At 59.3% G+C, this 53,739-nt stretch carries 43 protein-coding genes and 1 tRNA gene; 22 read left to right on the plus strand and 22 right to left on the minus strand.

Features of this window, described 5'->3' with window-relative positions; translation table 11 throughout:
• Positions 1-32 precede the first annotated feature (32 nt).
• The 3 genes from AAAU26_RS10485 to sdaAB all read right to left on the minus strand — a co-directional run bounded on the left by AAAU26_RS10485 (position 33) and on the right by sdaAB (position 1,801).
• Positions 33-109 (minus strand) — tRNA-Arg (locus AAAU26_RS10485).
• Positions 110-238: 129 nt separating this feature from the next.
• Entirely contained in the window at positions 239-1,114 is an 876-nt protein-coding gene (gene sdaAA / locus AAAU26_RS10490) for an L-serine ammonia-lyase, iron-sulfur-dependent, subunit alpha (protein ID WP_227619222.1), read from the minus strand.
• A gap of 3 nt (positions 1,115-1,117) precedes the next feature.
• Positions 1,118-1,801: an L-serine ammonia-lyase, iron-sulfur-dependent subunit beta gene (gene sdaAB / locus AAAU26_RS10495; protein WP_149794767.1), complete on the minus strand. Its 684-nt coding sequence runs from the start codon at positions 1,799-1,801 to the stop codon at positions 1,118-1,120.
• A 166-nt stretch (positions 1,802-1,967) separates the two neighbouring features.
• Here sdaAB and tig point away from each other — a divergent pair, with 166 nt between their 5' ends.
• Positions 1,968-3,263 (plus strand): trigger factor, encoded by a 1,296-nt coding sequence (gene tig / locus AAAU26_RS10500; protein WP_227619223.1) that lies wholly within the window; start codon positions 1,968-1,970, stop codon positions 3,261-3,263.
• 198 nt (positions 3,264-3,461) lie between these two features.
• A complete protein-coding gene (locus AAAU26_RS10505; RefSeq protein WP_227619224.1) occupies positions 3,462-4,286 on the plus strand; it encodes a DUF4097 family beta strand repeat-containing protein in 825 nt (274 codons plus the stop codon).
• Between the two features lie 63 nt (positions 4,287-4,349).
• On the opposite strand, the gene AAAU26_RS10510 is transcribed toward AAAU26_RS10505, so the two are convergent.
• The 6 genes from AAAU26_RS10510 to AAAU26_RS10535 form a co-directional block, all read right to left on the minus strand.
• Positions 4,350-5,126 (minus strand): sulfite exporter TauE/SafE family protein, encoded by a 777-nt coding sequence (locus AAAU26_RS10510; RefSeq protein WP_227619225.1) that lies wholly within the window; start codon positions 5,124-5,126, stop codon positions 4,350-4,352.
• Complete coding sequence (locus tag AAAU26_RS10515) at positions 5,123-5,560, minus strand: MarR family winged helix-turn-helix transcriptional regulator (protein WP_227619226.1); 438 nt, start codon at positions 5,558-5,560, stop codon at positions 5,123-5,125. The genes AAAU26_RS10510 and AAAU26_RS10515 overlap by 4 nt, the downstream gene beginning before the upstream one ends.
• A 128-nt stretch (positions 5,561-5,688) precedes the next feature.
• On the minus strand, positions 5,689-8,028 hold the full coding sequence (gene feoB, locus AAAU26_RS10520) for a ferrous iron transport protein B (protein WP_227619227.1): 2,340 nt from the start codon (positions 8,026-8,028) through the stop codon (positions 5,689-5,691).
• Positions 8,029-8,236: 208 nt separating this feature from the next.
• Positions 8,237-9,262 (minus strand): UDP-glucose 4-epimerase GalE, encoded by a 1,026-nt coding sequence (gene galE, locus AAAU26_RS10525; RefSeq protein WP_227619228.1) that lies wholly within the window; start codon positions 9,260-9,262, stop codon positions 8,237-8,239.
• Between the two features lie 270 nt (positions 9,263-9,532).
• The gene (locus tag AAAU26_RS10530) at positions 9,533-10,606 is read right to left on the minus strand and encodes an aldose epimerase family protein (RefSeq protein WP_158403201.1); all 1,074 of its coding nucleotides are present in this window, start codon (positions 10,604-10,606) and stop codon (positions 9,533-9,535) included.
• 209 nt (positions 10,607-10,815) lie between these two features.
• On the minus strand, positions 10,816-14,742 hold the full coding sequence (locus AAAU26_RS10535) for an efflux RND transporter permease subunit (RefSeq protein ID WP_227619229.1): 3,927 nt from the start codon (positions 14,740-14,742) through the stop codon (positions 10,816-10,818).
• 354 nt (positions 14,743-15,096) lie between these two features.
• On the opposite strand from AAAU26_RS10535, the gene AAAU26_RS10540 reads away from it, so the two are divergent.
• From AAAU26_RS10540 to AAAU26_RS10575, 8 genes are all read left to right on the plus strand, one after another.
• Positions 15,097-16,038: a PSP1 domain-containing protein gene (locus AAAU26_RS10540; RefSeq protein WP_227619230.1), complete on the plus strand. Its 942-nt coding sequence runs from the start codon at positions 15,097-15,099 to the stop codon at positions 16,036-16,038.
• Between the two features lie 290 nt (positions 16,039-16,328).
• Entirely contained in the window at positions 16,329-16,499 is a 171-nt protein-coding gene (gene fdxA / locus AAAU26_RS10545) for a 4Fe-4S ferredoxin (protein WP_015565033.1), read from the plus strand.
• A 133-nt stretch (positions 16,500-16,632) separates the two neighbouring features.
• A complete protein-coding gene (locus tag AAAU26_RS10550; protein WP_227619231.1) occupies positions 16,633-17,313 on the plus strand; it encodes a tRNA1(Val) (adenine(37)-N6)-methyltransferase in 681 nt (226 codons plus the stop codon).
• A gap of 20 nt (positions 17,314-17,333) precedes the next feature.
• Positions 17,334-18,185, plus strand: a complete 852-nt coding sequence (rsmI, locus tag AAAU26_RS10555; RefSeq protein WP_149794756.1) for a 16S rRNA (cytidine(1402)-2'-O)-methyltransferase — start codon at positions 17,334-17,336, stop codon at positions 18,183-18,185.
• Positions 18,186-18,208: 23 nt separating this feature from the next.
• On the plus strand, positions 18,209-18,700 hold the full coding sequence (locus tag AAAU26_RS10560; RefSeq protein ID WP_149794755.1) for a YfcE family phosphodiesterase: 492 nt from the start codon (positions 18,209-18,211) through the stop codon (positions 18,698-18,700).
• Complete coding sequence (locus AAAU26_RS10565) at positions 18,697-19,464, plus strand: biotin--[acetyl-CoA-carboxylase] ligase (protein WP_158403207.1); 768 nt, start codon at positions 18,697-18,699, stop codon at positions 19,462-19,464. The genes AAAU26_RS10560 and AAAU26_RS10565 overlap by 4 nt, the downstream gene beginning before the upstream one ends.
• Positions 19,465-20,041: 577 nt before the next feature.
• Positions 20,042-20,683 carry a rhomboid family intramembrane serine protease gene (locus tag AAAU26_RS10570; RefSeq protein ID WP_217210707.1) on the plus strand — a complete coding sequence of 214 codons (642 nt, stop codon included), beginning with the start codon at positions 20,042-20,044 and terminating at the stop codon, positions 20,681-20,683.
• A gap of 7 nt (positions 20,684-20,690) precedes the next feature.
• Entirely contained in the window at positions 20,691-21,650 is a 960-nt protein-coding gene (locus AAAU26_RS10575; protein WP_227619232.1) for a hypothetical protein, read from the plus strand.
• Between the two features lie 49 nt (positions 21,651-21,699).
• Here AAAU26_RS10575 and AAAU26_RS10580 read toward each other — a convergent pair whose 3' ends face one another.
• Both AAAU26_RS10580 and AAAU26_RS10585 read right to left on the minus strand, forming a co-directional pair.
• On the minus strand, positions 21,700-22,989 hold the full coding sequence (locus AAAU26_RS10580) for a D-alanyl-D-alanine carboxypeptidase family protein (RefSeq protein ID WP_227619233.1): 1,290 nt from the start codon (positions 22,987-22,989) through the stop codon (positions 21,700-21,702).
• Positions 22,990-23,016: 27 nt separating this feature from the next.
• Positions 23,017-23,976, minus strand: coding sequence for a D-alanyl-D-alanine carboxypeptidase family protein (locus tag AAAU26_RS10585; RefSeq protein WP_227619234.1), 960 nt, complete (start codon positions 23,974-23,976; stop codon positions 23,017-23,019).
• Positions 23,977-24,081: 105 nt separating this feature from the next.
• Between AAAU26_RS10585 and AAAU26_RS10590 the strand changes: the two genes are divergently transcribed.
• Entirely contained in the window at positions 24,082-24,606 is a 525-nt protein-coding gene (locus tag AAAU26_RS10590) for a gamma carbonic anhydrase family protein (protein ID WP_227619235.1), read from the plus strand.
• 269 nt (positions 24,607-24,875) lie between these two features.
• On the opposite strand, the gene mgtE is transcribed toward AAAU26_RS10590, so the two are convergent.
• Both mgtE and nifJ read right to left on the minus strand, forming a co-directional pair.
• Positions 24,876-26,450 carry a magnesium transporter gene (gene mgtE / locus AAAU26_RS10595; protein WP_227619236.1) on the minus strand — a complete coding sequence of 525 codons (1,575 nt, stop codon included), beginning with the start codon at positions 26,448-26,450 and terminating at the stop codon, positions 24,876-24,878.
• A 965-nt stretch (positions 26,451-27,415) separates the two neighbouring features.
• Positions 27,416-30,961, minus strand: a complete 3,546-nt coding sequence (gene nifJ / locus AAAU26_RS10600) for a pyruvate:ferredoxin (flavodoxin) oxidoreductase (protein WP_227619237.1) — start codon at positions 30,959-30,961, stop codon at positions 27,416-27,418.
• Between the two features lie 469 nt (positions 30,962-31,430).
• Between nifJ and AAAU26_RS10605 the strand changes: the two genes are divergently transcribed.
• Genes AAAU26_RS10605 through AAAU26_RS10615 form a run of 3 tightly spaced genes read left to right on the plus strand, consistent with a single transcriptional unit; the run spans position 31,431 to position 33,359 of the window.
• Positions 31,431-31,982, plus strand: a complete 552-nt coding sequence (locus AAAU26_RS10605; RefSeq protein WP_015565043.1) for an NUDIX domain-containing protein — start codon at positions 31,431-31,433, stop codon at positions 31,980-31,982.
• Positions 31,979-32,704 carry an RluA family pseudouridine synthase gene (locus tag AAAU26_RS10610; protein WP_227619238.1) on the plus strand — a complete coding sequence of 242 codons (726 nt, stop codon included), beginning with the start codon at positions 31,979-31,981 and terminating at the stop codon, positions 32,702-32,704. Before AAAU26_RS10605 ends, AAAU26_RS10610 begins: the two co-directional genes overlap by 4 nt.
• Positions 32,688-33,359, plus strand: coding sequence for a GntR family transcriptional regulator (locus AAAU26_RS10615; protein WP_149794743.1), 672 nt, complete (start codon positions 32,688-32,690; stop codon positions 33,357-33,359). The genes AAAU26_RS10610 and AAAU26_RS10615 overlap by 17 nt, the downstream gene beginning before the upstream one ends.
• Before the next feature lie 85 nt (positions 33,360-33,444).
• Here AAAU26_RS10615 and AAAU26_RS10620 read toward each other — a convergent pair whose 3' ends face one another.
• The 9 genes from AAAU26_RS10620 to dnaA all read right to left on the minus strand — a co-directional run bounded on the left by AAAU26_RS10620 (position 33,445) and on the right by dnaA (position 44,769).
• Positions 33,445-34,320, minus strand: a complete 876-nt coding sequence (locus tag AAAU26_RS10620; protein WP_227619239.1) for a hypothetical protein — start codon at positions 34,318-34,320, stop codon at positions 33,445-33,447.
• A 259-nt stretch (positions 34,321-34,579) separates the two neighbouring features.
• Positions 34,580-35,164, minus strand: a complete 585-nt coding sequence (locus AAAU26_RS10625) for a manganese efflux pump MntP (RefSeq protein ID WP_217210720.1) — start codon at positions 35,162-35,164, stop codon at positions 34,580-34,582.
• 379 nt (positions 35,165-35,543) lie between these two features.
• Entirely contained in the window at positions 35,544-38,123 is a 2,580-nt protein-coding gene (gene gyrA, locus AAAU26_RS10630) for a DNA gyrase subunit A (protein ID WP_207677138.1), read from the minus strand.
• A gap of 12 nt (positions 38,124-38,135) precedes the next feature.
• Positions 38,136-40,130 (minus strand): DNA topoisomerase (ATP-hydrolyzing) subunit B, encoded by a 1,995-nt coding sequence (gene gyrB, locus AAAU26_RS10635; protein WP_158395559.1) that lies wholly within the window; start codon positions 40,128-40,130, stop codon positions 38,136-38,138.
• Between the two features lie 166 nt (positions 40,131-40,296).
• Positions 40,297-40,587, minus strand: a complete 291-nt coding sequence (gene remB / locus AAAU26_RS10640) for an extracellular matrix regulator RemB (RefSeq protein WP_158395557.1) — start codon at positions 40,585-40,587, stop codon at positions 40,297-40,299.
• A gap of 4 nt (positions 40,588-40,591) precedes the next feature.
• Positions 40,592-41,713, minus strand: coding sequence for a DNA replication/repair protein RecF (gene recF / locus AAAU26_RS10645; protein ID WP_149794737.1), 1,122 nt, complete (start codon positions 41,711-41,713; stop codon positions 40,592-40,594).
• Positions 41,713-41,928 carry an RNA-binding S4 domain-containing protein gene (locus AAAU26_RS10650; protein ID WP_015565050.1) on the minus strand — a complete coding sequence of 72 codons (216 nt, stop codon included), beginning with the start codon at positions 41,926-41,928 and terminating at the stop codon, positions 41,713-41,715. The genes recF and AAAU26_RS10650 overlap by 1 nt, the downstream gene beginning before the upstream one ends.
• A 13-nt stretch (positions 41,929-41,941) precedes the next feature.
• Positions 41,942-43,048, minus strand: a complete 1,107-nt coding sequence (gene dnaN, locus AAAU26_RS10655) for a DNA polymerase III subunit beta (protein WP_149794736.1) — start codon at positions 43,046-43,048, stop codon at positions 41,942-41,944.
• A gap of 398 nt (positions 43,049-43,446) precedes the next feature.
• A complete protein-coding gene (gene dnaA / locus AAAU26_RS10660) occupies positions 43,447-44,769 on the minus strand; it encodes a chromosomal replication initiator protein DnaA (protein ID WP_015565051.1) in 1,323 nt (440 codons plus the stop codon).
• A gap of 377 nt (positions 44,770-45,146) precedes the next feature.
• On the opposite strand from dnaA, the gene rpmH reads away from it, so the two are divergent.
• The 8 genes from rpmH (at position 45,147) to mnmE (ending at position 53,646) form a co-directional block, all read left to right on the plus strand.
• On the plus strand, positions 45,147-45,281 hold the full coding sequence (gene rpmH, locus AAAU26_RS10665; protein ID WP_005924258.1) for a 50S ribosomal protein L34: 135 nt from the start codon (positions 45,147-45,149) through the stop codon (positions 45,279-45,281).
• A gap of 275 nt (positions 45,282-45,556) precedes the next feature.
• Positions 45,557-45,952 (plus strand): ribonuclease P protein component, encoded by a 396-nt coding sequence (gene rnpA / locus AAAU26_RS10670; RefSeq protein ID WP_015565052.1) that lies wholly within the window; start codon positions 45,557-45,559, stop codon positions 45,950-45,952.
• Positions 45,949-46,239, plus strand: a complete 291-nt coding sequence (yidD, locus tag AAAU26_RS10675) for a membrane protein insertion efficiency factor YidD (RefSeq protein ID WP_227619240.1) — start codon at positions 45,949-45,951, stop codon at positions 46,237-46,239. Before rnpA ends, yidD begins: the two co-directional genes overlap by 4 nt.
• A 247-nt stretch (positions 46,240-46,486) precedes the next feature.
• Positions 46,487-47,572 carry a YidC/Oxa1 family membrane protein insertase gene (locus AAAU26_RS10680; RefSeq protein WP_149794735.1) on the plus strand — a complete coding sequence of 362 codons (1,086 nt, stop codon included), beginning with the start codon at positions 46,487-46,489 and terminating at the stop codon, positions 47,570-47,572.
• Between the two features lie 5 nt (positions 47,573-47,577).
• Positions 47,578-48,729, plus strand: coding sequence for an RNA-binding cell elongation regulator Jag/EloR (gene jag / locus AAAU26_RS10685; protein ID WP_227619242.1), 1,152 nt, complete (start codon positions 47,578-47,580; stop codon positions 48,727-48,729).
• Between the two features lie 297 nt (positions 48,730-49,026).
• Complete coding sequence (locus tag AAAU26_RS10690) at positions 49,027-50,838, plus strand: 5'-nucleotidase C-terminal domain-containing protein (RefSeq protein ID WP_227619243.1); 1,812 nt, start codon at positions 49,027-49,029, stop codon at positions 50,836-50,838.
• A 263-nt stretch (positions 50,839-51,101) separates the two neighbouring features.
• The gene (locus AAAU26_RS10695; RefSeq protein WP_227619244.1) at positions 51,102-52,154 is read left to right on the plus strand and encodes a GGDEF domain-containing protein; all 1,053 of its coding nucleotides are present in this window, start codon (positions 51,102-51,104) and stop codon (positions 52,152-52,154) included.
• A 124-nt stretch (positions 52,155-52,278) separates the two neighbouring features.
• The gene (mnmE, locus tag AAAU26_RS10700; protein ID WP_227619245.1) at positions 52,279-53,646 is read left to right on the plus strand and encodes a tRNA uridine-5-carboxymethylaminomethyl(34) synthesis GTPase MnmE; all 1,368 of its coding nucleotides are present in this window, start codon (positions 52,279-52,281) and stop codon (positions 53,644-53,646) included.
• The last annotated feature ends 93 nt before the right edge of the window (positions 53,647-53,739 follow it).

A 53,739-nucleotide genomic window follows, 5' to 3' on the forward strand; every position in this document is an offset into this window, starting at 1 on the left:
GCCATGAAATCTTTCGATTTCACGGCATTTTCTGGTGCGATGGAAGGGACTCGAACCCCCGGCCTACTGATTCGTAGTCAGTCACTCTATCCAGCTGAGCTACCAACGCATACGTTCCGTTCGGAACATGATGTATTTTATCACCGAACCGGGGTTTTGTCAACACTTTTTCAGAAATATTTTTGAGATTCCTGAAAAAGAACGTCTTTTCATCCACTTTTCTTTTATTTTCTATGCATCAGCCCTGCTCTGCCAGAGCCTGCGCAATGCGGACGCCGGTGGGCGTGGCGGCAAGACCGCCCTGACCGGTCTCGCGGAGGTCGGGGGAGAGCAGGCTGCCCACGCGGCCCATGGCGTCGATGACCTCATCACAGGGGATGGCGTAGTCCACCCCGGCAAGGGCCATATTCGCACAGGAGACGGCATTCACTGCGCCAACGACATTCCGCTTGACGCAGGGAACTTCCACGAGGCCGGCCACGGGGTCGCAGACGAGGCCCAGCAGGTTGCCCAGAGCCATTGCGGCGGCAGCGGCGCACTGCTCAGGCGCGCCGCCCTTGAGGTGGCAGAGAGCGGCGGCTGCCATCGCGCTGGCAGCGCCCACCTCGGCCTGACAGCCGCCCTCCGCGCCCGCGAGAGTGGCGCGGGCCGCGATGACCTGACCGAACCCGGCGGCGACATAGAGGGCGTCGCAAATGGACTCTTCGTCGGCCTCGCCGCTGCGGGCCAGCGGCAGCAGAACAGCGGGCAGGACGCCGCAGCTGCCCGCCGTGGGGGCAGCGACGATGCGCTTCATGCAGGCGTTGCACTCGGCGGTCTTGAGAGCTTCGGCAGTCACTGCGGCGAGGTAATCGCCGCCAAGGCTCTTTCCTTCTTGATGGGCCTGCTCCACCCTGGCTGCATCGCCGCCCGAAAGGCCGCTTCGGCTGCGCTGGGCCGGGTCATAGTCCCGGCTGGTGGCCTGCATCACCTGCCAGAGGTGGTGCATCATCTCCCGGCTGTGGGCCTCGGTGAGGCGGCTCTCGGCTAAATCACTGCGGAGGATGGCCTCCGAAAGGGAAATATTCTGGCTGCGGGCAGCGGCCAGCATCTCTTCACAGGATAAAAACGACACTTCTCAGCCCTCCTCGCATTCTTCCGGCTCGTCGATGTTCAGGCAGGTGACTTTGCGGATGCCCGGCATCACGGCCATCTGCTGTTCCAGCACGTGGGGGATGTGGGAGTCGCATTCCAGCACCATAACGGCGTAGCCGCCCGTCGCGGCGCGGAACACCTGCATGGACGCGATATTGATGCGGCGCTGGGCCAGCGACATAGTGACCTCGGCGATGCAGCCGGGGGTGTCCTCGTTATGGATGATAAGGGTGTTGCTGTCCCCGCCAAAGTCGGCAGGCACACCGTCGATCTCAGTCACGCGGATGCGTCCGCCGCCCACAGAGGCCGCCTTCAGGACGAGGGTCCGGCCCGCCTTACTCTTTAAGGTAAGCACCGCCGTATTCGGGTGGGCGGCACGGAGCTCCACCGGATGGATGGTGAACTTCATGCCGGCCTCCTCGGCCAGCGCGAAGCTGTCGGGCAGGCGGGGGTCGTCTGGGCGGAGGCCCAGCAGGCCCGCCACCAGCGCACGGTCGGTGCCGTGGCCCCGGCCTGTGGTGGCAAAGCTGCCGTAGAGTCCAATGTCCGCCTCGGCGGGGACATCGCCCAGCAGCTTCTGAGCCGTATATCCAATGCGGGCTGCACCCGCCGTATGGCTGGAGGAGGGGCCGATCATCACCGGCCCGAGAACGTCGAACAAACGCATGAGGTGTACACTTCCTTCCGTTTTGCAGCGCCCGGGACTCCATTCGCTGACAAAAGAACAGATTTTCTTTCTTTTTATTATACCGCTTTTGAGCTTATTGTGCTATAATAACTTCATAATGTTTTGAATCTTGCCCTTTCAGGGGGCAGCACGGAGGGTAGAACCTATGAAACTGGTAAGCGTGGAAACTCCCGAAAAGAGTGTCTGCAAAATGACTTTCAGCGCTTCGGCTGAGGAGCTGGAAGCTGCGTCCAACGCCGTGTACGAGCGCACCCGCGCAACGTACACCATCAAGGGCTTTGCCAAGGGCGAGGCTGACCGCGCCCAGATCGAGGCCGACCGCGGCGAGCACACCTTCTGGTACGACGCCATCAACGATTTGATGGACAAGGATGTCCCGGCCCTATACGACGCAGCGATGGCAGAACACGGCTTCCACGCTGTGGACGAGCCGGTCTACGACCTGGTCAGCGTGAAGAAGGACGAGGGCTTTGTGGCCACTGCCACCACCGCCCTGCAGCCTGAGCTGAATCTGACCCAGACCACCGGCTTCAAGACCGAGTGCGTCACCCCGGAAGTCACCGACAAGGAGATCGACGCTGTGCTGGAGCGCCGCCGCGCCATGGCCGCTGAGCTGGTGCCTCACAAGGGTCCGGCCGTCAAGGGCAACATCGTCCACATCGACTACGAGGGCCTGCTGGAAGGCAAGCCTTTCAACGGCGGCACCGCCCAGAACCAGACCCTGCAGCTGGGCAGCGGCCGGATGATCCCCGGCTTCGAGGAAGGCATCCTCGGCCACAAGGGCGGCGAGGAGTTCGACATCTTCGTCACCTTCCCGGCACGCTACCACGTCAAGGACCTGGCCGGCAAGCCCGTGGTCTTCAAAATCAAGCTGCACGACGTCTGTGTCCGCCAGCTGCCCGCTCTGAACAGCGATTTTGCCAAGAAGGCTGCCAATGTGGACACCATGGACGAGTTCCGCGCCCAGATCCGTCAGCAGCTCCACGACAATAAACACGCCGCCGCGCTCAACCGCGCCAAGGACGCCATCCTCACCCAGCTGGCCGCAGCCGCTGAGGGCGAGCTGCCCAGCGTTCTCGTCGAGAGCGCCTATCAGCAGGAGATGGAGCAGATCCAGCAGCAGCTGCAGATGCAGCGCCTGAGCCTCGACCGCTACCTGAGCCAGATCCATCAGACCCGCGAGAGCTTCACTGCCGCTGTCCGCACTGCTGCGGAGAAGAACACCCGCGCCCGGATGGCCCTGCTGCAGATTGCTCAGAACGAGGACCTCGTTCCCACTGAGGAGGACATCGACAAGACCCTGTCCGAGCGCGCTGAGCGCACCAAGAAGACCCTCGAGGAAGTCAAGGCTGCGTCCAACGTGGAGGCCATGCGCCGCAACGAGGGCATCCGCCGCGCTGCCGACTATGTCATCGAGCACTCCACCATCGAAGAAAAATAATTTATCCTGCTTTTGCGCCTGCACCACTGTGCAGGCGTTTTTTATTGTTCATTTTTTCTCTCTTGACTTTTTTTCTCTGCTGCGGTATTTTTAAGGTGAGAAATTCTATCCGGCCGCAGCTGCGGCCCGGACGGATAAAGTAAAATCTTCTGCGGGACATTCCGCTCATCTATTTTATTGCGACAGGAGGTTTTCCTTATGAAAAAGTTTCTTCTCGCTCTTCTGACGGCTGTCACGGCGGCTGCGCTCTTCTGCGGCGCGGCAGCACCTGTGGCCACTTACAGCGCCAGCTATGACGCACCGGCCGGCATCAACGCCATCGTGGTGCAGGACAACAGCGCTGCGGTCATTCTGCAGGCCGCCGACATCGACCACATCCGCGCCGATTACACCTACACCTCGAGCTACGCCTTTGAAAGCTCCAAGCTCTACGACTTCACGGTGGCGGGCAGCACCCTCACCGTGACCAAGACCCGGGAGCCCAACGCTTCCCTCATCATCCAGAGTGAGGACACCCGCAGCTGCACCCTGACGCTGCAGGTACCCCGCCAGACGCTGGCAAACATCACCGTCAGCACCACCAACGACAGCATCACGCTGGACGGCGTTTCGGCACAGACCGCCAGCCTCACCACTGACAATGGCCGCATCGAGGTATCGAACTTCAACGGTTCCACCCTGAGCGGCACCACCCGCAACGGCAAGATCACCATGAGCGGCGTCACCTCCCAGAATGTGGCTGCCACCATCCAGAACAGCGGCACCCTCAAGCTGGAAAACATCTCTGCCAACGTCTGCAACGCCAAGGTGCAGAACGGCAGCATCACCGGCTCTGTGATCGGCAGCGGCAGCTCTTACGGCTTTGATCTGGCCGCAGGCGGCGGCAAGATCCGCGTCTCCGACGCCAGCGACAAGAACTTCGTCTTCTTCGGCAAGGACACCCTGCAGCAGAATGCAGATGCCCCCAACAAGCTGAACCTCGCCACCAAGAACGGCGACGTTGAGGTCGAGTTCGTCCGTTAAAAGAACATTAAAAATGCCTGTGCAGCATCTGCCGCACAGGCATTTCTTTTTGTCCGGATACGGTCAGCTGAGCCAGTTGAAGCCCATGACCACCACGCCGAGGATGACGAGGATGATGCCGGTGGCGCGGTTGAGGGTCTTGGCGTCGGCCTTATTGGCAAAGACCGCCGCGATGCGCGCCCACAGCAGGGTGAAGACGACGCAGAGCACCCAGACGTGCCAGTCCGGTGCGCCGCCGATGGCAAAGTGACTGACAGCTCCGGTCAGGGCCGTGAAGGTCATGATGAACACGCTGGTACCCACAGCCGTTTTCAGCTCGTAGCCGAGGACGCTGGTGAGGATGAGGAGCATCATCATGCCGCCGCCTGCGCCGATAAAGCCGCAGATGAAGCCGATGAGGATGCCGCAGACGATGGACTGGATGGCCCGCTTCTTTGCGCTGACGCCCTGCATGGCCTCTTTGGTGGTCATGACGGGCCGGACAATGAACTTGATGCCCAGCAGGAAGGTCATGAACACCGAGAAACTGCCCATCGTGGCCGAGGGGAGCAGGCTGGCCACCCAGCTGCCCACCACCGTGAACACCAGCACGCTCACCATCATGATGAGGCCGTTTTTGATGTCGAGGTTCTTGTTTTTATGGTAGGTGTAGGCCGATACGGCGCTGGCCAGCACATCCGACGAGAGGGCGATGCCCACGGCCATATAGGGGTCCATATGCAGAAAGGTGATGAGCATGGGGCTGATGACAGCCGCCGCGCTCATGCCCGCAAAGCCGGTGCCGAGGCCCGCGCCCATGCCGGCGAAAAAGGTGACTAAGATCGTAAATAAAATGTTCATGTTTCTCCTTCCAGAATGGCGTCCAGATTCTTATTTATGATGTCCATCGTCTCGAAGAACGCCTTTCGCTGTGCTTCATTGGTGTGTTCCAGCAAACGCGCACCAAATTCCTCCTGCAAGGCCCGGCCCTGCTCAATGATGGGGCAGGCTTTTTCGGTGCAGCGCAGCAGGGTGCGGCGGCGGTCGCCGGGGTCAGCCTCGCGGACGAGGTAGCCCTCCTGCACCAGACGGTCTACGTTCACCGAGACGAGGTTTGCTTTCAGTTTGCGCACCTCTACCACGTCGCTGGCAGTCTGGTAGCCGGGGTTGTTGGCGAGGAACATCAGGATGTCAAAAGCCGTCTGGGGCAGATGGAGCTTCTGGCACAGGGGCTTGCAGAGGGCGGCGTAAGCCGCCGAGGTCTTCCGCCCAAATTCGATGCCCGGGGTATTCATGGGGCGCCTCCTTGTGATTCAAAATTGTATCATTCAAATTTGAAGTAATAATAGCACAAAAACGCAGCGATTGTCAAGAGAAAAGGAGCGGCCCGCATCTTGCAGGCCGCTCCCTGTTTCCGTTTTCTTTACAGCATCATGATGAGCCGCGTGCCGAAGGCCGCCAGCCATGCTACGATGCACTGATTTGCCACCATGATAAACGCCCACTTGCCGCCCAGTTCCCGCTTGACCGAGGCCACCGCCGCGATGCAGGGCGTATAGAGCAGGCAGAACACCAGCAGGGGTGCAGCCGCCGCCGGGGACAGCGCGGCGGCAAAGGCCGCAGAGGAGCCATAGAGGATGGTGAGGGTCGAAACGACGCTCTCCTTGGCCATAAAGCCGGTGATCAGGGCCGTAGACACCCGCCAGTCGGCAAAGCCCAGTGGCGCAAACAGCGGCGCGATACCGCTGGCCAGCCATGCAAGGATGCTCTGCTGCGGGTCAGCGGTGAGGCTGAGCCGCAGGTCGAAGCTCTGCAGGAACCAGATGATGATGGTCGCCACAAAGATGACCGTAAAGGCGCGCTGGAGGAAATCGCGGGCCTTTTCCCAGAGCAGCTGGACCACATTCTTGAGGCCGGGCAGGCGGTAGTTGGGCAGCTCCATCACAAAGGGGACGGCCTCGCCCTTAAAGACACTGCTCTTCAGCAGGATGGCCATCAGAATGCCCACCGCAATGCCGAGGAAATAGAGGCTGACCATCACCAGAGCCGCGTGCTCCGGGAAGAAGGCCGCCGCAAACAGGCTGTAGATGGGCAGCTTGGCCGAGCAGCTCATAAAGGGGGTGAGCAGGATGGTCATTTTGCGGTCGCGCTCCGAGGGCAGGGTGCGGCTGGCCATGACGCCGGGGACGGTGCAGCCGAAGCCGATGAGCATTGGCACGATGCTGCGCCCCGAGAGGCCGATGCGGCGGAGAAGCTTATCCATCACGAATGCCACGCGGGCCATGTATCCGGTATCCTCCAGCAGAGAGAGGAAGAAGAACAGGGTCACGATGATGGGCAGGAAGCTCAACACACTGCCCACACCGGTGAAGATGCCATCGATGACCAGCGAGTGGACGGCTGCGTTGACGTTCCACGCCGTGAGGGTGGAGTCCACCGCGGCGGTCAGGGCATCAATGCCCACTTCCAGCAGGTTCTGGAGCGCCAGACCGATGACGCCGAAGGTGAGGTAGAACACTAGCGCCATGATGCCCACAAAGGCCGGGATGGCGGTATAGCGGCCCGTGAGGAACCGGTCGATCTGGGCCGAGCGGAGCTGCTCCTTGCTCTGGCGGGGCTTCACGACGGTCTGCTCCACCAGCTGGTGGATGAAGTGGAACCGCATATCCGCGATGGCGGCGGCGCGGTCCAGACCCCGCTCCTGCTCCATCTGGACGATGATGTGCTCGATCATCTCTTTTTCGTTCTGGTCGAGCTTCAGGGCCGCCTCGATGCGCTGGTCGCCCTCCACGAGCTTTGTGGCCGCAAAGCGCACCGGGATGCCTGCGGCCTCGGCATGATCCTCGATCAGGTGGATGATGCCGTGGATGCAGCGGTGGACTGCGCCGCCGTGATCCTCCTCGCTGCAGAAATCCATCCGGCCCGGCCGCTCCTGATACTTTGCGACATGGAGCGCATGATCCACCAGCTCGTCCACACCCTCATTCTTTGCCGCAGAGATCGGCACGACCGGGATGCCCAGCATGGCCTCCATCTTATTGATGCGGACAGTGCCACCGTTGCCGCGCATCTCGTCCATCATGTTCAGCGCCAGCACCATCGGCGTATCCAGCTCCATGAGCTGCATAGTGAGGTACAGATTCCTCTCGATGTTGGTGGCGTCCACGATATTGATGATGCCCGTGGGCTTCTCGCCGATGATGAACTGCCGGGTCACGATCTCCTCGCTGGTATAGGGCGACATGGAGTAGATGCCGGGCAGGTCTGTGACCTCCGTATTCGGGTTATTCCGGATCGCACCGCTCTTGCGGTCCACCGTCACACCCGGGAAATTGCCGACGTGCTGGTTGGAGCCGGTGAGCTGGTTGAAGAGGGTCGTCTTGCCGCAGTTCTGGTTGCCCGCCAGCGCAAAGGTAAGGGTCGTGCCGTCGGGCAGAGGGTTCTCGCCCTTTTTGGTGTGGTAGCGTCCGCCTTCGCCGAGGCCCGGGTGCTCCACCGGCTTGTCACTTTCTGCCGCCGCCTTTTTCACCGCCGGGGCTTTGGCCAGAGTGACCCCGATGCGGGCGGCATCGTCCAGCCGGAGGGTCAGCTCGTAGCCGTGGATGCTCAGCTCCATCGGGTCGCCCATCGGGGCAAATTTGACCAGCGTGACCTCCTCACCGGGGATCAGCCCCATATCCAGAAAATGCTGCCGCAGAGCGCCTTCGCCGCCCACGGTCCCGACCACGGCGGTCTCGCCGATGTTCAAATCTTTCAACGTCATATGGAATGTTCCTCTCGAGCGCGTTTGTTAGTTTGCATTAACAACAGTAATATAGGCTAACTTTCCGGCGTTGTCAAGAGAAACGGGGCTGTTCTGAACTGTTCTCTGAAAAAAATCATGCCGCCTTCCTCGAATATCAGAAAAAGTGCAAAAAATAAGAGCCTGTACCCGGGAAGTACCCGCCGTACAGGCTCTTATCGTTTTTTATTCAGTTCGCGCTGTGGTAGCCGTCAGGGTTCTTCTTCTGCCAGTTCCAGCTGTCGGCGCACATTTCCTCGATGCCGTACTCAGCCACCCAGCCAAGCTCATTCCTGGCCTTGGTGGGGTCAGCATAGCACTCGGCGATGTCGCCGGGGCGGCGGGCCTCGATGACGTAGGGGATGGGCTTGCCGCAGGCCTTCTCGAAGGCGTGGATGACATCCAGCACGCTGTAACCCTTGCCGGTGCCGAGGTTGCAGATGAAGAGGCCGCAGTTCGTTTCCAGCTTCTTGATGGCGCAGACATGGCCGCGGGCCAGGTCCACGACATGGATGTAGTCGCGGACGCCGGTGCCGTCGGGAGTGGGGTAGTCATTGCCGAAGACATGGACCTTTTCCAGCTTGCCCACAGCCACCTTGGCGATGTAGGGCATGAGGTTGTTGGGGATGCCGTTGGGGTCCTCGCCGATGAGGCCGGACTTGTGGGCGCCGATGGGGTTGAAGTAGCGCAGCAGAGCCACGTTCAGGGTGGGGTCAGCCTTGCAGACATCGGTGAGGATGCGCTCGGTCATGGCCTTGGTGGTGCCGTAGGGGTTGGTGGTTGCACCCACGGGGAAGTCCTCGGTGATCGGCACACTGGCGGGGTCGCCGTAGACGGTGGCGGAAGAGCTGAACACGAAGTTGTGGCAGTTGTGCTTGCGCATCACATCCAGGATGACCAGCGTGCAGTTGAGGTTATTGTAGTAGTATTCGATGGGCTTGGACACGCTCTCGCCAACGGCCTTATAGGCTGCGAACTGGATGACCGCCGTGATGTCGGGACACTCGGCGAAGATCTTCTCCACATCCTCGTGTTTGGTCATATCGGCCTGATAGAAGCGGAAGTCCTTGCCGGTGATCTGCTTGACGCGGTCGAGGACCACAGGGGATGCATTATAGTAATTGTCCGCCACGACGACGTCGTAGCCGGCATTCAGAAGCTCGATGCAGGTGTGGCTGCCGATGTAGCCTGCGCCGCCGGAAACCAAAATAGCCATGTCCAGTACCTCTCTTGTTCCAAATGTTGCTTCGCACAGAGCCCTTGTGCTCTGTCTGCCTAAAGGATACCGCTTTTTGCACAGAGAATCAAGTACCGGCTTTTTTATTAAAATGTATTTTTGTTGCATCTTTTCATCCAGTCTGATGAACTGCAAAGATTTTTAGTCTGCAAGGCATGGAGAGGACACGCAAAAAACAGCAAAGGGCAGCTCCCACAAGAGAGCTGCCCTTTGCTGCGGCTGATATTTGCTTAGAAAACGGATTCTCTTTTATAATCGGCCGCACTGACGGCCGGTGAAGAAGCGGAGCGTAGTGTTGGCTCGGAAGACTTTGCCTGCCCGCAGCACCGTCGTCGGGAACTCCGGGTGAGAGGGGCTGCAGGGGAAGTGCTGGGTCTCAAGGGCAAAGCCGCCGTACTTTTCCAGCGGGACGCCGCCCTTGCCGGGGGAGGGGCAGTCCTGCAGGAAGTTGCCGGTGTAGAGCTGGATGCCCGGCTGGGTGGTGTACATCTTCATGCTGATGCCGGTCTTGTCGCTGGACGCCCAGGCGCAGAGGCTCTGGCTGGCACCCCGGGGCCGGTCGAGGACATAGCAGTGGTCGAAGCCGCCGCCCGCCATGGTGGTCTGGTAGAAGCCGGTGTCGAGGTCGCGTCCCAGAGGCTTTCCGGTGCGGAAGTCCATCGGCGTACCGTCCACAGGCAGGATCTTACCCGTGGGGCAGGTCTCGTTGTTGCCCTCGAGGTAGTTGGAAGCGTAAATGCGGAGCTTCTGGCCCAGCACATTGCCGCCGCCGTCGAGGTTGAAGTAGGTGTGGTTGGTCAGGTTGATGATGGTGTCCTCGTCAGTGGACACACGGTAGTCCATCCGCAGGGTGTTGTCTGGCGTGAGGATATACCGCACACTGACCTTCAGATTTCCGGGGAAACCGTCTTCGCCCGCCGGGCTTTCGGTCTCCATCAAAAGGGTGTCGCCGAACATCTTCACATCGTAAATTTTGCGGGGGAAGGTGCCGTGCAGGTGATTTTTGCCATTGTTGGCTTCCAGCTTGTAGGTCTTCCCGCTGAGAGAAAATTCCGCATTTTCAATGCGGTTGGCGTACCGGCCCACGAACGCACCGCAGCAGGTGCTGCCGGATGAGTTGAAATCCGCCTCATAGTCGGCGAGGGTGTCGTGTCCGACGACCACATCCACCGGACCCGTTTTTGTAGGGACGAAGAGATTTTTGATCACACAGCCATAGTTCAGCACGCTGATCTCAAGTCCACCGGGATTGGAGATGATGTATTCATCCACCTTATCGCCGTTTTTGGTCACACCAAAGGGCTTGGAGCGGAACTGTGCCATAAGGCTCGCCTCCTTCTTCATTATTTTCGGTCAGGGCAGCGCAGCCCCGGCCTCGTCCATAATTATGATTATAGCACAGTTTTCCAGACTTGTGTGAGAATGCTTTTAGATTTATCTTCCAAAATTTCGAGAGATTTTTTGGATATATTGCGAAACAGAAAAGGGAGCTGCTGCAAAATGCAACAGCTCCCTTTTGAATCTGTATAAAATTATGCTTCCGGCTGAGCCTCGGCGGCGTTCGACTGCGCGATATACTCGGCGGCATCATCGGGGATGTCGTCCATTCCGTCGTCACCTACATCGACCACCAGCGGCGGCTTCTTGAAGAGGATGTCGTAGAGGATGGGGACGATGTACAGGGTCATCAGGGTGGCATAGCTCAGGCCGCAGATGATGACGATGGCCATGCCGCTCATGAGCTGGCTCGCCATATCGTTGCTGAACACCATCTGCAGCATGGCCAGAACGGTGGTCAGGGTGGTCATGAGGATAGGACGCATACGGGTCTTGCCGGTGGCGACAAGGGCCGCACGGCGCTCCAGACCGCCCAGACGCAGCTGGTTGGCGTAGTCCACGAAGACAATGCCGTTGTTGACGACGGTACCCATCAGGACGATGAAGCCCATCAGGGAGATCATGGTCAGCTGCTGGCCGGTGACCAGCATACCCAGCAGGCCGCCAGTGAAGGCCAGCGGCACCGTGAACAGGACGATGAAGGGGGACAGCAGGCTCTGGAACTGAGCCACCATGACCAGATAGACGAAGGGCAGGGCCAAAGCCATCCACTGCACCATCTCATCGACCATCAGGTTGACGGTGGAGGACTCGCCGCCCAGCGAGAAGGAGCAGCCCTCGGGCATCTCATCGGTGAGGGCGAAGGCGTCCAGCGTCTTCTGCAGCACGCGGGACTGGACCGTGGTGTTGTAGCCGTCCAGCGTGTCTGCCGTCACCGTGATGTAGCGGGTCTGGTTCTCGCTGGTGATGGAGTCGGGGGCAGTACCCGTCGTCCAGGAAGCAATATCGCCCAGCGTGCAGGTGCCGGTGGTGGTAGTGCCGGTGGCGTCCATGACACTGGTGGTGAAGGTCATGTCCATCATGTTTTCCTTGGTCATAGGGTCAAGATTATCGCTGATCTGGACTTTCATGGTGGAGCCGTCTACCGTGACGGGCGTCTCCGCCGTCGTGGTGGTGGTGAGCTTGGCGGCGATCTGCTGGTAGACCTGCGCAACCGTCAGGCCATAGGCGCGGACCTTGTCGCGGTCGATGTCCAGATTGATGGTCGCATCGCCCTGACCGAGGCCGGTGGCGGCATTGGCGAAGCCCTCGGTGTCGTTGACCATCTGGACGACCTTATCGCCCAGTGCAGTAATGGTATCGGCGTCGGGGCCGTAGATCTTGACAGAGAGGCCGCTGCTCAGCTGGCTGGTCAGATCCTGCATACCGCTGATCTCGACGGTGCCGGTGCAGTTCCCGACGCCGGAAACGGCATCATTCAGGGCCTGCTCCACGGCGGCGATCCGGGTAGAGGACAGTGACTCGTCCAGCATGACGTTGAACTGGTAGCTGCCGTAGCTGTTGGCGGCGCTCAGCAGGTCGGTAATAGCGCTGGGCAGGCCCAGCTGGCCGATGTCGATGCCGGCCACAGTGGTATCGGTGGTGACGCCCACCTCTTCCACGCCGTCCACGGCCATGACGGCCTCGACGACCTGTCCGGCCACACCGTAGGATTCCTCTTTGGTCAGGCCGTCGTCGGTGGAGAGGGCGATGGTGGCCTCATTGCTGGAAATTTCGGGCAGAAGGACGACGCCCATGGAGAAGACCTTCCAGCCGCAGAAGGCCAGCAGCACGACAGCGGCCAGCAGCGGCAGAGCGCGGTGCCGCAGGCACCACTCGAGGCTGTGGGCATACTTATCCTGAATCTTTTCGAACCAGACCAGACGCTTCGGCTCAGCCTTTTTCAGGACAGTGGAAGCAGCGGCAGGCACGACGGTGATGGCTACGATGAGAGAGGCCATCAGGCAGTAGCCGATGCACATGGACATGGGCTGCAGCAGGCTGCGCACCGTACCGGAGGCGAACACCACCGGCAGGAAGACGCAGACCGAAGTAAGGGTGGATGCCACGACCGACATTCCCACCTGACGAGCGCCCTGCACGGCGGCGCGGGCCGCCGGTACGCCCCGGCCCCGCAGACGGTAGATGTTCTCGATGACGACGACCGAGTTATCCACCAGCATACCGACACCCAGCGACAGGCCCGCCAGCGTCATGATGTTCATGTCGAGGCCGGTGAAGTACATCAGAACGACGGCGAACAGGACGGACAGCGGGATGCTGACGCCGACCACGAGGGTGGGCTTGATGTCCTTCAGGAAGATGGCCAGCACGATGATGGCCAGCGCAGCGCCCACCAGCATACTGCTGATGATGCTGTTGACGATGATGGTGATGTAGTTGCCCTGATTGGACAGGACGACGACGTGAAGGTCAGAATACTGAGCCTGCAGCTCCTTGAAGGCATTCAGGCAGCCGTCCGAGACGCTGCTGGCGCTGGAATTGGCGTTGCGGAAAATTTTCAGCACCACGGCCCGCTCCCCGTTCAGGCGGGTGTAGCTGGCCTCGGCGTTGTCGATGACGGCCACGTCGGCCACATCGGAGAGGCGGACATCGCCGAAGCCATCGACGTGGAGCAGAAGTGCGCCCTCGATGTCCGAAACGCTGTCGTACTCTTCGCCGACCTTCAGCAGCCAGGACTCGCCGCTCTTATCGGCGACGTAGCCGGCAGGCATCGAGAAGTTCTGAGCGTAGATGAGCTGGGCGAGGGTCTTGATGTCCAGCTGCTTGGCCACATCGGCGCTGGCAAGGGCCTTTTCCTTGCTCTCCTCGTAGAGCTGCTTGGCGTCTTCCAGCTGGTTCTCATAGTCCTTGAGCATCTCGCGGGCCTCGGTAAAACGCATATAGGCGCTGAGCTGCTGGCTGGAATAGCTGCCCAGAGCGACGGAGAACTGGTTCATCAGGCCGGGGACATTGTCCATGGCTTTGATGACCTCGTCCAGAGTCTTATAAATGGTGCTCAGGCTGTTGGAGACTTCCAGCTCGTCGGCAAGGTCGGAGACGGTGCCGTCGCTGGTACCCAGACGGCCCTGCAGCTCTTGCAGAGCGGCGGTGAGCCTATCGGTGATGTCGCGCAGCTCGCCGACGATCTCGATGAGGGAGTCGATGTCCCGCATACCGGTCTGGTTGAACTGGTCCACGACACGCTGCAGGCCGTCGCGGACGTCGATGAGGGCCTGCTGGATCTCCGGTTCATTGACCACGCCGATGAGCTGGTTGACGCTGTTCAGCAAAGCCTGCGCCTGGTCGCGCACGACGGTGACGGCGTCGGCCACCTCCGTACCCATCTCTGCCATGACCGTATCGGAGACGGTGTTGCCGAAGTTTTTCAGCTGTTTTTCATACTCGGCGCGGCCCTCGGCGATTTGCGCCTCCGCGGCGTCGAGCTGGGCGCGGGCGTCGGCCAGCTGGGTGTCGATGAGTTCCAACAGGCGGGCGTTCACTTCGTCTATCTTATCCTGATTCAGCTGCACCTGCACCATCTTTTCGATGAGGCCGTTGGCCGACACACTGGAAACGCCGCTGGTGCGGCCCACATAAGGCACGAGGGTGTTATCCACAAAATCCGACAGATCGTAGACATCGCTGCCCTCCCGGCTGACAGCCACCGTCATAAAGGCGTTCATGTTCAGGCTGTACTCGATGATGGAGGGGGTCAGACAGGTGCTGGGCAGACTGGACGCAGTCTGGTCCACCTTATTGGAGGTCTTGACCATCGCGCTGTTCATGTCGGTGCCTTCGGCGAATTTCATGAGCAGAAGGCTGTAGTTTTCTGCCGAGGTCGCCGTGATGCTCTCGACGCCGGACACTGTACCCAGCGCGTTCTCCATCACATCGGAGACTTCTGATTCCACACGCTCCGGGCTGGCACCGGGGTAGACAGTGACCACCATGAGGTATGGCGTGCTGATGTCGGGCAGAAGGTTCGTCTGCAGGTTCGTGATGGACACGAAGCCCAGCAGCAGGACCATGATGACCGCAACAAGGATGGTGAACGGCTTTTTGACACTGAATTTTTCCATGATTTCCTATCCATTTCTTTTTTATGCCGCCGCGCGGCAAGAGGTACGCCGCAGCCACAGCAGTACCCTCTGAACGCTTCTTATCATTCCTATTATACACAAGGGAATCCCCCTTGCAATAGTCCTGAAGTAAATCTTTAACAAAACTTTCCTTAAATCGCCTTAGTTTAGGAAGTCAATGGGAAGATCCCGGCTACTTTCTTGCCATATTTCGTGGAAATACGGGCCGGATTATGCTATACTAGAATGCAGAATGGAATTTTATCGCAATTTCAGGCACAGCGCCTATCCAGACTGCATAAGGCCCATGTTCCGGGCTTATATACGTTCGATACGACCTCAAAGAGGAATGCTATGAAGAAAGTTATATCCGTCCGTTTCAAGGACAACGGCAAGACCTATTATTTTGACCCCGCAGACACCCCCATCAAGACCGGCGACTATGTTATCGTCGAGACAGCCCGGGGCGTGGAGTGCGGCGAAGTGGTGCAGGGCGTGAAGGAGATCGCCGACTCCGCTGTCCCCAAGGCCCTCAAGCCCATCACCCGGATGGCCGACAGCGTGGATGTGCGCCGGATGCGCCAGAATCGTGAGGACGAAAAGCGCGCCTACCACACCTGCCAGGAGTGCATCGCCCGCCACGGGCTGGAAATGAAGCTGGTGGAGGCCGAATACACCCTCGACCGCTCCAAGATCATGTTCTATTTCACCGCCGATGGCCGTGTGGACTTCCGTGAGCTGGTCAAGGATCTGGCCGGCATCTTCCACACCCGCATCGAGCTGCGCCAGATCGGCGTGCGCGACGAGAGCAAGATGATAGGCGGTCTGGGCATCTGCGGCCAGCCCTTCTGCTGCAGCCGCTTCCTGAAAGACTTTCAGCCCGTCTCCATCAAGATGGCAAAAGAGCAGGGTCTTTCCCTCAACCCGACCAAGATCAGTGGTGCCTGCGGCCGCCTGATGTGCTGCCTGGCCTACGAGGAGAGCGCCTACGAGTACCTGAACAGCATCATGCCCATGGTGGGCAGCACCGTCCGCACACCAGACGGCCTCGGCACTGTGCTCGAGGTCAACCCCATCTCCGGCTATCTGCGGGTGCGCTGCGGCACCGAGGCCTTCGCGCCCCGGTACTATAAGGTGAGCGTCTGCGAGTATATCTCCGGCGGCAAGCGCGCACCCCGCCGCCCCGACCCGGACGACGATTATTCCGGCGTGCGCGACCCTGCCCCGGTGGTGGCTTCGGCCAACGCCAACGGCACCTCGTCCTGCCCCGGCTGCGGCAGAAAAGATAAAAAATAAGAGGCTGGAAATAGCGGGGTCTCTGAGCGGTTAGTCTGTTAAAACTAACTTTGCTTCGTGATTTTCGCCAAAAAACCTCTTCAAATTTCTCCAAAAGTTAGCCTGTGCTTTTGTGCAACCCACCAAAAAACGAAAAATTGCTTTTGGGCGGGTACGGTTAGTCTTGCCTTTTTGAAACGGCTTTGTTAGAATGCAGTCAAGGATACGATTTCCGAGGGGTCTGCCAGAGCCGTGCAGGGGCAGATTTCTTCATAAATACTGAGCACGGGGAGATAAAGGAGAGTTCTATTATGGCACACAAGGTTTCTGACGCATGTGTTGGCTGCGGCGCTTGCGAGGGCGCTTGCCCCGTTGGTGCAGTCGCTGTTGAGGGCGGCGTTGCAGTTGTGAACGCAGACGCTTGCATCGATTGCGGCGCTTGCGAGGGTGCTTGCCCCACCGGTGCTATCACCGCTGAATAATTTTTAGCAGATAGCGCGCGAATAACGCATCAAAAGCAGCAGACCTGCCAGGCGGGTCTGCTGCTTTTCTTTCTTGCATAATTTTTTCATCTTTCGGGACACAATATTTTGTCGGAGGATTTCGGCTGGGCGTATGGAACATTCTACCGAGATTTTGTATAATAAAACAGAAGTATACTGCTCCGCCGTCCACCGGTTCGGCTCGGACGCGCTTTTGCTGGCCCGCTTCTGCGAGCCGCGGCGCAGCCAGAAGGCGGCAGACCTGTGCTCCGGCTGCGGCATCGTGAGCCTTGAGTGGCACGACCGGGGCCATCGCGGCCTCTGCGCCGCCGTGGAATTGCAGCCCGAGGCCAGTGCGCTCTTACAGGAGGCTGTGACCGCGCAGGGCATCGAGCACATCACCCCTTATCTCACCGACCTGCGCACCTTCCGGGAAGGGGAGGGCCAGTTCGATGTCTGCGCCTGCAACCCGCCCTACTTTACCGCCGGGCCGCAGAGCACCGACGCGGGCCGTGCCACGGCCCGCCACGAGACGGACTGCACCCTCGAGGATGTCTGCGCCTGTGGTTTCCGCCTGCTGAAGGACGGCGGAAAGCTTTCCCTCTGCCATCGGCCCGAGCGTCTGGCCGAGGTGCTGGCTGTGCTGCGGGCGCACCGCCTCGAGCCGAAGCGTCTGGCCTTTGTGAAGAATAAGTCTGACGCCGCGCCGTGGCTTTTTCTTGTGGAAGCCCAGAAAAACCGCCGCACCGGCCTGCGCATCGAACCGGATGTGCTCATCACCGCCGGGGCGGCGATGTACGGAGAAGTAAAATAACAACATCAGGGAGGTCAATCATGGCCGGTATTCTTTATATCGTGGCAACCCCCATCGGCAATCTGGACGACATGCCGCCCCGCGTGGCCGCCACCTTCGGCGCGGCGGACTTCGTGGCCGCCGAGGACACCCGCGTGACCATGCGGCTGCTGAACTATCTGGGCCTGAAAAAGCCGATGGTCAGCTACTACGAGCACGCATTGCAGAAGGGCGAGGGTATCCTGCGCCGCATTGAGGCGGGCGAGAACTGCGCCCTCTGCTCTGACGCCGGAATGCCCTGCGTCTCTGACCCGGGCGAGGTCATCGTGCGGGACGCGCTGGCCCGGGGCATCAAAGTCGTGCCTGTCCCGGCGGCGTCCGCCTGCGTGACAGCGCTGGCCGTCTCGGGCCAGGACACCTCCCGCTGGGTGTTCGAGGGCTTCCTGCCTGTGAACCGGAAGCAGAAAAAAGAGCGTCTTGCTGAGCTTCTGGGTGAAAAGCGGACCGTCATCTTCTACGAAGCACCCCACAAGCTGCGCACGACGCTGGACGACCTCGTGAACGCCTTCGGCCCGGAGCGGAGCATCACCCTCTGCCGTGAGCTGACCAAGCTCCACGAAGAGATTTGGAAGACCACCCTCGGGGAGGCACAGGCCCACTACGCCGCCAACGAGCCGAGAGGCGAGTATGTTCTGGTCATGGCCGGTGCGCCAGCTTCCACAGAGCCGGAAGCAGAAATGACCCTCGAACAGGCCGCACAGCGCGCCCTCGAGCTGACCGGACAGGGCTTCGGCCCCACTGCCGCCGCCAAGGCCGCAGCCCAGGGGACGCCCTACTCCAAGAGCGAAGTATATAAGGCCCTGCTGACCATCCAGCAGCGCGACCCGGAATAAAATTTGAGGAGGATCCTTTTCCCGTGACGAAACTTCTGATTTTGAGCGACAGCCACAACAGCCGTCTGGCCATCGAAAACATTCTGGCCGCCGAGGCGGACAGCATCGACGCGCTCATCTTTCTGGGCGACGGCCTGCGCGACCTCGAGCAGGCGCTCACCTTTTACCCCTCTCTGCGGGCCTATGCTGTAGCCGGAAACTGCGATTTCGGTGCGCTGGAGCCGCTGGACGGGCTTGCCGCCTTTGACGGGGTGGTCGTCTTCTACACCCACGGCCATATGTACGGGGTGAAATACGACCTCGACACGCTGGCTGACGCAGCCGCAGCCCGGGGCGCGAACGTCGCCCTCTTCGGTCACACCCACATCCCGGTGGCAGAAGAGCGGGGCGGGGTGTTCCTGTTCAACCCCGGCTCCTGCGGCCGGTGCTACACCGGCCCCAACACCTACGGCATCCTGACCCTTGCCGACGGCAAGGTGGTCAGCCACGAGCACAAAGAGGTACCCAAAGCATGAGCATCAACGAGGTGCGCTGGCTGTCCGAGTGCGGCAGCACCAACGCTTACGCAAAAGAGCATTTTGAAGAGTTCGGCCCGGTGGGCGCGGTATACACCACCAATCAGACCGCAGGCCGGGGCCGTCTTGGCCGCAGCTGGGTGAACGCCGAGGGCCGCGCCCTCTATTATACGGCGGTCATCCGGGAGCCTCTGGCCCAGCCTGCCACCCTGCCGCTGCTGGCAAGCCTTGCCGTCCGCGATCAGCTGGCCCAGCGCTACGGCGTGGACTGCCAGATAAAATGGCCCAATGACCTGCTGCTGAACGGCAAAAAGATCGTGGGCATCCTCTGCGAGAGCGTCAGCTACGGCTACCAGATGCAGGGCCGGGGCATCGTCTGCGGTATCGGCATCAATCTGGCACAGCCCCAGAGCTATTTCGACGCCGCAAACCTGCCCAACGGCACCTCCCTCGAATTGCAGGGCGCGAAAGTGGACCTTGCCGCCGACCCCCAGTGGCTGGCCGAGGCGCTGACGGACTTCGGCTTTGACCGTCCGCTCTACACCTTCGCGCGGGAGGGCTTCGCTCCCTTCCGGGACGAGTACAAGGCGGCCTGCGTCAACCTGGGCCGCCACGTCACCTTCGATTTGCCGGGCGGCGGCACAGGCAGCGGCACAGCCATCGACGTGGACGCCGACGGCCAGCTCATCGTCCGCACCGACAGCGGCGAGGAGAAGGTCTTCACCGGCGAAGTCTCCGTCCACGGCATCTACGGGGCCGTATAAATTTTCCAGCATTCCAGCGCCTCTGCGGGCCGTCCGGCCCCGGGGGCGCTTTTCTTTCCTCCCTGCAAAGTTTGTGGAAAACTCGGGTTTTCCCACGGTTTTCCACACATGGTTTTTGCCGGGCAGCGTTTGTGGAAAACTCCTGCGCCAAAAATTCCAGAGGGGAGAGGCGCTTTTGCCCCAAGCGCGAAACGCCGCAGAAAATAAATTTTTGGCCTCGACTTTCTTTTCAAAAAAAGGCTCTTCGACCCCTTTTCTCTCCAGATTTTCCCTCTTTTCCCGTTTTGGAATACATCGTGTATAACCCAAAACTCAATTTTCTGTGGAAAACTCGGTGGAAAAAGTGGAAAACACTGTGGGAAGCCCTACTTCTTTTTCACAAAATCGGTGGAAAACCCAGTGGAAAAAGTTAAAAAATCATTCCAGATGGGATACTCTTCCGATAACCGCCCCAAAATGGAGCCCCGCACTTCCCACGGATTTTCTTGAATGAGCCGGGCAAACATGATACAATGAAAGACAGAAAATGGCCCCGGACATGGGCCGCAAAAATTTCTTTTCACGGAGGCGTCTGCCTATGAACTGGATCTCCCGCCTTGAGCGGAAATACGGCCGCTTTTGCATCCCCAACCTCATCTCTATCATCGTAGGTGGACAGATTTTAGTCTACGCCATCGAACTGTTCGTCAACCAATTCATCTCAGTCTATCTCGGCCTGAGCCGGAGCCTGCTGCTGATGGGGCAGGTGTGGCGGCTCATCACCTTCGTCTTTATCCCGTTTTCGGGGGGCGGGCCGCTGAGCGTCATCCTCGGCATCTACTTCACATGGTTCATCGGCACGGCGCTGGAAAAGGAGTGGGGCGATTTCCGCTTCAACCTCTACTTCCTGCTGGGGATGATCGGCACCGCGCTGGGCTGTCTCGTCACCGGCATCCCTGCCGACACCTACTGCCTGTCGCTGTCGTTGCTGCTGGCTTTCGCCATGCTCTACCCCGAGGTGCAGGTGCTGCTGTTCTTCGTCATCCCGGTAAGGGTGAAGTATTTCGGTCTCTTCGCCGCTGCCATGTGGCTGTTCAGCTTCCTGACTGCCGGGTGGCTGTATAAGGTGAGCTATCTGCTGAGTATGCTGGGATTTGCGCTCTTCTTCGGGCCGCAGGCACTGCGCAGCGTCCGGGCGTGGATACGTCGGGAGCAGTGGAAGCGGAAGAACCGGAGGTGAGCCGCTCATGATGATAGACCGCCTTGCGGGCAATGCGGCCCTGAAAGACAGCGTCCGCCTGATGCTGGGCAGCAGCCGCCTGACCCACAGCGTGTTATTGGTGGGCGAGACGGGCCTGGGCGCGGGCTACGCGGCCCGGTGCGTGGCGGCAGACTATCTTTACCCGGCAGGCGGCGCACCTGCTGAGGCCCTTCTGCGGGGCGAATGCTGCCGTGCCGTGGGCAAAGCCGGTGACCGCGACAGCGGCCGCATCGAGACCGGCGTGGTACGGGAGGCCATCTCCGTCACCGGCATGGGCTCGGGCGGGCGGTATCTCGTCAGTCAGGTCAAGGCCATGCGCACCGAAATTTTCAATACCAGCCTCTCCGCCGAGGGCCGCGCCGTCCTGCTCTACCATGTGGAGCGGATGAACGAGGAATCCGCCAACGCCTTGCTGAAGGTGATGGAGGAGCCGCCGGAAGGCGTGCTCTTCCTGCTGACGGCAGACTCGCTGGCCGGTGTGCTGCCCACCATCCGCAGCCGCTGCGTCAGCTTCGCCGTGGCCCCGGTCAGCCCCGAGGAATGCGCCCAGTGGTGCATCGGGCAGGGCGTGGACAAAAAGCAGGCCCGGCTCTACAGTGAGCTGTTCGACGGCCACATCGGCACAGTGCTTGCCGCCGCCCGGGACGACGCCCGCCGGGAACAGGTGGAAAAGGCCCTGACGCTGGCCAAGGCCGCGGCGGCTCACGACAGCTATGCCGCCGCCGTCCTACTGGCCGGGTACGAGAAGGACAAGGCCGCAGCAGCGGCCCTGCTGGGCGATTTCCGGGCCGTGGCCGCCGCCGGACTCCGGGGATGTACCAGCACCCCTCTGACGGCTGACGCCGCCCGCCGCGCCCTCTCGCTGGCCGATGCGGCCATTCAGCGGCTCGCCGCGCAGGTAAACCCCAAAATCACTCTTTCCGTTCTTGCAGCGAAGCTTGGATAAAGCAAAAGCTCCCCTTCCGGGGAGCTTTTACTATTGCTATTTGATTCTATTATCTTTTGCGGGACCGACTCCGCCGCCGCAGGTTCAGCGAACCGCCGCCGGCCACCATCGTCAGGAAGCCCAGCACGATGAGGATGCCGATGAGCGCGGCCATGAGAAGAAGAGTCGTTTTGGCGTCGGTGCGAAAGTCCGACACATATTCTTTGTGGGTCACAAGGTCCACCGTTCCCATCTCGTAGCCGTCGAGGTAGACGGTGGCCGTACCAAGCACAGCACCCTCCTTGACGGTGGCCGAAGTGCTCTCCGGCACCGAGAACTCGAAGGTCACTTCATCGTCGGCGTGGCCGTAGCCGCTGAGGCCGCTGGCGGCGTAGAGCTCCACGGCTTCCTCCGTGCGGCACTTGGTCAGCGGGACGGTGGTGAGCACCGTCTCCGTGTCCACGAGCTGACGGTCAGAAAAGCTCGAGAAAGCCCAGTCCAGAATCTCCGCACACTCGCGGTAGATGTTGTTCATATCACTACCCAACACCACGAGGCCGTAGGTGTGGCCGTCCTGCTGGGCAAAGGTGACGAAGCACCGGCCTGCGAGGGTAGTAAAGCCGGTCTTCATGCCCCGGACATAGTCGCGGTGATAGGCATACTCCGGGTCCAGCATGAGGTTGGTGGACTTGATGCTCCGCTCGTTCTGGTGCAGGTTCGTGGCGGGCAACGTATAGGTGAGGGTGTTCGCGGCCTGCATATAGGTCTCGTTAGCGTAGCAGGCAGCGGCAATTTTTGCAAGGTCCTCTGCCGTGGAGACGTTGCCGTAGTCGTACAGGCCGTGGACGCAGGTGAAGGTGGTGTCCATGCAGCCCAGCTCCTTGGCGCGGGCGTTCATCTGGGCCACAAAGGCCGTCAGGTCGCCGCCCGAGACGTCGCTGGCGATGACGCTGGCCGCGTCGTTGGCGCTGGCCACCAGCAGACCGTAGAGCAGGTCGATGCGGCGCACCGTCTCGCCGATGCGGAGGTTCATGGTGGAGCCGTTGGCGTTCTGGATGTCCTTGAACTCCTGGGTCAGGCTGGTGGGGATGGTGATCTCAGCGTTCATGTCTTTGCCGCTCTCGAGGAAGAGCAGAGCCGTCATCATCTTGGTGAGGCTGGCGATGTAGCGCTGCTGGTCAGAGTTCTGCCTGAGGATGGGCTTGCCGGTATCCAGATTGAAGAGATAGACCGACTCGGCGTCGCTGGCCGTCTGGATGGGCATCTGATAAGCGGCAAACCCGGGCAGGGCGGCGCAGATCATCAGCACCAGCGTGAGCAGCAGCGCCGTGCTCCGGCGCAGGAAGGTGGGTCGATTCATAGGCTTGTCCTCCTTAACATTCAAACATCAGCCAAACACTTTGTGCCAGAATGCACTCAGCCCGTGCTTCTCGGGTTCAACCTCGGGCTCTGCCGGGGCGGGGTGCAGTTCGGGGCTGGTAAAGGCCCAGTCGAACAGCTCTGCCGCCTCCCGGAAGATATTCTGGGAGTTCGAACCCAGAATGACCAGCCCATAAGTATGGCCGTCCTGCTGGGCAAAGGTAACGAAGCACCGCCCGGCCTGGGTGGTGAAGCCGGTCTTCATGCCGTGGGCATAGCTGCGGTAATAGCCGCTGCCGGGCTGCAAAAGCTTGTTGGTGGTCGTGACCGTCCGGGCCGGATGCACGTTGGTGGCGGGCAGTTTATAGGACATTGTGTCCGCTATCTGGCGGTAGGTCGGGTCCGCATAGCAGGCCAGCGCGATCTTCGCCATATCACGGGCCGTGGAGTAGTTGCCGCCGTCGTAGAGGCCGTGGGGGCAGGTGAAATGGGTGGCCGTACAGCCCAGCTGACTGGCCCGGACGTTCATCTGGGCCGCGAAGGCGGCCAGACTGCCGGAGGTATCGACGGCCAGCACGCTGGCTGCGTCGTTGGCACTGGGCAAGAGCATGGCGTACATCATATCGATGCGGCGCACCGTCTCGCCGGCCTGCAGGCCGATGGTGTGGCCCCGGTTGGCCCGGATGGACTGAAGTTCCGGCGTGAGGCTGGCCGGGATGGTGATACTGGCATTGAGGTCGGTGCCGCTTTCCAGCACGAGAAGGGCCGTTATCATCTTGGTCAGGCTGGCAACGCAGCGGGGAAGGTCGGGGTTCTGCTCCACGAGAGCTTCGCCAGTGTCGGCATCGAAGAGATAGATGGATTCCTGCGGGTAGGCGGCCTGAATAGGCATCGCGTAGACGGCGAAACCGGACAGTGCCGCTGTAGTCATGAATGCAGCGGTCAGGGCCAGAGCCAGAAACCGCTGCGCAAAGGGATGAAACTGCATAAATTGATACTCCTTCGGAAGCCTGGGGGCTTCCTTGCTCCGACAATAAGAGCTATAATAAAGAATACCATAAATGAAGCAAAAGAGAAAGGTGGTTTTTCAACAATGATGCTCTCCTTTGGTGGAAAAATGCCCCGGGATGAGGGTGCTGTCTTTGTGGCAGCGAATGCGACGGTGCTGGGCGACGTGACACTGGGCAGGGGCGTGAATATCTGGTACGGGGCTGTACTGCGGGCCGATGAGGGCGCACTGATACTGGGCGAAAACAGCAACGTGCAGGACAACGCCGTGCTCCACTGCGACCCCGGCGGGCAGGTCGTTCTGGGCAAAAACGTCACCGTAGGCCACAGCGCCCTCGTCCACGGCTGCACGGTGGGGGACAACAGCCTCATCGGGATGCATGCTACCATCCTCAACCACGCCGTCGTGGGCAGAAACTGCATCATCGGGGCCGGGGCGCTGGTACCTGAAGGAATGGTCATCCCCGACAACTCGGTGGCGGTAGGCGTGCCTGCCCGGGTCATCAAGACCATCCGGGACGACCAGCTGGCCCACAACATCGAGAACGCAAAAGCTTATGTGGAGATGGGTCGTCAGCACGCGGCGCTGGGCTCTCATGCTGAAAAATAAGCATCTTTCTCCCAAAAATTTCACAGGCCGATTAACAAATCTTTCACAGGAAAGACATGATTTTGGCCGGTAATTCGGGTATACTATAGCTCACAAGGGTGCGGGGCCGCAACCGCCCCTTGCACATGATTCCTCCTCACACCAAAGCAATACCCCAAACAGCAAGGCCCCCTCTGGCGTCGCCGCAAGCGCCAGACGGGGGCCTTGTTGTATCTGGGAAACAGAACGCCCCCGCTCAGCACTTCCTGAGCAGGGGCGTTTTTGTATATTTACATCATGCCGCGGAAGACAGCCTGTGCGATTTGGAAATACAAGATCAAGCTGCAGGCGTCCACGATGGTGGTGATGAAGGGGGTCGCCATGATGGCCGGGTCGGCGCCCAGCTTCTTGGCGGCCAGGGGCAGCATACCGCCCACCAGCTTTGCGAGGATGACGCTGAAGAACAGCGACACGCTGACGACCACTGCGTAGCCGATAACATTGTCATACTGGCCGGCGTAGAGGTAGGTGTACATCAGGTAGATGCGCAGGCCGTTGACGAGGCCCAGCACCGCGCCGACGATGGCGGAGACCCGCAGCTCCTTGCCCAGAACTTTGAGGAAGTCGCTGGGCTCCACCTCACCCAGAGCGAGGCCGCGGACCATCAGGGTGCTGATCTGGTTGCCGCAGTTGCCGGCAGTATCCATCAGCATAGGCATGAAGGAGACCAGCAGGGGCAGGCTGACGAAAGCCTCTTCGTAGTGGGTCGTGACCATGCCGGTGAAGGTTGCAGAGAGCATCAGGATGAGCAGCCAGGGGATACGCTGCTTGGCGTGGGTCCAGACGCTGGTGCCGAAGTAGGTGGTGGCATCGTCGTCGGGCAGAATAGCTGCCATCTTCTGCATATCCTCGGTGCTCTCATCGGTCAGGACGTCGATAGCGTCGTCGATGGTGATGATACCGACGAACATGCCCTCGTTGTCCAGAACAGGCATCGCGGTGAAGTCGTAGCGCTGCATCTCGCGGGCCACGAACTCCTGGTCATCCGTGACCTTCACGGTGACGACATTGTCGTCCATGATGTCCACGATGGGGGTAGAGGGGTCAGACAGCAGCAGGCTGCGGGCCGACACGACGCCCAGCAGGCGGTTGCGCTCCACCACATAGCAGGTGTAGACCGTCTCAGCGTTCTCACCCTGCTTACGGATAGCGGTGAAGGCGTCGCTGACGGTCATCTCCTGCCGCAGACGGACGTATTCGGGGGTCATCAGGCTGCCGGCAGAGCTCTCGGGGTAGTTCAGCAGCTTGTTCAGGCTCTCACGGGTCTGGCGGGACGACTTTTCCAGCACCCGCTTGACCACGCCTGCGGGCATATCTTCCAGCAGGTCGGCGGCGTCGTCAAGGCTCATATCCTCGATGGCGCTCACCAGCTCGACGTCGGAGAAAGCATTCACGAGGTCGTCGCGGGCCTCATCGGACATATAGGCGAATGCTTCTGTTGCAACGTCCTTTTTCAGCAGACGAAACACCACGAGGCGGTTGTTCTCGTCTAGCTCTTCCAGCAGCTCGGCCAGGTCGGCGGGCTGCTCTTCCTCAGTCACTTCGCGCAGCTTGACGTACTGCTTTTTGACGAGCAGCTTGAGCAGACGGCTCTTGGTCAGCATCTCGGGGTTGGCCTTGACTTCTTCGTCGTTGGCCTCCTCTTTTTCGGCCTCGCGGACGTCCTGCTTGAGGTCTTCGGTGGCCTGCTCGTTCAGGTCTTCGGCCAGCTTCTGGCGCACCTCAGCGGGAATATCCGTGGGCAGCTCCTGCACCGGAAGAGCCTGTTCCTCTTCGCGCTCCGGGGTCTTCTTTTCTTCTTCCATTTGTGTTCCTCCTCTTTTCTGTCTCAGGAGGACACAGCCGCATCAACGCAAAAAGCGCCGCTCCTGCGCCGCAGACCCCGGGCCGCACTGCCCATCTGCACGCGCAAAGCTGCGCCTCTTTTGTACGGCAGCCGGACAGCGGATACTCCGCTGTTCAGCGTACAAAAAAGGCGAACGCAGCACCTTTCGCGGTCATTCCGGCCGCATCATTCCATCGTCTTCGACTATGATCCGGGTCCATTGTCCTGCGTTCACCTCCACAAATTCGTTTTACTAAGTTTCTTAGCCTACAGGTTTATTATATCTCCACTCAAATGCCCGGTCAACCCTGTAAGGCGTCCATTTCCGGAATATTGACGCAGAAAAACGCACAGCGCCCTCTCCGGTGCTTGCGGCTTCACCGGAAAGGGCGCTGTGTTTGGATATTGCTTTGGTGTGAGGAGGAATCATGTACAAGGAATCGGTTGCGGCCCCGAATCCTCATGGCTGTAGTATAGCAGATTCCGCACCGGATTTCATGAAAAACCTATGAAGAAAGTGTAAAAGACACAAAAATACGCCCCGGACACTGTTTCCAGTGAGCGGGGCGCTAAAAACGGGATCCGTTTTTGACTGCGGCAAGATACCTGCAAGCAGGTCTTATGCAGCAGGCGGGGCAAGGTATCTGCGAACAGACCTTATGCTCCTGACACACGCGAAGTATGCTTTCAAGGACCCTCGCGGGCGCTTTGGTATTTCATGCTCTGCCCGACCCGACGCGTTCGGAGGCGGGCAGAGAGTTGAAATCAGTTTGGAGTACAAAGCTCCAGTCTCTGCGTAGAAATAAGCCTGTCATTTCTTCTCTGGCCGGGGCCACAGTTTCGTACTGCTGCGTTGCGCAGTAATCGCCAGCACGGAGCAGCCGCCCTTTCGGGACTAAGGTGCCGCTGCGGCAAAATTCCAGCCAGAGTCAAAAGAACTTTGGTTTACTTGTACAGCTCGACCAGGCGGGTCAGATGCTCGTAACGGTCGATTGCGACCTGCTCGTTGCGAGCGAACAGCTGCTTTGCACGCTCCGGGAATGCACGAGTCAGGCGGCTGTAACGAGTCTCGTTTGCCAGCAGGGCCTGATACTTCTCGGCATCCACAGCCTTGGAGGTCAGGGTGAAGGGGTTCTTGCCCTGAGCCTTGTTGGCCGGATTGAAGGTGAACAGGTTCCAGTAACCAGCCTCAACTGCCTTCTTCATCTCGTTCTGGCAGTTGGTCATGCCGCCCTTAACACCGTGCAGCTCGCAGGGAGCGTAGCCGATGATGAGGGAAGGACCGGGATATGCCTCAGCCTCTGCGATAGCCTTGACAGCCTGGTTCATGTTAGCGCCCAGAGCGATCTGAGCAACATAGATGTAACCGTAGGTCATAGCGATCTCAGACAGGCTCTTCTTGCTGATCTCCTTACCAGCAGCAGCGAACTGGCAGACCTCGCCGATGTTGGAGGCCTTGGATGCCTGTCCGCCGGTGTTGGAGTACATCTCAGTATCGAAGACCATGACGTTGACATCCTCGCCGGAAGCCAGGACGTGGTCCAGACCGCCGAAGCCGATGTCATATGCCCAGCCGTCACCACCGAAGATCCAGACGGACTTCTTGGCGATGAACTCCTTGCTCTTCAGGATCTCAGCGGACTCGGCGCAGCCAGCGGCAGCAGCCTTCTCCAGCTCAGCGATCAGAGCCTTAGCGGGGGCATCGTTAGCCTTGGTGTTGTTCTTGGTTGCCATGAACTCGTCAAAGGCAGCCTTCAGCTCAGCAGAAGCCTTGTCAGAACCAGCGACCTCAGCGATGCGCTTGATCAGGTTCTCACGGACGGTCTTCTGGCCCAGATACAGGCCCAGGCCGTGCTCTGCGTTATCCTCGAACAGGGAGTTGCACCATGCAGGACCGTGGCCGCTGTCCTTGTTGACAGTGTACGGAGAGATGGAAGCAGTACCGCCCCAGATAGAGGAGCAGCCGGTGGCGTTGGAGATGTACATCTTCTCGCCGAACAGCTGGGTGATCAGACGTGCGTAAGAGGTCTCAGCACAGCCTGCGCAGGAGCCAGAGAACTCCAGCAGCGGCTGGTTGAACTGAGAGCCGATGACGGTGTCGTCTGCGAACTTAGAGGGCTTCTTGGAGATGTTGGCGACGCAGTAGTCGAAGACTGCCTGCTGATCGGCCTGAGACTCCTGAGGAACCATCTGGATAGCCTTGGTGGGGCAGACGGTGACACACTCGCCGCAGCCCATGCAGTCCAGAGGAGACACAGCCATAACGAACTTGTACTCGTTAGCGGGCTTGTTGTCGCGGCTCTTGGTCTGTGCGGGAGCTGCTGCCAGCTCGTCAGCGGTCAGCTGGAAGGGACGGATGGTTGCATGAGAGCACACGAATGCGCACTGGTTGCAGCCAACACACTTGGAAGCATCCCACTCGGGGACGTTCACAGCGGTGCCGCGCTTCTCGTAAGCGGAAGCACCCTGCTCCCACTCGCCGTTTGCGTTAGCAACGAAAGCAGAGACAGGCAGGCTGTCGCCGTCCATACGAGCGATGGGCTCCATGACGTCGCGGATCTGCTTGACCAGCTCGGGACGGCCAGCCAGCTCCTTCGGAGCGGGATCGGCCTCGGGGTTGGACCAGGAAGCGGGGACGTCCACCTTGTGGATGGCGTCAACACCGGCATCGATGGCCTTCCAGTTCATCTCAACGACGTCCTGACCCTTCTTGCCGTAGCTCTTCTGAGCTGCCTGCTTCATGAAGTTGACGGCGTCCTCGATGGGCATAACGTCAGCCAGCTTGAAGAAAGCGGACTGCAGGATGGTATTGGTGCGCTTGCCCATACCGATCTCGATAGCCTTATCGATAGCGTTGATGGTGTACAGCTGGATGTTGTTGTCAGCGATGTACTTCTTGGCCTCAGCGTTCAGGTGATGGCCCAGCTCCTCATCGTTCCACTGGCAGTTGATCATGAACACGCCGCCGGGCTTGACATCCTGGACCATCTTCATGCCCATGTGGATGTAAGCGGGGTTGTGGCAGGCCACGAAGTCAGCCTGGTTGATGTAGTAGGGGCTGCGGATGGGCTTGTCGCCGAAACGCAGGTGGCTGATGGTCACGCCGCCGGTCTTCTTGGAGTCATACTGGAAGTATGCCTGAACATACTTATCAGTGTGGTCGCCGATGATCTTGACGGAGTTCTTGTTAGCACCGACGGTACCGTCGCCGCCCAGACCCCAGAACTTGCACTCCTTGGTGCCAGCTGCTGCGGTGATGGGAGCGGGCTTGACCTCAGGCAGAGACAGGCCGGTGACATCATCGGTGATGCCGAGGGTGAAGCGCTCCTTCGGCTGATCCTTCTCCAGCTCCTTGAACAGAGCGAAGATGGAGGACGGGGGAGTGTCCTTGCTGCCCAGACCGTAACGGCCACCGGTCAGGATGACATCATTCTTGCCAGCCTCACGCAGGGTAGCTGCGACATCCAGGTACAGGGGCTCGCCCAGAGAGCCGGGCTCCTTGGTGCGGTCCAGAACTGCGACCTTCTTAGCGGTAGCAGGCAGGACCTTCAGCAGAGCGGAGGACACCCAGGGACGGTACAGGCGGACCTTGATGATACCGACCTTCTCGCCCTTAGCGTTCAGGTAATCGATGACCTCGTCAGCAACGTCGCAGACAGAGCCCATAGCGATCATGACGCGATCGGCATCGGGTGCGCCGTAGTAGTTGAACAGGTCGTAGTTGGTGCCCAGCTTCTCGTTGATCTTGGCCATGTACTTCTCGACGACTGCGGGCAGTGCGTCGTAGACAGAGTTGCAGGCCTCACGATGCTGGAAGAACACGTCGCCGTTCTCGTGGGAACCGCGCATCTTGGGGTGCTCGGGGTTCAGAGCCTTTGCACGGAACTCCTCGACAGCCTTCATGTTGCACATTTCCTTCAGGTCGGCGTAGTCCCACTTCTCGATCTTCTGGTACTCGTGAGAAGTACGGAAGCCGTCGAAGAAGTTCAGGAAGGGAACCTTGCCCTCGATAGCTGCCAGATGGGCAACAGGGGACAGGTCCATGACTTCCTGCACGCTGCTCTCGACCAGCATTGCGAAGCCGGTCTGGCGGCATGCCATAACGTCGCTGTGATCACCGAAGATGTTCAGGGACTGGGTAGCAACGGTACGTGCAGAAACATCGAACACGCAGGGCAGCTGCTCAGCAGCGATCTTGTACATGTTGGGGATCATCAGCAGCAGGCCCTGAGAAGCGGTGAAGGTGGTGGTAACAGCACCTGCACCCAGAGAGCCGTGCACAGCGCCTGCAGCGCCTGCCTCAGACTCCATCTCGACGACCTTGACCTGGTTGCCGAAGATGTTCTTCTGGCCCTGAGCGGACCACTGGTCCACAGAGTCAGCCATCGGAGAAGAGGGGGTAATGGGGTAGATGGCAGCCACGTCCGTGTAGGCATATGCTACATGAGCGGCAGCGGTATTGCCATCCATGGTTTGCTTTGCTCTAGGCATTTTTCTTCCTCCATTCAGAATTTGGTACCTTCTGCGCGGGGCAAACGTCTTTTTACCGGAGCCGGAGAACTCCTTTGAAAAACGTATTGCTCAACTGATAAGCGCCGCACTTCGCCGGAGCCGGAGAACTCCACAAAAGCACACGCTCATCGAGGGCAATAGCCCTGCCCGGGGCCGGAGAACCCCATGAAGGCACTATTGCTCATCTAATATAATAGCAAATTCCGCCGGTAAAGGCAACGCAAACCGACTGTAAAAACACAACAAAAATTCAAGAAATTTTTTAGCGCTTTTTTACAGATGTGTTCTTTGCTGCATCCATGACGGTGTTATGCTCCAAAATCCAGTATCCATGAGGCTTTTTCTTACAAAATTCTAAATTTATAATTGACATTTGTACAGATTCTGCCGTAAACTTTATCTATAGTATCATGCGCTGCACAGCGCAGGGGAGGACAGGCACAAAACGATGGATGCTGCACATTTTGAAAAGACGCTCTCGAGCGAAGTTCTCTTTGAGGGCCGGGTGGTCACGCTGACCAAAGACGTGGCTCTGCTGGAAAACGGTGAGACTTCTATCCGGGAAGTGGTCCACCACCACGGCGGGGCCTGCATCGTACCGTATTTTGAGGACGGCACCCTCTGCATGGTGCGCCAGTTCCGCTACGCCATGCAGCAGGAGCTGTGGGAGCTGCCCGCCGGCAAGCTGGAAAAGGGCGAAGACCCCTTCGAAGCCGCCAAGCGGGAGCTGGGCGAAGAGTGCGGCCTGACCGCCGACCACTACACCCCGCTGGGCGAGTTCTACCCCACGGTGGGCTATGACACCGAGATCATCTATATGTGGGTGGCCACCGGCCTGCACACCACCCAGATGCATCTGGACGACGATGAGTTCCTGACGCCCGACCGCATCCCGCTGGCAAAAGCCTACGAGATGGTCATGAGCGGCGAAATAAAGGACGGCAAGACCATCGCGGGCGTGCTCAAGCTCAAGGCGCTGGTGGACGAGGGCAGGCTGTGATACTCTACGAAGATACAGCCCTCGTGGTTCTGGACAAGCCCGCCGGGCTTTCCAGCGAGGACGGCGTACCCGCCGCCCTGCGGAAGCTCTGGGGCAGGCCCGACGCCTATGTGGGCGTCATCCACCGGCTGGACACCGGCGTGTCGGGTCTGATGGTCTATGCGAAGACCCCGCAGGCAGCCGCCGCCCTCAGCCGTCAGGTGACGCAGAGCCAGCAGGTTTATGCCGAACAGGATGGCCGGGCCGAGCCTGACGCCGGCACACCGGACGCGCCGCCTTTCGTGAAACAATACCGCGCCCTCATCGCAGGCGGGCCGGACGAAAAGCTGCCCGCCGAAGGCGTCCTGCGGGACTACTTATTCAAGGACAGCCGGAAAGGCCGTGTTTTTCCGGTGAGCCGTCCGCGCAAGGGCGTGAAGGAGGCTGTGCTGGAATATCGCATTTCTGCCTCCGCCCCGGACGGCAGCACCAGCCTCGCGGACATCACCCTCCACACCGGGCGCACCCACCAGATACGGGTGCAGTTCGCGTCCCGCCGCCACCCGCTCTGGGGCGACGGCAAATACGGCAGCCGCATCAAGGGAGACCTTGCGCTTCAGAGCGCACGGCTCCGCTTCATCCATCCCGACACCGGAAAGGTAATGGACTTCCGCCTCCCGGTCCCCGGGACATGGCCCGCTTGGGGCATCAGACAGGAAAACGACAATGGAACAACAGTATAAAACAGATTCTGAAATATACGCCGTCCTCGAGCGGGAGATCATCGATTTGACCCTCCGGCCCGGCTGTTCGCTGAGCGAAAACCCGCTCTGCACCCGCTTCGGCGCGCCCCGCTCCCTCATCCGGGTGGTGCTGCAGCGGTTACAGGAGAACGGGCTGGTGAAGATCGTGCCTTACAAAGGCACGACTGTCACCCGGCTGAACCGGGACATCGTGGACGAGCTGATTTATGAGCGCATCGCGGTAGAGGCCCGGGTCCTGCGGGACTTTGCGCCCCACTGCACACCGGAGCACCGCGCCCTCATCCGCCAGCGTGCCGCCGCCTACGACGAGCTGGCCAAGGCCGAAACGCTGGACTTCAACCGTCTCTACGAGGCTGACACCCGGCTCCACGAGACGTGGTTCTCCGCCATGGGCAAGATGTATCTCTGGCGCACCTTGCAGAACGCCCACGCCGACTACAGCCGCTTCCGGATGCTGGACACTCTGACCACCGGCGGGCTCGCCGAGGTGGTGGCCGACCATCACAACCTCATCGACGCCATCGAGCGGTGCGACCTCGCGGCCTTTGAGCCGCTGGTGGAACGCCACCTTTACGGCGGCATCCGCCGCCTCGGCTCCAAGCTCACAGAGGAATACGCCGATTATTTTGAATGATGTTCCATGGGGAACAAAAAAGCGCCTCTGCACGATGTGCAGAGGCGCTTTCTCATATCAGTTTATTGGAGATTTCATCCGACTGTTAGTCGTCATCTTCCACCAGTTCGTACTGGCTCAAGATCTTCTCGAAGTTCATGTAGTTTGCGTCTGCGTAAGTGTCGCATCTGGTGATCTGGCCTTCCATGACAGTCTGGACAGCAGTCTCACCCTGCACTTCGGCAACGCCCTTCACGATCATATACTTCGGCTTGCTGCCGTTGAAGCAATAAATCATTGCGACCGTCACAGGCACACCATTCTCAGTTTCCGTAAAAGCAATGCAGTCTGCCGGATACTCGGTAGAGCCGATTTTGTAGTAGCCCTGCATGATCTTGTACTTAGTGAAGTCTTTGATGACCGTGTCGTCGTCATCATCAGGCTTCGTCGGATACTTGCTCCAGTCAGTGACAGTATAAGTACCCTTAATGCCATCGATATCCCAGCTCTTTTTCTGAGCCTCATCGTGCAGGTTAATCTCATCCCTCCTATATTCCGGAGCAAGCGTTCTATTGTAACTCTTGTTTCCGTCAGTAGACTGGACAGTCTTCATGCTGACCGTCATGCTGCCCGCCAGCATCTTCACGTTCATCTCAAGAGTATACTTCTCAGAGTTCATGTTCTTCAGATAGCTGCTCGTGAAAGGAACGACCTTGACATTAGTCATGCCAAGCTGCTCTGCAATGTTTTTATCAGTCGTCGTGCCGGAAGAGCTGGAAGAACTGGAGCTGCTGCTCGAAGAGCTGGAAGAAGAGCTCGAAGAGCTGCTGGAGCTAGAGCTGGAGCTGCTGGAAGAGCTGCTGCTCGAGCTGGAAGAATCGCTGCTGGAGCCGCCGCCGCCACCACCGCCGCAGGCGGTGAGCATCGAAACCGTCATAGCCGCAGCCAGTGCGACTGCCATTACCTTTTTTGCCAATCTCATGGTAAATTTCCTCCCACATTTTCAAAATCGACAGCGGAAATCCTCGTTCGGCCCCTCTGTTTCTCTAAATTTACCCCCCCCTGTATCGATTTGTCAAGTAGTTTTGATAAATTTGTGTTATTTAATAAAATCGTCCCTGAAATTGCATCAATTTGACAACAAACATCGTTTCAGTTTATCCCGGCATACAAGAGTCCTGTTCAACAAAGAAGCGGCACATCCACCGCAAAGGAGAATGTGCCGCTTTTCTATATTTTTTTCAGCCCATCATGCCGGAAATGAAGATTTCCAGGCCGATGCCGATGAGGATGACGCCGCCGAGGACGGAGGCTTTGCCGGAGAGCTTGGTGCCGAACTTTTTGCCGATGGCAAGGCCGGCCTCACAGATGAAGAAGGTGACGATTGCCACGATGAGGGAGCAGACCAGCGCCATGAACCAGCCGTACTCCGAGATGGTGAAGCCCACCGACAGCGCGTCAATGCTGGTGGCGACGCCCTGCATGAAGAGTGCGCCCGCGCTCAGCTCAGCGGCTTCCTCGGCCTCTTCGCCCTTGATGCCCTCGATGAGCATTTTACCGCCGATGTAGCCCAGCAGGATGAGGGCGATCCACGGGATGAACTTTTCAAACGAAGAGAACAGCTCCACGATGGTGTGGACGCAGACCCAGCCCGTCATGGGCATGACAGCCTGAAAGATGGCGAAGGTGCCTGCGATTTGGACGCCCCTGCGGCGGGACATCTGAGGGTCATGCAGACCGTTTGCCATCGAGACGGAAAACGCATCCATGGCAAGGCCCACGCCCAGCAGGGCGCTGTTGAAGAAAAACAAAAAACTCCATTCCATAACGATGCCTCCTGATTTGACCGGAATTGGTGGGCAGACAAAAGACCCGGAATCGGCGCGCATTTCGCCAATTCCGGGTCGGATTTTTACAAACTGACTCCATGTGGAATGGGCGTGGTACTCGCACCAAAGCACATGAGTCTCGCAAATGAAAGCAAGCCAGACAGCCGCCCGGGCCGTCATTGTGTTGACTTGCTGCGCTGCCTGCAAAACAGCGCCTGCTACTCCCCCATGAGGATCTTTCTTGTTGTCCGGCTATAGTACCACACAAACAGCGGATTTGTCCAGTATAACCGTGATTTTTTGCAAAAACCTGCGGGAGAGCACCGCAGAAAGCGTGTACTCCCCCGCAGGGTCAGTTTATGTGTGGAAACGAGGTTTATTCCTCGTCGCCGGTGTCAGCCTCGGGAGCTTCGGCGGCCGATGCCTCATCGGCTGCTTCCATCTCCGCCAGCTGCTCGGCAGTGGGCTCGTCCTCGGTATCGGCCTCGATGCTCTCGGTCTGTGCCTCGTCGTCGTGGTCGGTGCGGGCCAGCACCATCACCTTATCGTTCTCGCCCAGACGCATGACCCGGACACCGGAGCCGTAGCGGCTCTGGACGGGGATCTCGTTGGCGTGCAGGCGGATGATGATGCCCTCCTGACTGCTCAGCAGCACATCGTCGATGTCGTCCACGATCTTGACGGCTGCCACCTTGTCCTTGGAGGCATCGTAGTTGCGGATGCCCTTGCCGCCGCGGGCAGTGATGCGGTAGGTGTCGATGTCAGAGCGCCGGCCCTTGCCGTTTTCGGTGACGGTGAGCACCGTGCCGCCCTCGCGGCAGATGCAGACGCCGACGACCTCGTCGCCCTCGGCCAGCTTGATGGCGCGGACGCCGTGGCCGCTGCGGCCCATCGGGCGGGCATCGGCCTCGTTGAAGCGGATGGCCTGACCGTTGCGGGTAGCCACGATGAGCATATCATTGCCGGTGGTCAGGCGAGTCCATGCCAGCGCGTCGCCCTCGTTGAGCGCAATGCCGATGAGGCCCGTCTTGCGGATGTTGGCGTACTGCTCCAGCGGGGTGCGTTTGATGAGGCCCTGCTTGGTGACCATGGTGACGAAACCGCCCTTGTTGTCCTCGTCCTTGGGGTAGCAGAGCATGTTGGTGACCTTTTCGCCCTCGGCCAGCTGCAGCAGGTTGACGATGTTGCTGCCCTTGCTGGTGCGGCTGCCCTCGGCGATGGTGTAGCCCTTGATGCGGAAAAGACGGCCCTTGTCGGTAACGAACAGGACATAATCATGGGTAGAGCCCACGAACATCTCCTGCACGATGTCCTCTTCCTTCCGGGTCATGCCGGAAATGCCGCGGCCTCCGCGCTTCTGGGCCTGATAGGTGGCCTTGAGCTGGCGCTTGATATAGCCGGCCTCGGTGAGGGTGTAGACGCACTGCTCCTCGGCGATGAGGTCTTCGATGTCCACTTCGCCGGTGACGGACTGGATCTCGGTGCGGCGCTCGTCGCCGAAGCGCTTCTTCATGTCCAGCAGCTCGTTCTTCACGATTTCCAGAACACGGGCGTCGTTGGCGAGGATGTCCTCCCAATCCTTGATTTTTGCCTGCAAGCCGGACAGCTCTTCCTCGATCTTGAGGATCTCGAGACCAGCCAGACGGCCCAGCTGCAGCTTGACGATAGCGTCGGCCTGCGGGTCATCGAAGCCGAACTGCTCCATGATAGCGGCTTTTGCCTCGGCCATGCCGCCCTTGCAGGCGCGGATGGTAGCGATGAGCTCATCCACGATGTCGGTGGCCTTTTTCAGACCCTCGAGGATGTGGGCGCGCTCCTTGGCCTTCTTCAAATCATACTGAGTGCGGCGGCGGACGACTTCATCCTGGAACTCGACGTACTTCTGTATCATCTGTTTCAGGGTCATGACCTTCGGCACCTTGTGGTCGATGGCCAGCATGATGACGCCCACAGTATCCTGCAGCTGGGTGTACTGGTACAGCTGGTTCAGGATGACCTGTGCGTTGGCGTCCTTGCGGATGTCCACCACGATGCGCATACCCTTGCGGTTGGTCTCATCGTTCAGGCCGGTGATACCCTCGATGCGCTTTTCCTTCACGAGGTCGGCCATGTTCTCAATAAGACGGGCCTTGTTGACCATATACGGAATTTCCGTAATGATGATCTGGGTACGGCCATTCTTGGTCTCTTCGATGGTAGCACGGCCCCGCAGAGTAATTTTGCCGCGGCCGGTGGCGTAGGCGGCGCGGATGCCGCTTCGGCCCATGATGATACCGGCAGTGGGGAAGTCCGGTCCCTTGATGTGCTCCATCAGGCCGGGCAAATCGATGTCAGGATTCTCGATATAGGCCACGCAGCCGTCGATGACCTCACTGAGGTTGTGGGGCGGGATGTTGGTGGCCATACCGACGGCGATGCCCTGACTGCCGTTGACCAGCAGGTTGGGGAAGCGGCAGGGCAGGACGCTGGGCTCTTTCTTCGTCTCGTCGAAGTTGGGGTCCCAGTTGATGGTGTCTTTGTCGATGTCGGTCAGCATCTCGACCGCCATGCGGCTCATGCGGGCCTCGGTGTAACGGTAAGCAGCCGGGGGGTCGCCATCGACCGAGCCGAAGTTACCCTGACCATCCACCAGCGGGTAGCGCAGGGAGAAATCCTGTGCCAGACGAACCATGGCGTCGTAGACGGAGGCGTCGCCGTGGGGGTGGTAAGAGCCCAGCACCGCACCGACGGTATCCGCCGACTTGCGGTAGGGATGGCTGGGGTCGTTGCCGCGTTCGTGCATGGTGTAGAGGATGCGGCGGTGGACAGGCTTCAGGCCGTCACGCACATCCGGCAGGGCGCGGGCCACGATGACCGACATGGAGTAATCCAGAAACGCCGTTTCGATCTCCTTCTTGACGTCCCGGATGATCATCTTGGTACCGCTGCCCGGTATCATCACATAATCTTCTTCCATTGTTTCCTCCAATTACACGTCGAGCTTTGCGTACTGGGCGTTGGTCTCGATAAAGCGGCGGCGGGGCTCCACCTGATCGCCCATCAGGATGGTGAACGCCTCATCGGCCTTCTCGGCATCCTCGATGGTGATGCGGACGATGACGCGGTTCTCGGGGTTCATGGTGGTCTCCCAGAGCTGCTCCGGATTCATCTCGCCAAGGCCCTTATAGCGGTTTATCTTCGCGCCGGGCATCTCCTGCGAGAGCAGGGCCATTTCGGCGTCGTTGTAAGCGTATTTGATGGTGCTGCCCTTCTGCACCTTGAACAGCGGGGGCTGTGCCACATAGACATGGCCCTGCTCGATGAGGGGGCGCATATAGCGGAAGAAGAAGGTGAGCATCAGGGTGCAGATGTGAGAACCATCGACATCGGCATCGGCCATGATAAACACTTTGTCATACCGCAGCTTGGAAATATCGAACTCGTCGCCGATGCCGCAGCCCAGTGCCAGCACGACAGGCATCAGCTTGTCGTTGCCGTAGATACGGTCGGCGCGGGCCTTTTCGACGTTGAGCATCTTGCCCCACAGGGGGAGGATGGCCTGAATGGCCGAGTCACGGCCCATCTTGGCCGAGCCGCCTGCAGAATCACCCTCGACGATGAAGATCTCAGTGCGGGTGGGGTCTTTTTCGCGGCAGTCTGCCAGCTTGCCGGGCATCCGGCTGGTCTCGAGGGCGCTCTTGCGGCGCACCAGCTCACGGGCCTTCTTGGCGGCAGCGCGGGCGCGGGCGGCCTGGGTGGCCTTTTCGAAGATAGCCTTGGCCACGCCGGGGTTCTCCTCGAAGAACTCCATCAGCTTGGAGTAGACCATGTTGGAGACGAGGGTTCGAATTTCCGTATTGCCCAGCTTTGCCTTGGTCTGGCCCTCGAACTCGGCCTCCTGCAGCTTGACAGAGATCACGCAGATGAGGCCCTCACGGACGTCAGCGCCGGAAAGGTTCTCGTCCTTGTCCTTCAGCAGACCGTGGCTGCGGCCATAATCGTTGAATACGCGGGTGAGGCTGCTGCGGAAGCCCTCTTCGTGGGTGCCGCCGTCGGGGGTGTTGACGTTGTTGGCGAAGCTCAGCAGCAGCTCATTGTAGCTGGAATTATACTGCAAGGCGATTTCTGCCATGCCCCGGTCGGTCTGACCCTTGAGATAGATGACGTTGGGGTGGAGCACCTCGAGGTCGCGCTTCTCGCCCAGATAGGTGACGAAGCTCTTGATGCCGCCCTCGTAGCACATGACCTCGGTACGGTAGGTGGGCTCGCCCTCCTTGCCGTCCTCGAGGACGGGGGTGTAGAGTTCGCGCTCGTCGGTCAAGGTGATCTTGACACCGGCGTTCAGGAAGCTCTCTTCCCGCAGGCGCTTTTCCAGCGTTTCGAAGTTGTAGACGGTTGTGTCCTTGAACATCTCCGGGTCGGGCTTGAAGGTGACGCGGGTGCCGGTGACACTGGGGTCCACGGTGCCGATGCACTTCAGCGGGCCGTCCGGGTCGCCGCGGCGGAAGGTCTGCTCGTACTCGCGGCCGTCGCGGCGGACGTTGACGGTCAGCCACTCCGAGCAGGCGTTGACGACGGACGCGCCGACGCCGTGCAGGCCGCCGGCCACCTTGTAGCCGGAGTTCTCGCCGCCGAACTTGCCGCCGGCGTGGAGGATGGTATAGACGACGGTGACGGCAGGCAGACCGGTATCAGCCTGAATGTCCACGGGGATGCCGCGGCCATTGTCCGTGACCTGAATGATGTCGCCCTTCAGGATCTTGACCTCGATGTGGTCGCAGTAACCGGCCAGAGCCTCGTCGATGGCGTTGTCCACGATCTCGTACACCAGATGGTGCAGGCCGCGCTCGCCGGTGGAGCCGATATACATACCGGGGCGCTTGCGCACTGCCTCCAGGCCTTTCAGGACCTGGATCTCGCTGGCGTTGTATTCATGGTCCGTCGCAGTTTCTGCGTTGGTACTGGTAATGATTTCCTCTGCCATTTCCTTTCTCCCTTTTGTTTTGTTTCGTTTTTTCGTTACTATTTGTAAAAGCGATCAATCGCTGGTTGGTAATTGAACCTCTCAGTCAAAGCCTGTCGGCTTTGCCAGCTCCCCTGATAGGGGAGCCGCTGGCGTACCGGGCAGGCCCACGCCGGACGAGCAAAGCTCAATATTTCGGAAGCTGTAGCACCCTGCTGTCCAGATCAGCGACTGTTGTCTCCGTGCGCCGTTTGAGCGCAGCCGGCGACAGCTCCGAGAGATAGATCGTATCCACCGGCGAATCTGCCAGCACATAGCTCTGGGGCAGCTCATCGGACAGACTCACCACCGCCCCGTTTTTCTGGGCGTAGTTCAGAAACTCCCGCCCCCGGGGTGAGATAGTCGTCGTTTCCAGATTGAAGATGCCGATGATGTCCCGGTCGTTCAGGACATAATCGCGGCCAAGGTGTACATACATTGCATCACACTTTCGTCAGCACGCCGCCGTTCATCCGGTAGACCTCGCCGTCTGTTTTGAGGAAAGCGGTGTCGTCGCAGCTGGTCACGAAGGTCTGCTTTTCCCGCATCCGGGTGAGCAGATACTGCTTGCGGCCATCGTCCAGCTCGCTGAGTACGTCGTCCAGCAGCATCACCGGGTGTTCGCCCGTGATGGAGGCAGCTGCGGCGGCTTCGGCCATTTTAAGGCTGAGCACGACGCTCCGCTGCTGTCCCTGACTCGCATACACTTTTGCAGGCTGACCATCCAGAAGAAGGTCTAAATCTTCCCGGTGAGGGCCGCAGAGGCTCTGCCCGGCCCGCAGCTCTTCGGGCATTTTCTGCCGCAGAAGCTGGGCCAGACCGCCCGGCTCGAACTGGGCCGCATACCGCAGACTCAGTGTTTCCGCCCCGCGGGAAAGCTCCTCATAGTTGGCACAGGCCAGCGGGGAGAGAGCGGCGAGATAGGCTCTGCGCCGCTGCTGGATGGCCTCGCCCTGCTGGGCAAGCTCCACATTCAGCACTTCTAATAAGGCCCGCTTTTCAGCATAAGGCCGCTCAATGCCATTGGAAGAGCGCCGAAGCAGCGCGTTTTTCTGCTGCAAAGCCCGGACATAGCGGCGGTAGAGGGTCAGGTAGCCGGGGTAGAGCTGGCAGAGGGCAGCGTCCAGAAATTTCCGCCGCCCTTCCGGCGCGCCCTTCACGAGACTCAGGTGTCCGGGGTCGAAAACCACCGCCGGAAAGCTGCCCGCAAGGCTGGCCGCCCGCTTGACTGCGCCCCCGTTCACCGAGACTGTCCGGCCCGGGCGGGGAGAGTCCGGCGCGCCCACCGTCAGGCGGACGCGGTTAGGCTCTTCCTTTTCCTGCTCTTCCTGCTGTGCGCGGAGGGTGGACGCTTTGAGTACGGCGAAGGGTTCGCCCCGGCGCACCAGCTCTGCGTCCTTGCCGCCCCGGAAGCTCTTGCCGCCGGTAAGCAGCCAGATGGCTTCCAGGAGGTTCGTCTTGCCCTGGCCGTTGTTGCCGCAGATGACAGTCAGCTCCCGGCCCGGCGTCAGGCTGGCCGAGGCGATGTTCCGGTAATTTTCGACTTCGAGAGAGAGCAGCCGCATCAGCCGCCCATCCCGATCTCGATGGTCTGGCCGTCCAGCTCCACGGTATCGCCCGGGCGGCACTTCTTGCCGCGCATGGTGCAGACTTCGCCGTTGACCTTCACGGCCCCGCCCTGAACGAGCTCCTTGGCTTCGCCGCCGGTCTCGCACAGGCCCGCATATTTCAGCAGGGCGTCCAGCTTGATAAATTCGGTATGGATGAGGATCTTTTGCATTTTATTACGCCTCTCAGTCGTTTTTGAAGCGGACGGGCAGAACCAGATACAGGAAGTCATTGCCCTCCACCGGCAGCACTTTCACCGGGCTCAGCGGGCCGCTGATCTCCATCCGCACTTTCTCGGTGCGGGCATTGCGCAGCGCGTCCAACAGGTAGCGGTTGTTGAAACCGATCTCCACCTCGTCGCCCTCGCACTCGGCGTTGAACTCATCGACGACGCGGCCCAGATTGGTCTGGCAGCGGACGACGACTTTACCCTCTGTAAAAGTGATGCGGAGGGGATTTTTTAAACGCTCTGTAATAATCAGAGAAGCGCGCTCGATGGTCTCGATGAACTCCTTGGTGTCGATGGTCACCCGGGTGCGGCTGCCTGCCGGAATGACATTGTGATAGTTGAGGAACTCGCCCTCAATGAGGCGGCTCATGATGGTGTAGCCAGCGGTCATGAACACGACGTAGCGGCGGTTGGCACAGATGTGGACCGGCTCTTCGTCGTCGTTGGGCAGCAGATGAGACACTTCGGTCATGGTCTTGCTGGGGACGATGATGCGGATGTCCTTGACTGCAGTGACGGGCCGCTCCACGATGGCCAGACGGTAGCCGTCCAGGGCAACGATGGTCATTTTATCCGGCTCTATCTCAAAAAGTTCACCGGTATGCGCAGGTTTTTTTTCATCCTGGCTGACAGCGTAGAGGGTGCGGTCGATCATATCGCGGAGCACGCCGGTCTTGATGGTCAGGGTCTCCTCGGCGCCGGTGTTGGGCAGCTCGGGGAAATCGGTGGCCGACATGGACTGGATCTCGAACTGCGCCACGCCGCTCTGGATGGTGGTTTTGCCATTATCGGCAGACTGAATCGTGATCTGGCCTGCCGGCATCCGGCTGATCATGCTGCTGAGGAGCTTGGCATTCAGCACGATCTCACCGGGTTCTTTGACATTGGCTTCGATGGTGGTCACGATGCCCATTTCGAGGTCGTAGCCGGTAAGGGTCAGCTGGAAGCCTTCTGCCTTTAGTAAAATGCCCTCCAGTACCGGGATGGTAGAGCGCAGAGTGACTGCTTTGGATACGCCGTCAATGGCTGCACTCAGAAGAGTTTTGTCGCAGATGATGTTCAAATCTTCTTCTCTCCTTTTTTGCGTCTGTTTTGCTGTCGTTCCTCATGGGATCCGATGCAAAAACCTGTTTTCTTTATTGAACTTGTTGTAGTAATCGTAGTAGGGGGTGGGGAAGATGTGGAAAACTCTGCAAACCCTTGCCGGGATGCGGGGATTTGGTTTTCCACGGAGATGTTGAGGAACTGTGAATGGAATGTTGAATCGGGGAGAGCGGTGGTTCTTTCCACATCCGCTGTGAAAAACGAAAGTTGAATGTTGAAAACCATGTGGAAAGAGTGGAAAGTTTCGGCCTTTCACCACAATATCTAGGTCTATTTTCCCCTTTTTGTTCCTCTTTCTCCCCATATTTTGGGGTTTGACCCCTGAATGAGTATGACTTTTAAGCCTGCTCTGGTGTGTTAAGCCTTCACATTCTTGATGATGTCGCTCACCGTCTCCCGCAGGTGCTGGTCATTCTTCATGTCCCGCTCCATGGTCTTGAGGGAGTAGACGATGGTGGAATGGTCACGGCCCGAGAACTCCCGGCCGATCTCCTCCATGCTCATGCCGGTGACCTCGCGCAGGATATAGATAGCCACGCGGCGGGCGGAGGCCACATTGGCGTTCCGCTTGGTGCCGCGGATGTCGGCAGGGGAGACGTTGAAGGTGCGGGATACCTCGCCCACGATCTTCTCGATGGTGACAGGCACGGGCTGGGTCTCGTTGAGGATGTCCTTGATGGCATTCTGTGCCACGCTGATGACCGGCTGGATGCCCTCGAGCATATAGTAGGCGTTGAGCTTTTTGACCGCGCCTTCCAGCTGGCGGATGTTATTTTTCAGATGGTTGGCGATGAACTCGGCCACGTCCTCGGGCAGGTCGAGGTGGAGAAGCTCTGCCTTGCGCTTGACGATGGCCACGCGGGTCTCGAAATCCGGCGGCTGGACGTCGGCGGTCAGGCCCCATTCGAAGCGGGTGCGCAGACGCTCTTCCAGGCTCTTGATCTCCTTGGCCGGGCGGTCGGACGCGATGACGATCTGCTTGTGGGCATCGTGGAGGGAGTTGAAGGTATGGAAGAATTCTTCCTGGGTGGACTCCTTGCCCGCGATGAACTGGATGTCGTCCACCAGCAGCAGGTCGGCCACGCGGTACTTCATCCGGAAGTCCTCGGTGCTGCCGGCGCGGATGGCCGCGATCAGCTCGTTGGTGAACTGCTCACAGGTGACATACATGATGACGAAGTCGGGGTGGGTGCGCTTGATCTCGGTCTGGATGGCCGTCAGCAGATGGGTCTTGCCGAGGCCCGAGCCGCCGTAGATGAACAACGGGTTGTAAGCACCGGAAGGGTTGGCCGCAACAGCCTGCGCCGCAGCAAACGCAAACTGGTTGGATGGGCCTTTGATGAAGTTCTCGAAGGTGAATTCATAGTTGCCCTGCGGGGAGGCGGGGTTCGCCTCGTACTGCTGGGCCAGCACCACTTCGTGGGGCGGTGTGCTGGGGACGACGAGGGTGATGTCCACGTCAAAGCCCAGCACTGTTTTGAAGGCCTCTTTGAGCAGGCCGAGATAACGGTCCGTCACGATCTTGCAGATGAAGTCGTTGCGCACCGAGAGGGTGATATGGCTGGAGTCCTCAAAGCTGATAGGCTCCAACCCGTCGATATAGAGATTATACGTCGGCTCCGCCATCTGCGCCTTGCAGTAGCTCTGGGCAGCCTCTAAAACGTCCTTGAAAGAATCCATAGTACATCCACTCCATTGAAGTTTTCAACAATGCTGCTGATACCAGGTTAGTATACCACAAAAATCCCCCTGCGTCTATATTATATAAGGTAATTTATAATACATAAAAAAGACATACCTGCGTCTGGGAAACGGCCTTGTGTCCAAGGCGGAGAAAAGCCACAAGATATTGTGGATAAAAAGTTTTCCACGGGAAATGGGTGAAAAAGTTGAAAGTTTCTCCACAGAGGTTTTTCAAAAAAGTTTGAAGGAAAGCGAAAAAAATGCTTGACAGAAGGCCATAGTGTGCGATATACTGTTGAATTGCAAGCCTGTCCCCATTTTGGGACCAGAATAGACCCCATACCGGGGACGAGTTTTTACGGAGGAAATACACCATGAAGAGAACTTTTCAGCCCAAGAAGCGTCAGCGCAAGGAAGTTCATGGCTTCCTGACCCGCATGAGCACCAAGAACGGCCGCAAGGTCATCAACGCACGCCGTGCTAAGGGCCGCAAGAGCCTGACCGTCTGATCCTGAGCAGTATGCATCAGGTCCGGCGCAGAATGGAATATGCGCAAAAAGGCCGCTGATATTGGATTGGCGGTCTTATTTTTTTACCCGGCATTCGGGAAAAAAGGCCGGAAAGCTGCGGTGAATAGTCGCATTGCCTAAAAAAACTGTCAAAGATTTGGCAGAGAAAACGCCCGGATGAGCTTTTCATGTCGGCGTTTTTTTGCTATACTGAACACTGAGCATTGCTTTTTTCCGGGCGGTGCTCCCACATCACCTGAAGGGAGGCGCACAGGATGCGCTATCGTCCCATCCGCCGCAACGGCGAGTTTGGCCGTGTGTATGCCCGCGGCAAGTCCTATGTCAACCAGGCGCTGGTGCTCTACGTGCTCAAAACGCGGAGCAAGCGCACCCGGGTGGGCCTGACGGCCACCAAAAAGATCGGCCACGCCGTGCAGCGCAACCGCGCCCGCCGCGTTATGAAGGCCGCCATCGACGAGCATCTCGACTACAACATCGGCGGCTACGACCTCGTTTTCGTGGCCCGGGGCATGACCCCCCGGCTCAAGAGCTGGCAGCTCAGCGCCATCGTGGCAAAGCTCTTTGCCCAGGCCGGCCTGCCGGATAAGGCAAAGCAGCCGGGCGCAAAGCCCCCAGCCACCCTGCCGCCGGTCCGGAAGCCCGAGGCGTGAGCATCTTTCAGAAAGCCCTCTGCGGGCTCATCCGGCTCTACCAGAAGTTCATCAGCCCGGGGCTGGGGCGGAACTGCCGCTTTTCGCCCTCCTGCAGCCAGTACGGCATCGAGGCCATCCGCACCCACGGCTGCGTCAAAGGGCTGCTGCTGACGGCGTGGCGCATCGCCCGGTGCAATCCGCTGGGCCGCTGGGGCTACGACCCCGTACCGGAAAAGGGCCGCTGGAAAAATCCGGCCCGGCATCTCTCGGCCTCGGCTCTGTTTTCCACCAGACACGAAAAATAAGTGGAAAATCTCTTCGTCGATGCTCTTTGGAAGAGCGCTGAAGCGGGGAAGACCTCTCCGTCAATGCCCTTTGAAAAAGGGCGGCAGAGGGGAGGAAAACCTCTCCGTCACGGCTTCGCCGTGCCACCTCCCCTAGCGAGGGGAGGCTGAGAGGAAAAGCTATTATAATTGCTTCTTGTGACGTGCTGAACTGTGGGCGGCGTGTCCTACGATAAAAATAACCGTCCCGCACCACAGGCGGGGCAGAATGGACAGAGACATGAATATTTTGTACATCCTCGGTGTACCTCTCGGCTATGTGATGGAGTGGATCTACAACCTCATCCCGAACTACGGCTGGGACATCATCATCTTCACCATCGTCATCCGCCTGCTCAGCATCCCTCTGCAGCTCAACCAGCAGAAGAGCATGGCCAAGATGTCCGCTTTCCAGCCGATGATCGCCGACATCCAGAAAAAGTACAAGGACAAGCCCGAAAAGCAGCAGGAAGAGCTGCTCAAGCTCCAGCAGGAGTACGGCTATAAGCCCACCGCCGGCTGTATGCCCATGCTGGTCAACTTCCTCGTCATGTTCGGCGTCATCGAGGTCGTGTACCGCCCGTTGCAGCGCATCTTCCACATCGGCGCCGACGCCATCACCGCCGCAGGCGATGCCATGACCGCTCTGGGCATCAGCTTCACTCAGGTGACCCGCGACACCAATATCATCGCACAGGTGCTGGCCGGTGAGTCCACCGTCACCTCTGTGTTCACCGCAGACCAGCTGAACACCATCACTGAGTTCGGCCAGCACATGGACTTCTTCGGCATCGACCTGACCCGTGTGCCGCAGTACAGCCTGGCAGCAGACAACCTGCCCCTGCTGATCTTCCCCATCCTGGCTGTCGTCACCATGTTCATCTCCACCCACATCAGCATGAAGGCCTCCGGCCAGGAGATGCAGGGCAGCATGAAGCTGACCATGTATATGATGCCTTTGATGTACGTCTTCTTCTGCTTTACCGTTCCCTGCGCATTCTCTCTGTACTACGTCATTTCCAACATCGTGATGACCGTCCAGACCCAGGTCATGCGCAAGATCTATGACCCCGAGAAGATGAAGGAGCAGGTCAAGGCCGAGATCGCTTCCCGCAAGAAGGAAGAGAAGCGCGGCGTGAAGAGCACCACCATCAAGGTTCAGGACGAGAAGACCGGTGAGGTCGTGGAAAAGAACATCTCCGCCAGCGAGATGAACAAGCGCCGCCTCGAGTATGCCCGCCAGCAGGATGCTGAGCGCTACAAGGACGAGCGCACTGTCCCGCTGAGCGAGCTGCAGAACAAAAAGGAGGATTGACGGTTATGATCCGTACGCAGGAAGCGACCGGCAAGACGGTCGATGAAGCACGCACCAACGCCTGCGCTCTGCTGGGCGTGGAAAAGGACGACATCAACGTTAGCTACGAAGTGCTGGAAATGCCCCAGAAGACCGGTTTTCTGGGCCTGAAGCTCACTCCCGCCAAGGTCCGCGTCAGCGTCGAGCTGCCGGACGAGCCTGTGGCAGCTCCTGCTGCCCCCGTTGAGGAGTCCACTCCCGTTGTGGAGGAGAAGGCTGCTCCTGTGGCGGCTGAGCCTGTCGTCGAAGAGACTGCCCCTGAAGCTCCCGCTGCTGTGGAAGAGCCTGCTGCTCCCGCTGAGGAAGCTGCCCCTGCCGAAGAGCAGGCTGCTCCCGCCGCAGAGGGCGAAGAGGTGGAAGTCCCCATCAACATCGAGGAGAACGCCAAGGTCAAGGCCGCTGTGGACTACCTGAAGGATGTCATCGAGAAGATGGGCGTACAGGACGTCAAGTTCAGCGCTGTGCAGAAGGGTGAGGCTACCATCATCCGTCTGGACGGCGAGAAGATGGGCGCCCTCATCGGCCGCCGCGGCGAGACGATGGAGAGCCTGTCCTATCTGGCAAGCCTCGTGGCAAACCGCCTCGAGGGCGACTACATCAAGCTGGGCCTCGACGTGGCCGGCTACCGCGACAAGCGCGAGAGCGACCTGACCGCACTGGCGCAGCGCATCGGTGCCAAGGTGCGCCGCACTGGCCGCAGCTTTGCCATGGAGCCCATGAACCCCTACGAGCGCCGCATCATCCACTCTGCCATCGGCAAGATGGAGGGCGTCCGCAGCGAGAGCAAGGGCGAGGGCCGTGACCGCCGTGTGGTCATCTACTCCACCGACCCCAACGCTGTGGCTGAGAGCGCAAATGCACGTCCCCGCGGACCCCGCGGCGGTCATGACCGCAACGGCAATGGCCGCAGCGGCGGCTATCATCGCGGCGGCGAGCGCCGTGGTGACCGGAATGGCCGTGGCCCGCGCAATGGCGGCGGCCGTGGCGGCTACCGCTCCAATGTGCCTGAGCGCACCTACACCCCGCGCGATGCCGAGAATGCTGCTCCTGTGGCACCCAAGCGCACCGAGCGTGTGGATGACTTCGCGGATCTGAGCTTCGGCAAGATCGAGCTGTAAAAGCTGAATGATAAGACCCTCTCCCGCATGGCGGAAGCCGTGCAGGGGAGGGTCTTTTTTGTGCGAGGAACACTATAAATTTACACATCTTTTGCATGAAGATGGTTTACGATGAAAAGCGAATCTGAAAAAATAATTTAGGAAGAAAAGTCGTTCTTATCGGAAAATTGGAGAATATGCCCAATTCCGGAAGAAATTTTTCTCCTACTTGCACATTGTAAAACAATGTCGGCAAGCCTTATACTAGAGCTACAAATGCTTCGGAGTGTATACCAAGCAAAAAAGAGAGGAATTATTATGGAACAGAATAAGATTTCCCGCCGTAATTTCCTGCGCGTGGCCGGTGCATCGGCTACCACCGCCGCAATGGGCGGTCTGGTCCCGGCTGCTTCCGCTGCCGGCATCAAAGACCTGTGGAGCATGGACCTGCAGATCCTTGCCACCAGCGATACCCACGGTAAGTTTGACCCCTGGGATTACGCCGCCAACAAGGCCGACGCCTCCGGCAGCGTGGCCCAGCAGGCAACTGCCATCAAGGAGAACCGCACCAAGACCACGCTGGTCGTGGATGCAGGCGACACCATTCAGGCAAACTCCGCTGAGCTGTTCCTGAACGACGATGTCCACCCCATGATCGCTGCTCAGAACGCCATCGGCTACGATGTCTACGTCACCGGCAACCATGAGTACAACTATGGCATGGCCACGCTGGAAAAGGTGCTCTCCCAGCAGAAGGCCAAGGTGCTGACAGGCAACGTCTACAGCCCCGAAGGCAAGCCTCTGGCTGACGGCTACACCATCATCAACAAGGGCGGCGTCAAGATCGGCGTCATCGGTATGGTCACTCCCAACATCACCCGCTGGGACGCCAAGAACCTCGAGGGCTGGACTGTTACCAACCCGGTGGACGAGAGCCGCAAGATCATTGATAAGATCAAGAACGATGTGGATGTCATCATCGGCGTTATGCATATGGATGTTGACAATGAGTATGGCGTCTATGGCTCCGGCGTCACCGACCTGGCAAATGCCTGCCCTGAGTTCGATGTCATCGTCGCCGCTCACGGCCACAAGAGCATCCCCAACAAGATGATCAACGGCGTGCTGGTGGTCGAGAACAAGAATGCAGGCGCCACTGTCTCCGACATCCACGTCTATCTGGAGCGCGGCCTGAACGGCAAGTGGAAGGTGAAGGACCGTACCTCTGAGAACCTGACCATCAAGGACTACGCTCCCGACCCCGAGCTGACCGCTCTGCTGGCAGAGTACGACCAGCGCGCTAAGGACGACGCCGTGACCCCCATCGGCCAGCTGGTCGGCGGTGATCTGGCCCCCGAAAACGAGATCGACTGCCTGCCGCAGGCCATGGTGCAGGATACCGCTCTGCTGGACTTCATCAACGAGGTACAGATGTACTACACCGACGCTCAGGTGGCCGCAACGGCTCTGACCTCCATGACTTCCCAGATGCGCGAGGGTACCATCCGCAAGTGCGACATGGCAAGCATCTACACCTACCAGAACACCCTGTACAAGCTGCAGATGAACGGCTGGCAGCTGCGTCAGTTCATGGAGTGGTCTGCTGCCTTCTTCAAGACCTGGGAGCCGGGCGATGTGACCATCGCATTCGACTCTTCCGTCCGCTACTACCTGTACGATGCCTTTGCAGGCGTCAAGTATGACCTCGACATCTCCAAGCAGCCCGGCAACCGCATCCAGAACCTGACCTGGATGGATGGCCGTCCGGTGGAGGACGATGACAGCTTCGTGGTGGCCGTCAACAACTACCGTGCCACCACCCAGCTGCTGACTTATGCTGACATCTTCAAGGAGGGTGACGAGCTGCCCAAGCTGCTGGAGATCGACGTGCGCGGCGATGTGGGCGGCATCCGCGAACTGCTGGGCGAGTACATCCGCACCGTCAAGGGCGGCACCATCGAGCCGCACGTGGACAACAACTGGAAGCTCGTGGGCGACAACTGGAACGCTGCTGATCACGAGAAGGCCGTCAAGCTGCTGCGCGAGGGCAAGCTGGCCCTGTCGGAGAATGCCGACAGCCGCACCCTGCCCGGCAAGGCCATCACCACGGCCGATATTGCCGCATTCTGATTTTTCTTTCATACGCAACGGGGTGTGCAGTCTTTCAGGGGCTGCACACCCTTTTTTGCTGCACAATAAAGTGAAGGATCAATGGGTAATATAGCTAAATTTAATTACCGCTTTTTAGCATATCATAGAAAATAAACGCTGGGATGCGCTGGATGTTTTCTTTTTGGGAGCTTCATGATAAAATAAGAAAAACCCGCAGAATAAAGGGGAAAGTGCGCCCTCGTGCAGTGCGGGGACGAATGCGGTTTGAAAAGAGGATGGCTATGGAAGCATTGCGAAAGCTGCTGTATGCGGAGATGTCACGGGAGGAGTACAAAGCCTGTCTGCCGGATATACAGCGCTCCAACCGCCAACGTGTGACGGCCTACCTGGGGATAGCCTGTGCGTTTCTTACAGTTTTATGGATACTGTCTGGGGCTCTGGAATTTTTGCGGCCCAATATGCCGGCCTATATGATAGCGCTGGCCGTGTGCATGGGCCTGCAGGCGGTCAACCGGACATTCCCGGGAAAAAACGGCCTGCTGCTGACCTGGCTGATGTACGCCTTTGAGGCTTTGCTCTATGTGCTGGGTATCTATCTGGGCATCCATCCTTCTCCCGATACTCCTACGGTAAGCTTTATTGCGTTTTTGCTGGCAGTGCCGCTGCTCTTCGTCATGCGGCCCATCCAGCATATCTTGAATGTCGTCTTTTTCGATGGTATTTTCATCCTGACCTGCTTTTTGTTCAAGAGTAAAGAGACGCTCCCAGTTGATATTCTGGACGGCATGGTGTTTGGTGCGGTGTCCTGCATCATATCCACCTTCATCATGCTTTCGATGCACGAAAATTTTTCCATCCGGCACAAGCTGCTGGGCATCGCGGAGACGGACTTGAACGTCGGCCTGAAAAACCGCAACGCCTACGAGAGCCAGATGCACGACTACCCGATGCACTGCAGCAGCACGCTGAGCTGTGTTTATCTGGACGTGAACGGCCTGCATGAGCTGAACAACACCCGGGGCCACGCGGCAGGCGACGAGATGCTCAAGACCGTGGCAGCCAAGGTGCGGGACATCTTCGGCGAAGAGTACAGCTACCGTGTGGGCGGCGATGAGTTCGTGGCCTTTGCGATGGACAAGAGCGCCGAAGAGATGCGCGCGCTCATCCACAAGCTGGTGCAGGAGGTGGACGAGGCCGGTTACTCGGTGGCCGTGGGTACAGCGACTCACAGCGCGGGCGGCATCGACATGGAAGTCCTCGTCAAATCGGCCGAAACACGGATGTATCTGGCAAAGGAAGAGCACTATCGCCTTGCCGGGAAGACCCGAGAATAAAATGCAAAAGCGGTACGCTGCCGGACTCCCCGGCGGTGTGCCGCTTTTTTGCGCAGCATATTTCTTTTTTTGGCGGTTCGTGGTAGAATATACTGTATTCATCTGCGCATAAGGAGGGGAGAAGATGCAGCATTCGACCATTGCGGCCATTGCTACCGCTCCGGGTGCGGGCGGCATCGCCATCGTGCGGCTGTCCGGCCCGGAAAGCTATGAAGTGGCAGCGAAGGTGTTCCGTCCGGCCAACCCAGCCAAAAAAGTCGCGGACGCCAAAGGCTATACGGCCATGTTCGGTGCGTTCGTGGAGGGGGAAGAGGCTTTCGATGAGGGCGTGGCGCTGTTTTTCCACGCGCCCCACAGCTACACCGGCGAGGATGTGGTGGAGCTTTCCTGCCACGGCGGCAGTGCAGTCGCCCGGCGGCTGGTGGAAGCCTGCATTGCGGCGGGCGCATCGCCTGCCGCTCCCGGCGAGTACACCCGCCGCGCTTTCCTGAACGGCAAGCTCAGTCTGACCCAGGCCGAAGCTGTCATGGACATCATCTCCGCCGATGGCCGACAGGGGGCCGCGCTGGCAAATGCCTCCCTGAACGGTGCGCTGGCCCGGAAGATAGCGGCCCAGAAAGATGCTCTGACGGCTTTGCAGGCCCATCTGGCCGCCTGGGTGGATTTCCCTGAGGAAGATGTCCCGGAACTGAGCCAGAGCCACTTGTGCGAGGTCTTAGGCGGGGTAGAGCAGGAGCTGGACGCCCTCATCCAGAGCTACGATGCGGGCGCTGTCCTCCGCGAGGGCGTGGACTGTGCCATCGTGGGCAAGCCCAATGCGGGCAAATCCACCCTGCTCAATCTGCTGGCCGGATTCGACCGGGCCATTGTCACGCCGGTGGCCGGAACCACTCGCGACGTGGTAGAGCAGGCTGTTCAGCTGGGCGACGTCCGGCTGAATCTCTTCGATACCGCCGGTCTGCGTCAGACGGAAGACGAGATAGAAGCCGAAGGTATCCGCCGCAGCTGGAAGAAGCTGGACGAGGCGGGGCTTATCCTCGCCGTCTTCGACGGCTCGGAGCGCCCGACCCGGGAGGACCTGGAGCTGGCTCAGCGCTGCGCGGGTCGTCCGGCCATCGCGCTGGTCAATAAAGAGGACAAGCCCACCCGGTTTGACGCAGAGCTCATCGCACCCTATTTTGCGATGGTGCTGCCGGTCTGCTGTCAGGAAGAGGGGGCGCGGAAGGTCATCGCGGCGGCGGTAGCCCGCCTGCTGGGGACCAACCAAATCGACCCCCATGCCGCCAGCCTCTCGGGACAGCGGCAGCTTTCCGCTGCCACCCGCGCTCGGGATGCCGTAGCCGGAGCGCTGGACGCCGCGCAGGGGCTCGGGCTGGACGCTGTGTCAGTCTGCGTGGACGACGCGCTGGATGCACTTTGCGAGCTGACAGGAGAGAACGCCTCGGAGGCGGTCATCAATGAGGTGTTTGAGAGATTCTGCGTGGGGAAATAAAAATCAATTTTACGCAGGGTTAAGTTCTCTTTTGCGCACCAAAAGAGAACCAGAAAAGTGCCCGCTACTTTCGAGGCGCGGGAGGCACGAACT

It is taken from the genome of Faecalibacterium longum (assembly GCF_040094125.1).
In the GTDB taxonomy this organism is placed as follows: Bacteria; Bacillota; Clostridia; order Oscillospirales; family Ruminococcaceae; genus Faecalibacterium; species Faecalibacterium longum.

Bases quoted from the DNA above. Each gene is read 5' to 3' on its own strand.
- AAAU26_RS10530 (WP_158403201.1), bottom strand. From the start codon at position 10,606: ATGGCACAGTTCCGCTCCAAGCCCTTTGGTGTGACCAAAAACGGCGAT.
- AAAU26_RS10510 (WP_227619225.1), bottom strand. From the start codon at position 5,126: ATGAACATTTTATTTACGATCTTAGTCACCTTTTTCGCCGGCATGGGC.
- AAAU26_RS10570 (WP_217210707.1), top strand. From the start codon at position 20,042: ATGAACTGGATCTCCCGCCTTGAGCGGAAATACGGCCGCTTTTGCATC.
- AAAU26_RS10605 (WP_015565043.1), top strand. From the start codon at position 31,431: ATGGATGCTGCACATTTTGAAAAGACGCTCTCGAGCGAAGTTCTCTTT.
- AAAU26_RS10550 (WP_227619231.1), top strand. From the start codon at position 16,633: ATGGAACATTCTACCGAGATTTTGTATAATAAAACAGAAGTATACTGC.
- AAAU26_RS10540 (WP_227619230.1), top strand. From the start codon at position 15,097: ATGAAGAAAGTTATATCCGTCCGTTTCAAGGACAACGGCAAGACCTAT.
- recF (WP_149794737.1), bottom strand. From the start codon at position 41,713: ATGCGGCTGCTCTCTCTCGAAGTCGAAAATTACCGGAACATCGCCTCG.
- fdxA (WP_015565033.1), top strand. From the start codon at position 16,329: ATGGCACACAAGGTTTCTGACGCATGTGTTGGCTGCGGCGCTTGCGAG.
- AAAU26_RS10565 (WP_158403207.1), top strand. From the start codon at position 18,697: ATGAGCATCAACGAGGTGCGCTGGCTGTCCGAGTGCGGCAGCACCAAC.
- AAAU26_RS10650 (WP_015565050.1), bottom strand. From the start codon at position 41,928: ATGCAAAAGATCCTCATCCATACCGAATTTATCAAGCTGGACGCCCTG.
- gyrB (WP_158395559.1), bottom strand. From the start codon at position 40,130: ATGGCAGAGGAAATCATTACCAGTACCAACGCAGAAACTGCGACGGAC.
- AAAU26_RS10625 (WP_217210720.1), bottom strand. From the start codon at position 35,164: ATGGAATGGAGTTTTTTGTTTTTCTTCAACAGCGCCCTGCTGGGCGTG.
- AAAU26_RS10690 (WP_227619243.1), top strand. From the start codon at position 49,027: ATGGAACAGAATAAGATTTCCCGCCGTAATTTCCTGCGCGTGGCCGGT.
- tig (WP_227619223.1), top strand. From the start codon at position 1,968: ATGAAACTGGTAAGCGTGGAAACTCCCGAAAAGAGTGTCTGCAAAATG.
- jag (WP_227619242.1), top strand. From the start codon at position 47,578: ATGATCCGTACGCAGGAAGCGACCGGCAAGACGGTCGATGAAGCACGC.
- remB (WP_158395557.1), bottom strand. From the start codon at position 40,587: ATGTATGTACACCTTGGCCGCGATTATGTCCTGAACGACCGGGACATC.
- AAAU26_RS10680 (WP_149794735.1), top strand. From the start codon at position 46,487: ATGGACAGAGACATGAATATTTTGTACATCCTCGGTGTACCTCTCGGC.
- AAAU26_RS10505 (WP_227619224.1), top strand. From the start codon at position 3,462: ATGAAAAAGTTTCTTCTCGCTCTTCTGACGGCTGTCACGGCGGCTGCG.
- AAAU26_RS10515 (WP_227619226.1), bottom strand. From the start codon at position 5,560: ATGAATACCCCGGGCATCGAATTTGGGCGGAAGACCTCGGCGGCTTAC.
- AAAU26_RS10535 (WP_227619229.1), bottom strand. From the start codon at position 14,742: ATGGAAAAATTCAGTGTCAAAAAGCCGTTCACCATCCTTGTTGCGGTC.
- galE (WP_227619228.1), bottom strand. From the start codon at position 9,262: ATGGCTATTTTGGTTTCCGGCGGCGCAGGCTACATCGGCAGCCACACC.
- AAAU26_RS10615 (WP_149794743.1), top strand. From the start codon at position 32,688: ATGGAACAACAGTATAAAACAGATTCTGAAATATACGCCGTCCTCGAG.
- sdaAB (WP_149794767.1), bottom strand. From the start codon at position 1,801: ATGCGTTTGTTCGACGTTCTCGGGCCGGTGATGATCGGCCCCTCCTCC.
- gyrA (WP_207677138.1), bottom strand. From the start codon at position 38,123: ATGGAAGAAGATTATGTGATGATACCGGGCAGCGGTACCAAGATGATC.
- AAAU26_RS10620 (WP_227619239.1), bottom strand. From the start codon at position 34,320: ATGAGATTGGCAAAAAAGGTAATGGCAGTCGCACTGGCTGCGGCTATG.
- mgtE (WP_227619236.1), bottom strand. From the start codon at position 26,450: ATGGAAGAAGAAAAGAAGACCCCGGAGCGCGAAGAGGAACAGGCTCTT.
- AAAU26_RS10695 (WP_227619244.1), top strand. From the start codon at position 51,102: ATGGAAGCATTGCGAAAGCTGCTGTATGCGGAGATGTCACGGGAGGAG.
- feoB (WP_227619227.1), bottom strand. From the start codon at position 8,028: ATGACGTTGAAAGATTTGAACATCGGCGAGACCGCCGTGGTCGGGACC.
- AAAU26_RS10575 (WP_227619232.1), top strand. From the start codon at position 20,691: ATGATGATAGACCGCCTTGCGGGCAATGCGGCCCTGAAAGACAGCGTC.
- rsmI (WP_149794756.1), top strand. From the start codon at position 17,334: ATGGCCGGTATTCTTTATATCGTGGCAACCCCCATCGGCAATCTGGAC.
- AAAU26_RS10590 (WP_227619235.1), top strand. From the start codon at position 24,082: ATGATGCTCTCCTTTGGTGGAAAAATGCCCCGGGATGAGGGTGCTGTC.
- nifJ (WP_227619237.1), bottom strand. From the start codon at position 30,961: ATGCCTAGAGCAAAGCAAACCATGGATGGCAATACCGCTGCCGCTCAT.
- rnpA (WP_015565052.1), top strand. From the start codon at position 45,557: ATGCGCTATCGTCCCATCCGCCGCAACGGCGAGTTTGGCCGTGTGTAT.
- dnaA (WP_015565051.1), bottom strand. From the start codon at position 44,769: ATGGATTCTTTCAAGGACGTTTTAGAGGCTGCCCAGAGCTACTGCAAG.
- rpmH (WP_005924258.1), top strand. From the start codon at position 45,147: ATGAAGAGAACTTTTCAGCCCAAGAAGCGTCAGCGCAAGGAAGTTCAT.
- AAAU26_RS10585 (WP_227619234.1), bottom strand. From the start codon at position 23,976: ATGCAGTTTCATCCCTTTGCGCAGCGGTTTCTGGCTCTGGCCCTGACC.
- AAAU26_RS10580 (WP_227619233.1), bottom strand. From the start codon at position 22,989: ATGAATCGACCCACCTTCCTGCGCCGGAGCACGGCGCTGCTGCTCACG.
- mnmE (WP_227619245.1), top strand. From the start codon at position 52,279: ATGCAGCATTCGACCATTGCGGCCATTGCTACCGCTCCGGGTGCGGGC.